General features: G+C 61.9%; 57 protein-coding genes (2 of these 57 running past the window's edge). 32 read left to right on the plus strand and 25 right to left on the minus strand.

What is annotated here, in order from left to right; genetic code table 11:
* The 5 genes in view from CV013_RS06090 to CV013_RS06110 are tightly spaced (at most 59 nt apart) and all read left to right on the plus strand, a layout consistent with a single transcriptional unit that may run on beyond the window.
* A protein-coding gene (locus CV013_RS06090; protein ID WP_102154346.1) for a LemA family protein crosses the window boundary here: on the plus strand, positions 1–455 show its 3' portion. The gene continues 223 nt to the left of window position 1, outside the view; the window shows 455 of its 678 coding nt (coding positions 224–678); the start codon falls outside the window, past its left edge; its stop codon occupies positions 453–455.
* A 7-nt stretch (positions 456–462) separates the two neighbouring features.
* Positions 463–1,263, plus strand: a complete 801-nt coding sequence (locus CV013_RS06095) for a TPM domain-containing protein (RefSeq protein ID WP_102154347.1) — start codon at positions 463–465, stop codon at positions 1,261–1,263.
* Complete coding sequence (locus CV013_RS06100; protein ID WP_102154348.1) at positions 1,263–1,937, plus strand: TPM domain-containing protein; 675 nt, start codon at positions 1,263–1,265, stop codon at positions 1,935–1,937. Before CV013_RS06095 ends, CV013_RS06100 begins: the two co-directional genes overlap by 1 nt.
* A gap of 59 nt (positions 1,938–1,996) precedes the next feature.
* Positions 1,997–2,536, plus strand: a complete 540-nt coding sequence (locus tag CV013_RS06105; RefSeq protein ID WP_102154349.1) for an NUDIX hydrolase — start codon at positions 1,997–1,999, stop codon at positions 2,534–2,536.
* Between the two features lies 1 nt (position 2,537).
* A complete protein-coding gene (locus tag CV013_RS06110) occupies positions 2,538–3,320 on the plus strand; it encodes an SDR family oxidoreductase (RefSeq protein ID WP_102154350.1) in 783 nt (260 codons plus the stop codon).
* Positions 3,321–3,349: 29 nt separating this feature from the next.
* Here CV013_RS06110 and CV013_RS06115 read toward each other — a convergent pair whose 3' ends face one another.
* Both CV013_RS06115 and CV013_RS15940 read right to left on the minus strand, forming a co-directional pair.
* The gene (locus CV013_RS06115) at positions 3,350–3,568 is read right to left on the minus strand and encodes a PspC domain-containing protein (RefSeq protein WP_102154351.1); all 219 of its coding nucleotides are present in this window, start codon (positions 3,566–3,568) and stop codon (positions 3,350–3,352) included.
* On the minus strand, positions 3,565–3,696 hold the full coding sequence (locus CV013_RS15940; RefSeq protein WP_267907921.1) for a hypothetical protein: 132 nt from the start codon (positions 3,694–3,696) through the stop codon (positions 3,565–3,567). The genes CV013_RS06115 and CV013_RS15940 overlap by 4 nt, the downstream gene beginning before the upstream one ends.
* Positions 3,697–3,924: 228 nt before the next feature.
* Here CV013_RS15940 and recF point away from each other — a divergent pair, with 228 nt between their 5' ends.
* On the plus strand, positions 3,925–5,010 hold the full coding sequence (gene recF / locus CV013_RS06120) for a DNA replication/repair protein RecF (protein ID WP_102154352.1): 1,086 nt from the start codon (positions 3,925–3,927) through the stop codon (positions 5,008–5,010).
* 586 nt (positions 5,011–5,596) lie between these two features.
* Here recF and CV013_RS06125 read toward each other — a convergent pair.
* The 3 genes from CV013_RS06125 to CV013_RS06135 all read right to left on the minus strand — a co-directional run bounded on the left by CV013_RS06125 (position 5,597) and on the right by CV013_RS06135 (position 7,254).
* Positions 5,597–5,845, minus strand: a complete 249-nt coding sequence (locus CV013_RS06125) for an accessory factor UbiK family protein (RefSeq protein WP_102154353.1) — start codon at positions 5,843–5,845, stop codon at positions 5,597–5,599.
* Positions 5,846–5,881: 36 nt separating this feature from the next.
* Complete coding sequence (locus CV013_RS06130; protein WP_102154354.1) at positions 5,882–6,439, minus strand: TspO/MBR family protein; 558 nt, start codon at positions 6,437–6,439, stop codon at positions 5,882–5,884.
* Positions 6,440–6,516: 77 nt separating this feature from the next.
* Positions 6,517–7,254: a TlyA family RNA methyltransferase gene (locus tag CV013_RS06135; RefSeq protein ID WP_102154355.1), complete on the minus strand. Its 738-nt coding sequence runs from the start codon at positions 7,252–7,254 to the stop codon at positions 6,517–6,519.
* Between the two features lie 51 nt (positions 7,255–7,305).
* Between CV013_RS06135 and CV013_RS06140 the strand changes: the two genes are divergently transcribed.
* Positions 7,306–7,860, plus strand: a complete 555-nt coding sequence (locus CV013_RS06140) for a hypothetical protein (RefSeq protein WP_102154356.1) — start codon at positions 7,306–7,308, stop codon at positions 7,858–7,860.
* A gap of 473 nt (positions 7,861–8,333) precedes the next feature.
* Positions 8,334–9,410, plus strand: coding sequence for a branched-chain amino acid aminotransferase (locus tag CV013_RS06150; protein ID WP_102154358.1), 1,077 nt, complete (start codon positions 8,334–8,336; stop codon positions 9,408–9,410).
* A 56-nt stretch (positions 9,411–9,466) separates the two neighbouring features.
* Here CV013_RS06150 and CV013_RS06155 read toward each other — a convergent pair whose 3' ends face one another.
* From CV013_RS06155 to CV013_RS06165, 3 genes are all read right to left on the minus strand, one after another.
* Positions 9,467–10,372 (minus strand): DMT family transporter, encoded by a 906-nt coding sequence (locus CV013_RS06155; protein WP_223805268.1) that lies wholly within the window; start codon positions 10,370–10,372, stop codon positions 9,467–9,469.
* Entirely contained in the window at positions 10,365–12,425 is a 2,061-nt protein-coding gene (locus CV013_RS06160; RefSeq protein WP_102154574.1) for an NAD(+) synthase, read from the minus strand. The genes CV013_RS06155 and CV013_RS06160 overlap by 8 nt, the downstream gene beginning before the upstream one ends.
* 291 nt (positions 12,426–12,716) lie before the next feature.
* Positions 12,717–13,721, minus strand: a complete 1,005-nt coding sequence (locus tag CV013_RS06165; protein WP_102154575.1) for a DNA topoisomerase IB — start codon at positions 13,719–13,721, stop codon at positions 12,717–12,719.
* Positions 13,722–13,808: 87 nt separating this feature from the next.
* Between CV013_RS06165 and yghU the strand changes: the two genes are divergently transcribed.
* Positions 13,809–14,654 (plus strand): glutathione-dependent disulfide-bond oxidoreductase, encoded by an 846-nt coding sequence (gene yghU, locus CV013_RS06170; RefSeq protein WP_102154359.1) that lies wholly within the window; start codon positions 13,809–13,811, stop codon positions 14,652–14,654.
* Between the two features lie 755 nt (positions 14,655–15,409).
* On the opposite strand, the gene CV013_RS06175 is transcribed toward yghU, so the two are convergent.
* The 3 genes from CV013_RS06175 to CV013_RS06185 form a co-directional block, all read right to left on the minus strand.
* Positions 15,410–17,053 carry an acyl-CoA dehydrogenase family protein gene (locus CV013_RS06175; protein WP_102154360.1) on the minus strand — a complete coding sequence of 548 codons (1,644 nt, stop codon included), beginning with the start codon at positions 17,051–17,053 and terminating at the stop codon, positions 15,410–15,412.
* Positions 17,054–17,058: 5 nt separating this feature from the next.
* Positions 17,059–18,264, minus strand: a complete 1,206-nt coding sequence (locus CV013_RS06180; protein ID WP_102154361.1) for a CoA transferase — start codon at positions 18,262–18,264, stop codon at positions 17,059–17,061.
* Positions 18,265–18,423: 159 nt separating this feature from the next.
* A complete protein-coding gene (locus tag CV013_RS06185) occupies positions 18,424–19,575 on the minus strand; it encodes an alpha/beta fold hydrolase (protein WP_102154362.1) in 1,152 nt (383 codons plus the stop codon).
* Positions 19,576–20,585: 1,010 nt separating this feature from the next.
* Here CV013_RS06185 and CV013_RS06190 point away from each other — a divergent pair.
* The 7 genes from CV013_RS06190 (at position 20,586) to CV013_RS06220 (ending at position 30,015) form a co-directional block, all read left to right on the plus strand.
* The gene (locus tag CV013_RS06190) at positions 20,586–21,092 is read left to right on the plus strand and encodes a GNAT family N-acetyltransferase (protein WP_102154363.1); all 507 of its coding nucleotides are present in this window, start codon (positions 20,586–20,588) and stop codon (positions 21,090–21,092) included.
* A gap of 249 nt (positions 21,093–21,341) precedes the next feature.
* The gene (locus CV013_RS06195; RefSeq protein WP_102154364.1) at positions 21,342–22,448 is read left to right on the plus strand and encodes an OmpA family protein; all 1,107 of its coding nucleotides are present in this window, start codon (positions 21,342–21,344) and stop codon (positions 22,446–22,448) included.
* Positions 22,449–22,707: 259 nt separating this feature from the next.
* On the plus strand, positions 22,708–23,259 hold the full coding sequence (locus CV013_RS06200) for an ECF-type sigma factor (RefSeq protein ID WP_102154365.1): 552 nt from the start codon (positions 22,708–22,710) through the stop codon (positions 23,257–23,259).
* Positions 23,260–23,612: 353 nt separating this feature from the next.
* Positions 23,613–24,587 (plus strand): YadA-like family protein, encoded by a 975-nt coding sequence (locus tag CV013_RS06205; protein WP_102154366.1) that lies wholly within the window; start codon positions 23,613–23,615, stop codon positions 24,585–24,587.
* Positions 24,588–24,775: 188 nt separating this feature from the next.
* Positions 24,776–27,256 carry a serine/threonine-protein kinase gene (locus tag CV013_RS06210; RefSeq protein ID WP_190276515.1) on the plus strand — a complete coding sequence of 827 codons (2,481 nt, stop codon included), beginning with the start codon at positions 24,776–24,778 and terminating at the stop codon, positions 27,254–27,256.
* A gap of 108 nt (positions 27,257–27,364) precedes the next feature.
* On the plus strand, positions 27,365–29,560 hold the full coding sequence (locus CV013_RS06215; protein WP_102154368.1) for an autotransporter domain-containing protein: 2,196 nt from the start codon (positions 27,365–27,367) through the stop codon (positions 29,558–29,560).
* Between the two features lie 68 nt (positions 29,561–29,628).
* Positions 29,629–30,015 (plus strand): hypothetical protein, encoded by a 387-nt coding sequence (locus CV013_RS06220; RefSeq protein ID WP_123639932.1) that lies wholly within the window; start codon positions 29,629–29,631, stop codon positions 30,013–30,015.
* Positions 30,016–30,037: 22 nt separating this feature from the next.
* On the opposite strand, the gene CV013_RS06225 is transcribed toward CV013_RS06220, so the two are convergent.
* Positions 30,038–30,538: a hypothetical protein gene (locus tag CV013_RS06225; protein WP_123639931.1), complete on the minus strand. Its 501-nt coding sequence runs from the start codon at positions 30,536–30,538 to the stop codon at positions 30,038–30,040.
* The gene (locus CV013_RS06230) at positions 30,535–31,110 is read right to left on the minus strand and encodes a hypothetical protein (protein ID WP_123639930.1); all 576 of its coding nucleotides are present in this window, start codon (positions 31,108–31,110) and stop codon (positions 30,535–30,537) included. Before CV013_RS06230 ends, CV013_RS06225 begins: the two co-directional genes overlap by 4 nt.
* Positions 31,111–31,229: 119 nt before the next feature.
* On the opposite strand from CV013_RS06230, the gene CV013_RS06235 reads away from it, so the two are divergent.
* The 4 genes from CV013_RS06235 to CV013_RS06250 all read left to right on the plus strand — a co-directional run bounded on the left by CV013_RS06235 (position 31,230) and on the right by CV013_RS06250 (position 34,373).
* Positions 31,230–31,778: a DUF1285 domain-containing protein gene (locus CV013_RS06235; protein WP_102154576.1), complete on the plus strand. Its 549-nt coding sequence runs from the start codon at positions 31,230–31,232 to the stop codon at positions 31,776–31,778.
* Positions 31,775–32,374 carry a CoA pyrophosphatase gene (locus CV013_RS06240; RefSeq protein ID WP_102154372.1) on the plus strand — a complete coding sequence of 200 codons (600 nt, stop codon included), beginning with the start codon at positions 31,775–31,777 and terminating at the stop codon, positions 32,372–32,374. Before CV013_RS06235 ends, CV013_RS06240 begins: the two co-directional genes overlap by 4 nt.
* Positions 32,367–33,542: a CCA tRNA nucleotidyltransferase gene (locus tag CV013_RS06245; RefSeq protein WP_102154373.1), complete on the plus strand. Its 1,176-nt coding sequence runs from the start codon at positions 32,367–32,369 to the stop codon at positions 33,540–33,542. Before CV013_RS06240 ends, CV013_RS06245 begins: the two co-directional genes overlap by 8 nt.
* A gap of 288 nt (positions 33,543–33,830) precedes the next feature.
* A complete protein-coding gene (locus CV013_RS06250) occupies positions 33,831–34,373 on the plus strand; it encodes a hypothetical protein (RefSeq protein WP_102154374.1) in 543 nt (180 codons plus the stop codon).
* A gap of 578 nt (positions 34,374–34,951) precedes the next feature.
* Here CV013_RS06250 and parC read toward each other — a convergent pair.
* Entirely contained in the window at positions 34,952–37,240 is a 2,289-nt protein-coding gene (gene parC, locus CV013_RS06255) for a DNA topoisomerase IV subunit A (protein WP_102154375.1), read from the minus strand.
* 104 nt (positions 37,241–37,344) lie between these two features.
* Between parC and CV013_RS06260 the strand changes: the two genes are divergently transcribed.
* Positions 37,345–37,890 (plus strand): type 1 glutamine amidotransferase domain-containing protein, encoded by a 546-nt coding sequence (locus CV013_RS06260; RefSeq protein WP_102154376.1) that lies wholly within the window; start codon positions 37,345–37,347, stop codon positions 37,888–37,890.
* 14 nt (positions 37,891–37,904) lie between these two features.
* Here the strand turns inward: CV013_RS06260 and CV013_RS06265 are convergent, their stop codons facing one another.
* The 3 genes from CV013_RS06265 to CV013_RS06275 form a co-directional block, all read right to left on the minus strand.
* Positions 37,905–38,237, minus strand: a complete 333-nt coding sequence (locus CV013_RS06265) for a 2Fe-2S iron-sulfur cluster-binding protein (protein WP_102154377.1) — start codon at positions 38,235–38,237, stop codon at positions 37,905–37,907.
* Positions 38,237–39,319 (minus strand): cysteine desulfurase family protein, encoded by a 1,083-nt coding sequence (locus tag CV013_RS06270; RefSeq protein WP_102154378.1) that lies wholly within the window; start codon positions 39,317–39,319, stop codon positions 38,237–38,239. Before CV013_RS06270 ends, CV013_RS06265 begins: the two co-directional genes overlap by 1 nt.
* A 184-nt stretch (positions 39,320–39,503) precedes the next feature.
* Positions 39,504–40,607, minus strand: a complete 1,104-nt coding sequence (locus CV013_RS06275) for a cysteine desulfurase family protein (RefSeq protein ID WP_102154379.1) — start codon at positions 40,605–40,607, stop codon at positions 39,504–39,506.
* Positions 40,608–40,702: 95 nt separating this feature from the next.
* On the opposite strand from CV013_RS06275, the gene CV013_RS06280 reads away from it, so the two are divergent.
* Complete coding sequence (locus CV013_RS06280; RefSeq protein ID WP_102154380.1) at positions 40,703–41,359, plus strand: alpha/beta hydrolase; 657 nt, start codon at positions 40,703–40,705, stop codon at positions 41,357–41,359.
* Positions 41,360–41,534: 175 nt separating this feature from the next.
* On the plus strand, positions 41,535–42,221 hold the full coding sequence (locus CV013_RS06285) for an energy transducer TonB (RefSeq protein WP_102154381.1): 687 nt from the start codon (positions 41,535–41,537) through the stop codon (positions 42,219–42,221).
* Between the two features lie 33 nt (positions 42,222–42,254).
* On the opposite strand, the gene CV013_RS06290 is transcribed toward CV013_RS06285, so the two are convergent.
* Positions 42,255–42,461 carry a hypothetical protein gene (locus CV013_RS06290; protein WP_318286444.1) on the minus strand — a complete coding sequence of 69 codons (207 nt, stop codon included), beginning with the start codon at positions 42,459–42,461 and terminating at the stop codon, positions 42,255–42,257.
* Positions 42,462–42,567: 106 nt separating this feature from the next.
* Between CV013_RS06290 and CV013_RS06295 the strand changes: the two genes are divergently transcribed.
* Entirely contained in the window at positions 42,568–42,990 is a 423-nt protein-coding gene (locus tag CV013_RS06295) for a DUF3597 domain-containing protein (RefSeq protein WP_102154383.1), read from the plus strand.
* A gap of 346 nt (positions 42,991–43,336) precedes the next feature.
* Here CV013_RS06295 and CV013_RS06300 read toward each other — a convergent pair whose 3' ends face one another.
* Together CV013_RS06300 and CV013_RS06305 are read right to left on the minus strand one after the other, a co-directional pair.
* On the minus strand, positions 43,337–43,657 hold the full coding sequence (locus tag CV013_RS06300) for a hypothetical protein (protein ID WP_102154384.1): 321 nt from the start codon (positions 43,655–43,657) through the stop codon (positions 43,337–43,339).
* Positions 43,658–43,794: 137 nt separating this feature from the next.
* A complete protein-coding gene (locus CV013_RS06305) occupies positions 43,795–45,414 on the minus strand; it encodes a phosphoenolpyruvate carboxykinase (protein WP_102154577.1) in 1,620 nt (539 codons plus the stop codon).
* A 226-nt stretch (positions 45,415–45,640) separates the two neighbouring features.
* On the opposite strand from CV013_RS06305, the gene CV013_RS06310 reads away from it, so the two are divergent.
* From CV013_RS06310 to CV013_RS06340, 7 genes are all read left to right on the plus strand, one after another.
* Entirely contained in the window at positions 45,641–46,402 is a 762-nt protein-coding gene (locus CV013_RS06310; protein ID WP_102154385.1) for a response regulator transcription factor, read from the plus strand.
* Between the two features lie 30 nt (positions 46,403–46,432).
* Positions 46,433–48,013, plus strand: a complete 1,581-nt coding sequence (locus CV013_RS06315; protein WP_102154386.1) for a sensor histidine kinase — start codon at positions 46,433–46,435, stop codon at positions 48,011–48,013.
* Entirely contained in the window at positions 48,010–48,447 is a 438-nt protein-coding gene (locus CV013_RS06320; RefSeq protein ID WP_102154387.1) for an HPr kinase/phosphorylase, read from the plus strand. The genes CV013_RS06315 and CV013_RS06320 overlap by 4 nt, the downstream gene beginning before the upstream one ends.
* Before the next feature lie 47 nt (positions 48,448–48,494).
* Positions 48,495–49,424, plus strand: a complete 930-nt coding sequence (gene rapZ / locus CV013_RS06325; RefSeq protein ID WP_102154388.1) for an RNase adapter RapZ — start codon at positions 48,495–48,497, stop codon at positions 49,422–49,424.
* A gap of 76 nt (positions 49,425–49,500) precedes the next feature.
* Positions 49,501–49,932, plus strand: a complete 432-nt coding sequence (locus tag CV013_RS06330) for a PTS sugar transporter subunit IIA (RefSeq protein ID WP_102154389.1) — start codon at positions 49,501–49,503, stop codon at positions 49,930–49,932.
* Positions 49,929–50,207 carry an HPr family phosphocarrier protein gene (locus CV013_RS06335; protein ID WP_102154390.1) on the plus strand — a complete coding sequence of 93 codons (279 nt, stop codon included), beginning with the start codon at positions 49,929–49,931 and terminating at the stop codon, positions 50,205–50,207. Before CV013_RS06330 ends, CV013_RS06335 begins: the two co-directional genes overlap by 4 nt.
* A complete protein-coding gene (locus tag CV013_RS06340) occupies positions 50,207–51,037 on the plus strand; it encodes a TrmH family RNA methyltransferase (RefSeq protein WP_102154391.1) in 831 nt (276 codons plus the stop codon). The genes CV013_RS06335 and CV013_RS06340 overlap by 1 nt, the downstream gene beginning before the upstream one ends.
* A gap of 15 nt (positions 51,038–51,052) precedes the next feature.
* Here CV013_RS06340 and CV013_RS06345 read toward each other — a convergent pair whose 3' ends face one another.
* The 5 genes from CV013_RS06345 to recR all read right to left on the minus strand — a co-directional run bounded on the left by CV013_RS06345 (position 51,053) and on the right by recR (position 54,891).
* The gene (locus CV013_RS06345; RefSeq protein WP_102154392.1) at positions 51,053–51,802 is read right to left on the minus strand and encodes a hypothetical protein; all 750 of its coding nucleotides are present in this window, start codon (positions 51,800–51,802) and stop codon (positions 51,053–51,055) included.
* A gap of 37 nt (positions 51,803–51,839) precedes the next feature.
* Positions 51,840–53,285, minus strand: a complete 1,446-nt coding sequence (gene rmuC / locus CV013_RS06350; protein ID WP_102154393.1) for a DNA recombination protein RmuC — start codon at positions 53,283–53,285, stop codon at positions 51,840–51,842.
* 53 nt (positions 53,286–53,338) lie between these two features.
* Entirely contained in the window at positions 53,339–53,524 is a 186-nt protein-coding gene (locus CV013_RS06355; protein ID WP_102154394.1) for a hypothetical protein, read from the minus strand.
* Between the two features lies 1 nt (position 53,525).
* The gene (def, locus tag CV013_RS06360) at positions 53,526–54,089 is read right to left on the minus strand and encodes a peptide deformylase (protein WP_102154395.1); all 564 of its coding nucleotides are present in this window, start codon (positions 54,087–54,089) and stop codon (positions 53,526–53,528) included.
* Between the two features lie 205 nt (positions 54,090–54,294).
* Complete coding sequence (recR, locus tag CV013_RS06365) at positions 54,295–54,891, minus strand: recombination mediator RecR (RefSeq protein ID WP_102154396.1); 597 nt, start codon at positions 54,889–54,891, stop codon at positions 54,295–54,297.
* A 150-nt stretch (positions 54,892–55,041) separates the two neighbouring features.
* Between recR and fmt the strand changes: the two genes are divergently transcribed.
* Positions 55,042–55,813, plus strand: partial view of a methionyl-tRNA formyltransferase gene (gene fmt / locus CV013_RS06370; RefSeq protein WP_102154397.1) — the 5' portion only. The gene runs 134 nt beyond the window's last position; 772 of the gene's 906 nt are visible here — the first part of the coding sequence; its start codon is at positions 55,042–55,044; the stop codon falls past the right edge of the window.

Consider the following 55,813-nt stretch of genomic DNA (forward strand, 5'->3'; position numbering starts at 1 on the left):
AAGCCCGCGCGAAAGCGACCAGCATTCAGCTGAGTGCAGACGATCTGAACGATCCGGCGAAGATGGCGCAATTCCAGCAGGCGCAGGAACAGCTCGGCGCCGGGTTGGGCCGCCTGCTCGCCAATTTTGAGCGCTATCCCGATCTCAAGTCGATTGCCAACTACCAGATGCTGCAAAGCCAGCTCGAAGGGCAGGAAAACCGCATTCGCATCGCTATCCGCGACTATAACGAAGCGGTGCGCGACTATAACACCACGATCCGCACCTTCCCGGATATCATCGGCGCCAAAATCATTCACGGCGCGAAACCGATGGTGCCCTATGAAGCGGTGACGCCGGGTGCCGAAGTCGCGCCGACGCTCGACATGACGCCGAACGGTTCGGCAACCGCCGCACCGACAGCAGGCGCGAACGACAACACCCCCGCCCCGGCGGCCACCGCCGCAACCAACTGATATCGCGATGCGCGCGCTTGCGCTGATACTCGCCATGCTGGCGGCGCTGTTCGCGCTGCCAGCATCGGCGCAGGAGTTTCCGGCGCTCACCGGCCGGGTGGTCGATGCGGCGAATATCCTGCCGCCGGAAGTGGAGGCACAGCTGACGCAGAAGCTGGCTGCGCTCGAAGCCCAGTCGCAGCGGCAACTGGTGGTTGCCACAGTACCCAGCCTGCAAGGCTACGAGATTTCGGATTATGGCTATCAGCTGGGGCGGCATTGGGGCCTTGGCGACAAAGAGCGCAACGATGGGGCGATCCTGCTGGTCGCGCCCAATGAACGCAAAGTGCGGATCGAAGTCGGTTATGAGCTGGAACCGGTGCTGACCGACGGGCTTTCCAGCCTGATTATCCAGAACGATATCCTCCCCCGTTTCAAGGCGGGCGATATGCCGGGCGGGATCGTCGCCGGGACCGACGCGATAATCAAACAATTGCAATTGCCGGCAGATCAGGCGCAACAGATCGCCGCAGAGGCGGACAAGCGCCAGAGCAGCGAAGGAATTCCTGCCAGCACGATCGTCTGGGTGATCTTCGTCCTGATATTTTTCGTCCTGCCGCTGTTCCGCCGTCGCGGCGGGCGGCGATACAATGGGTCGCTCACCGGCAGCACGATGGGCGACATCCTGCTGTGGGAAGCGGGCAAGGCCGCCGCGCGCGGGTTCGATAGCGATTCCGGCTGGGGCGGCGGTGGCGGCTTCGGTGGCGGAGGCGGATTTTCTGGCGGCGGCGGCAGCTTCGGCGGCGGCGGCGCATCGGGGGGCTGGTAATGGGTGCGATGACCGACAGCGAACGGGAGCTGATTACGCAGGCGGTCGCTGCGGCGGAATCGGAAACGGCGGGCGAAATCGTCACTGTGCTGGCCAACCGGTCTGACGGGTATAGCGACATTCAGCTTGGCTGGGCAATTCTGGCTGCGATCACCGCCCTGGCGGTGGTGGCAATGTTCCCCGATTTCTATCTGCCCAAGGTCGATTGGCTGCTGGGCGGGTGGAACCACGAATGGACCCCGCGTGCCTTGCTCACGCTGGCGGCAATCATCGCCATCGCCAAATTCGCGGCGGTCTGGCTGATATTACTCTGGCAACCATTGCGGATGCTGCTGGTCCCCTCCCCTGTGAAAAGCGCGCGGGTGCGCGAACGGGCGGTGGCTCTGTTCAAGGTTGGCGCGGAGCGGCGCACTCACGGGCGCACGGGCATCCTGATTTACCTGTCGATGCAGGAACATCGCGCTGAAATCGTCGCTGACGAAGCGATCGCTGCGATTGTCCCGGCAGAGGTGTGGGGCGAAGCGATGGCCGATATGCTGGCGGAAATTAAGCAGGGCCGCGTGGCCCACGGGCTGGCGGCGGGCATCCGCGATGTCGGCGTCGTGCTGGCGGAACATTTCCCGCGCGCAGACGACGATGTGAATGAATTGCCCGACCGTCTGATCGAAGTCTGATCGGCGGGCCGCGGCACGCCGCCCGCAGGTTCTGACCCACCCCAAACCTAGGACATACGATGGACGACCGTAATGCCCCCGAACAGATCGTGTGGCAGGGCAAATACATCACCGCCAAAATGCGGGGGAAATGGGAATATGTCGGGCGGCCCAACAATATCCGCGCCGCGGTAATACTGGCGGTGCAGGATGGGCATATTCTGCTGGTCGAACAGTATCGCGTGCCGCTGGGCAAACCCTGCCTCGAACTACCCGCCGGGCTAGTGGGCGATGACGAGAGCTTCGCCGGGGAAGACCCGCTGGCCGCTGCCGGTCGCGAGTTGGAGGAGGAGACCGGCTGGCGCGCCGCCACGCTGGAATCGCTGGGCGAATTCTATTCCTCCCCCGGCATGGTCAGCGAAAGCTTCACGCTGGTACGGGCAAGCGATCTGACTCAGGTCGGCCCCGGTGGCGGGACCGAGAGCGAGAACATCACTGTCCACCGTATCCCCCTTGCCGAAATACCCGGTTTCGTTGAAAAGCGCAGGAAAGCGGGCGTTGGGATCGACGTTCGAATAATGGGTCTGCTGATGGCAGGCATCCTGAAACCGGGAGAATGAAATGGCAGGACGGGTAGCGGGCAAGCTGGCGCTGGTGACAGGCGCGGCGCAAGGGCTTGGCGCAGCACACGCGCACACGCTGGCACGCGAAGGGGCGCGGGTTCTGTGCACCGATATCAACGGCTCTGGCGCCGTGGAAACGGCCGCTGCGATCGATGCCGAATATGGCGCGGGCACCGCCTATGCCATCGAACACGATGTGACCGACCCCGCCCAGTGGGACGCAGCGATAGAGGCAGCGCGCGATTTTCTGGGCGGGCTGTCGGTGCTGGTCAACAATGCCGGGGTCGGTGTGCGTGGCAATATCGAAACCTGCACGCTGGAAGAATGGCGGCGCGGCTTCGCGATCAACGTCGATTCGGTATTCCTCGGCTGTCAGAAAGCATTGCCGCTGATGAATGATCATCAGCCCGGATCGATCGTCAATATCAGCTCGATCGCCGGCCTGATCGCCAGCGACACCATGCCCGGATACAACGCCAGCAAGGCCGCGGTGTGGATGCTGTCGAAATCGGTCGCGCTCTATTGCGCCAAGATGGGGTGGAATATCCGCTGCAATTCGGTCCACCCGACATTCGTGGACACCCCCATCCTCGACGGAATATCGAAGAACGCAGGTATCGAAAAAGACGTGGTGATGGGCAAACTGGCGCGTCAGATCCCGCTCAAGCGGGTGGGTGCGCCGCAGGAAATCGCCGATGGGGTGCTGTTCCTCGCCAGTGACGAAAGCAGCTTCATGACCGCTGCCGAACTGAAACTGGACGGCGGCATCAGCGCGATGTGATGCGGCTGTGAGGGAGCCTGCGGGCTCCCTCAGTCGGCAATCAGGGCAATCCCCAGATAGACCAGCAGCAGCGATCCGAAGCCAAGGATCGTGCCTGCAACGAACACGATGCGGACGATCAGCGGATCGATCCCGAAGTAATTGGCGATCCCGCCGCAGACTCCGAAAACCTTGCTGTGCTGCCGGTCCAGCGCGAAGCCCTTGCGAGAAGGCTGGACCATCGGCTTGTCGGTATCGAAGCGGCTCATACCAGCACCGCCGAGGTCAGCACCGGGTTCACCGTCGGCACGATAGCGAATGCGAATACGGCAACGGTCAGACCGAGCGACATGATGGCGGCGGCGGCTTTGTCGCTGAGGCGGTTGAAGATTTGCATGATATTTTCCCTTTCAATGTGATGCCGGACACCGTGTCCGGCTGATGCCACAATGATTGCAGGGGCCGTGCCAGTTTTGAAAAATGGCGGAATTTCGCCGTTTTTGCTTTCGCGTTGGCTGACAGGCCGTTCATCTATCGCTCATGTTCGGGAATTTTCACCAACTGTTGGGATTGCACTTTTCCGGGTGGCCTGCCCCGCCCGCCCCGGCTATCGCTCCTCGTCCCGATGGCGCTCGACCGCATCTCCCTTTCCGGCTTCCGCAACCACCGCGCGACCACGCTCGACGGTACGGCGCGGTTCAATCTGCTGGTGGGCGAAAACGGCGCAGGGAAAACCAACGTACTGGAAGCGATATCGCTGTTCGCGCCCGGCCGCGGCCTGCGCCGCGCACCGCTGGCCGAAATGGCGGGCAGCGATGGGCCGGGCGGATTCTCCGTGGGTGCCTCGCTGATCGCACAGGGGGAAGAGCCCGTGCGTCTGGGCACCCTGGCCGAAGCGGCGCGCCCCGGCCGGCGGCTGGTGCGGGTCAACGGCGCAGAAGCGAGCGCGGTCTCGCTGGGCGAATGGCTGGCGATTTCGTGGCTGACCCCGGCGATGGACCGGCTGTTTGCCGACAGTGCCGGTGCGCGGCGACGCTATATGGACCGGCTTACGGTGGCGCTCGATGCCAGCCATGCGCGCAACGCCGCCCGCTATGAAAACGCGCTGCGCGAACGCAATCGCCTGCTTTCCGGCGACGATGCGCCCGATCCGACGTGGCTGGAAGGCGTCGAGACACAAATGGCGGAGCATGGCGCGGCGCTGGCCAGCGGGCGCGAACGACTTGTCGCAACGTTGCAGGCCGAACTGGCGCGTTTGCCCAGTGAGCCCTTCGCCCGTCCCGAACTGACATATCAACCGGGTGGACCGACCGCGCCCGATGCCTTGCGCGATGCCCTGCGCGCCGGTCGCCCGCGCGAACGCGCCGCAGGGCGCACGCTGACCGGCCCGCATCGTGACGAACTGGCCGTGCGGATGGCAGGCAAGGAACAACCCGCCGATCGCTGCTCGACCGGCGAACAGAAAGCGATGCTGATCGCCATCACGCTGGCCCACGCCGGGCTTGCGGCACAAGGGCGCGCCAGCTTACTGTTGCTGGACGAAGTGGCGGCACACCTCGACCCCGTGCGGCGCGAGGCGCTGTTTGCACGGCTGGCGGACTCCGGCGCGCAAGTGTGGTTCACCGGCACCGAGAGCGCACCGTTTGCCGCATTGGGCGCGGATGCGGCGGTGTGGCGTGTGACTGGCGGGATCGTCCAGCGCGAAGGGTGAATTGCAAGGTGAGTGTCGTTGGTGGCCGTATTGGTTCACACGAAGGCACTAAGACACGAGGTGGCTCTGGTTGGTGGGCTCGTGTGGCACCGCAAACGCTTGCTCAATACCACCGCGCTTGCGCAGAATTGTGACAAGGGCACCCTCTCCCCTCGTCATTGCGAGGAGCGTAGCGACGTGGCAATCCATGGGCGGCACTGCGCCTCCATCGCAACCGATGCGTTGGGCAGAAACGTCGCCTCATCGATTGCTAACGTGCGTTCGCAAAGATGAAGAGGTGGGTGCCCGCTGAACGTGCATTTCTGCGGTTATGTCTGGTTCACACGAAGACACGAAGGCACGAGGTTAGCCTGTCCTACACGCCGTCGCTTTGCCATTTTGCGCGGCATGGCAACCCGGATCGCCCGTGCTGACAACCGACTTGCGCCAGCCCTTTGCCGGAAGGTGACTTTTTTCGCTCAGGACAGTGTAACATGTGGTCCATGTCTCCCACCCCGGCAGGCGGAAACGGCCCGCGAATCGGCGAGACATGGACCGCATTCCGGCAATGGGAAACGCGCCGCGCCGCTGCACGGCCCGCGCCGGCTTATGCCTTCAGCTTCGCTTCCAGCGCAGCGATGCGTTCGGACAGCTTCTCGTTCTCTTCCCGTGCGCGGGAGGCCATTTCCTTGACTGTGTCGAACTCTTCCCGGCTCACGAAGTCGAGGCCGCCCAGCGCCTCCTTCATCCGGTCGCGCGCACCTTCGCGTGCCTCACGCGTCATCCCGGCGAACGTACCGGCGGCGGCATTGGCCATTTTCACGAAATCGGCGATCAGTGGGTTTTCGCTTTGCATGGATGCTATTTGCGCCCGGCAAGCGCGCTCGGCAAGTCAGATATTCATCCGCTGCACCGGCGCGGCGCCCTGCCCGGTAATCCCGCCTTCGGGGTTAAGCTGGAGAAATTGCCAGTTCAGCAACGTGGCAAAGGCAATCCACGCCAGATACGGCAGCAGGAGCAAGGCCGCGATACGGCGCACACGCCAGAACAGCACGATCGTCAGCACCACCAGCACATCGAGCACGGCGATCACCACCAGCGCGGTATCGATCCGATGAAACAGGAAGAACACCGGCGACCACGCCAGATTGACGATCAGTTGCACGACAAACACCGCAATCGCTGCGGCGCGCCAGCGGGCGCCCCACGCAGTGCAGACGACCGCCAGCGCGAGCCCCATCAGCACATAGAGCACGGTCCACACGATGCCGAACCAGATCGGATCGGGGAAAGTGGCGGGCACATCCAGCGATTGGAACCAGATACTGTCGGCACCGCTGCCCGACAATCGGCCCGAAAGGAAACCGAGCAGCATGACGAGCGGAACAGTGAACAACGCCCAGCGGATGAAGCTGGCGCGCAATTGTCCGCGCGATGCAATGCCGGTCATGTGTCCTCCCGGTTAGTGATTCGTTCACTCGATATTGGCCGCAGCCTTACTGCACCGCAACATGCAGGGCGCACATTTCATCCACGGTGTGCCGAGATGAGAAACTCCACATTGCCTTCGGGCCCGGTGATCGGGCTTTCGACAATGCCCTGCACTGCCCAGCCCAGCCCTTCGATCCATACCCGCACTTCATCGCACACCCGCTGGTGTAAGGCCGGATCGCGCACCACCCCGCCCTTACCCACTTCCTCGCGCCCCACTTCGAATTGTGGCTTGATAAGCGCCACGAGGCGGCACTGCGGAGCGGCAAGCTGGAGCGGACGCTCCAGCACTTTGGCCAAACCAATGAAGCTGGCATCGCACACGACCCAGTTGCACGGCGCGTCGATCATCTCCGGCGTAAGGATTCGCGCGCTGGTCTGCTCCAGCACTGTGACGCGCGGATCCTGCCGCAGTTTCCACGCCAGTTGGTTGGTGCCCGAATCGACCGCGAACACCCGCTCCGCCCCGTTTTGCAACAGGACATCGGTGAATCCGCCGGTTGAGCTACCGATATCCATCGCCACTGCCCCTGTCGGATCGAGCGCGAAGTGTTCGATGGCATGGGCCAGCTTGATCCCGCCGCGCGAAACCCACGGGTGGTCGCGCCCGCGCACATCGAGAGCGGTATCCTCGGCCATCTGGTGCCCCGGCTTTACCAGCTTGGTTTCCCCGGAAAATACGAGGCCGGCCATCACCAGCGCCTGTGCACGGGTGCGGCTTTCGGCCAGCCCGCGTTCCACGAGCAACTGGTCAAGGCGGCGTTTCTTCGTCATGGACCCAAAGCGCCTAGCGTGCGTTGCGCCAGAGTGGAACCAGGAGAGACGATGATTCGCCCAACCCGCCTGACATTTCGTTCTTCAATCGCCGTTGCGTGCCTGGTTGTGGCCGGTTGCAGCGCGCCCCGCATCGTGCCCACACCGGCACCGAAACCGGTGGAACAGGCACCCGCGCCGACTCCGGCGCCAGCCCCCGCACCCAAATTCGAAAACTGGATGGATGCGCCAGCCACGCCGGGGGACTGGAGCTATCGCTCGCTGTCGAATGGCGGACTCGCGCAATTCGGGGAGAAAGGTGCTGCACCTGTGATGTGGATGCAATGCGATCGCGGCGCTCGCACCGTCACCATCTATCGCGCGGGAGCCGCCGCTGGATCGTTGCCGGTTCGCATCCGTACAGAAACCGCCGATCGTGTGTTCAGCGGAAGCCCGGTTAACGCCGGTGGCCGTGGCGCAATCGCCACTGCCTTGCCCGCTGCATCGCCGTTCCTCGATGCGATTGCCATTTCAAAGGGACGCTTCGCCATCGAAACCGCAGGAATGGCCCCGCTCTATATACCGAGCTGGCCCGAAATAACGCGGGTGATCGAAGATTGCCGCTGAACGCAGCCAAGCATTTGTCGCAGAAATGAAATATCCGGCGCAATCAAATGCCGGAACAGACGATACTGACGTGGAAAAAGATTATTGCAAGACTTGTGTTGCGATCGATTTCGACTCACATTGCCAACCAGAGACTGACGGTGAACGCAGTTCTCTACCCGGCGGTGAAACGCGAAGGGTTTGGCTTTCTAGCGCGAAAGGAGGTGATCCGATGTCTCATGGTTCAGCAGGGAGGTCGGTGACGACCCGCGCGGAGCACTATCGGTAGTCTTCATTTCGCCGATAGAGGCTTCGTGAGCGGCTTCACTGGCCGCTGACCATGCGAAGGGCAGTTCCCGACGGGCGGAGCTGCCCTTCTCATTTATCGGCTTTCCTACATCCCCATTTTAGGTGCATCTGTGCCCATTCAGACTTGAAGCGGGCAAACTTCGTCTCCTCTTGCCCTGAATCGCCGGTGGCACTAGGCGCAATTTATGGAATTCACGCAGCGCCCTCATCCTTCGCCCACGCCTGCCAACCTTCGTGAACAGGCTATCGCCGATCCGGGGTTCGGCACTGTCTTCACCGATCACATGGTCTCGATCGACTATGAAGAAGGGCGCGGCTGGCACAACGCAGTGATCGGCCCGCGCGAACCCATCGCGCTCGATCCGGCGACCAGTGTGCTGCATTATGCTCAGGAAATCTTCGAAGGGCTGAAGGCGTATCAGCATCCCGATGGCAACCTCGGCCTGTTCCGGCCAGAGGCGAACGCACAACGGTTCAACGCTTCGGCGGACCGGATGGCGATGCCGCATTTGCCGGAAGATGTGTTCGTCGAGTCGGTACGCGAGCTTGTCCGCAAGGATGCCGACTGGTTTCCCACCGTTGAGGGCGGGTCGCTCTATCTGCGCCCCTTCATGTTCGCATCGGAAGCGTTTCTGGGTGTGCGTCCGGCAAAGAAATACAAGTATCTCGTGATCGCCAGCCCGGCGGGCAATTACTTTAAATCGGGCGTTCCGGCGGTCAGCATCTGGGTCAGCCGCGATTATGTCCGCGCGGCACCGGGCGGCACAGGCGCGGCCAAGACCGGAGGTAACTATGCCGCCAGTCTGGTGCCGCAGGCAGAGGCCATCGCCAAGGGCCACGATCAGGTCGTGTTCCTCGATGCGGTGGAGCGGAAATGGATCGAAGAACTGGGCGGAATGAACCTGTTCTTCGTGATGGACGATGGCACTGTCATCACCCCGCCGCTGACTGGCACGATCCTGCCCGGCATCACTCGCAACAGCCTGATTCAATTACTGAAAGAACAGGGTCTGACAATCCGCGAAGAACGCTACTCGATCGATCAGTGGCGCGCCGATGCCGAAAGCGGCAAGCTGGTGGAAACGATGGCCTGCGGCACCGCCGCCGTCGTCACTCCGGTAGGCAAAGTCGAAGGGCCAGATGGTGCCTTCACCATCGGCAGCGGTGGCCCCGGCCAGCTCACGCAGAAGCTGCGCGAAACGCTGGTAGGCATTCAGCGTGGCACAGTGCCCGATCCGCACGGCTGGGTCAGTACGATCTGAGCAAGCACTGCTGCCCCCTCCCCCCGTCGGTAACAGAGAGAGGGCGGCAGGATCCCTTACAACCGGCTCCGCACCAGATAGCGTTTGGCGAAAGTAGTGCTCGGCCGCAGCACGATCACCGACACGCCAGTAATCGCGATGCCCGCACCGATCAGCAGACGTGCACCGATGGGATCGCCCGTCAGCCATGCACCCAGCGCAATGGTGAACAGCGGCGTCAGCAGAGTCAGCGGGACGACCTCGTTCGTCTCATGCCGCTGCAACATCTGGTAGTAAGCGGTATGTGCGCCCACCGACACCAGCAACGATGCGAACAGCAGGCATCCGATAAGCTCTGCCGGATGGGCCGCGATCGGTGCCCACTGGTTGCTCTCGGTCGCCAGTGACAACGGCGCCAGCAGAACAGTGGAACCAAGCCCCGCCCATACCTGCAACCGGATTGAGCTGATCTCCAGCGGTTTAATGAACACAGCGCCCAGCGCGCCAACCACCGCCGACAGGAACACCAGCCACAGCCCGTCGGCGCTTTCCACACCGGCTGGCGATGATACTGCCACGATCACGCCCAGGAATGTCAGCGCGATACCCAGCGCGCGCTTCCACCGCACCCGCTCGCCCAGAAACAGGATCGCAAACAGCACCGTCAGCGGTGCGCCCGACAGGCTGACGATCCCCGATGCCGACGGGCTGGCATCGCGCAGCCCGACCGACAGCAAGGCAAACGAACCGCCACTGATGGCAATGCCGATGGCCAGCACTTTCCACAGTTGCCTGGGCACGGGCCGCAACAGAGGCAGCAAAAACAGCGTCACCAGCAGCGAACGCCCGAATGCATAGGCCAGCGGCGGCATACCCAGATCGCCCACCGCGATCTTGCTGACGACGACATTGAGCGCCCAGACCACGTTACACAGCACCAGTACCGCGACTGTGCCCAGACCAATCCCCTTATGTTCACTCATCGGGCACATTCCTACGTAATTCGTCGAGCCAGACATCGGCCACAGAGTCACTCGGTGCGCGCCAGTCGCCACGCGGACTGAGCGCGCCGCCCGCGCTTACTTTGGGCCCGTTGGGCAAGGCGCTGCGCTTGAACTGGCTGAAGCCGAAGAACCGGCGCAGGAAGCTCTCAAGCCAATGCCGGATCGTGGGCAGATCGTAAGAGTGTTTGGCTTCATCCGGGAATGCGAGCGGCCACTGCCCGCGCGCGGCATCGCGCCATGCGTGATAAGCAAGAAACGCCACCTTGCTCGGCTTCTGACCCCAGCGGATGACATGATGCAGGAAGAAGTCGTTCAGTTCGTATGGGCCAATGATGCTTTCAGTGCTCTGAATCGCGCCGTCCGCGCCGGGCGGCACGAGTTCGGGGCTGATCTCTGTCGAGACGATATCCTCCAGCACGGCATGGCAATCGGCATCGAACTGTTCGGTTCGCACCGTCCAGCGGATCAGATACTGGATCAAGGTCTTGGGCACACCTGCGTTGACACCGTAATGGCTCATCTGGTCGCCCACGCCATAAGTGCACCAGCCCAGCGCCAGCTCGCTCAGATCGCCGGTGCCGATTACCCAGCCCCCGTGCTGCCCCGCCAGCCGGAACAGATAGTCAGTCCGCAAACCTGCCTGCACGTTCTCGAACGTGGTATCGTACACGGGATGACCATCGGAAAACGGGTGGCCGATATCTTCCAGCATCCGCGTCGCAGCCGGGCGAATGTCGATCTCTGCCGCTGTAATTCCCATCGATTCCATCAGCCGCCAGGCGTTGGTCTTCGTCCCGTCGGAGGTGGCAAAGCCGGGCATGGTATAGCCCCGTATCGTCGTGCGCGGCAGACCCAGCCTGTCGCACGCCTTCGCCGCTACGACCAGCGCATGGGTCGAATCGAGCCCGCCGGAAATGCCGATCACCAGCGATTTGGGGCTGGTCGCTTCGATCCGTCGCATGATCCCATCGACCTGAATATTGAATGCCTCGAAACAATCGGCGTCGAGCATATCGGCCCTGTTCGGCACGAACGGGAACCGCCGCACGGGGCGGATCAGGCCAATGTCATGCTGTTGTACCGGATGGTCGAACGTGATTGTACGAAAGCGATCCTCTGGTCGCCCATGCTGCTCCGCCGCGTCGTTGAAGGTCTGCATCCGCATCCGTTCGGACAGAATGCGCGCGCAATCGACATCGGCGATACACAGTTCGGCTTCGAGGCTGAAGCGCTCGCTTTCGGCCATCAGCTCGCCCAGTTCGTAAATCATCCCCTGCCCGTCCCACGCCATATCGGTGGTGCTTTCCCCGTGGCCGGCAGCGGAATAGACATAGGCGGCCACGGCGCGGCTGGCGTGTGCGCTGCACAACATATGGCGTTCGTCGGATTTACCGATTGTGATGTTGGAGGCGGACAGGTTCGCCAGCACCGTCGCCCCGGCCAGAGCGGCATAAGTCGATGGCGGGATCGGTGCCCAGAAATCTTCGCAAATCTCCACTGCCACCCGGAAACCGGGAATATCGTTGGCAGCGAAGATCAGATCGGTCCCAAACGGCACCGTCTGGCCGTTGATCTGCGTTTCCAGCCCGACGATCGAGCGCCCGTTCGCGAACCAGCGCTTTTCATAGAATTCGCGATAGTTCGGCAGGTAACTCTTCGGCACCGCGCCCAGAATACGCCCGCGATGAATCGCCAGCGCGCAGTTATAGATACGTCCGTTGTGCCGCAGCGGCGCACCGATCAATAGCAAAGGCTGCAAGTCGGCACTGGCCTTTACAATCTCCGCCAGAGCGGCCTCGACCGCCTCGTGCAGCGCTGTCTGCAAGTGCAGATCGTCCAGCGCGTAGGACGACAGGCACATTTCGGGATAGACCACCAGATCGACATGGGCATCGTGCGCCCGCCGCGCCTCTTCCAGAATGGCGTCGCGATTGAAGGTAACGTCCGCCGTCCGCACTTTGGGCGTGGATGCGGCAATTCGCACCAACCCATGTGTGTGCAGCGCGAAAAACGGATGAGTCTGATCGGTCATGTCGGGGATATTCTCCGGCGAATGCGCGGGATGTTGAAACAATTGCAGCCAGTCTGCAGGATCGGCAATTCCCAGTTCCGCCAGCTTGCGCTGAACTGCGGCGCGGGGGATTTTTCCCTTGGTTTCCCAGCCATACACGGTGCGACTGGGCCAGGGTTGCGGGTCGCCATAGATACGCCCGAATTCCTCCGCCGTTAACGGAGGATCGTGGCATTCCCGCCATGCGCGGATTTTTCGACCTGCTTCATGCATAAACGATCAGTATCCCTTTCGGATACTGACTGCAAGCAATCACGCGGCCGACAACAGTTCAGCCGCACCTGGCCCGGTTTCGAGCAAGGAAAGCAGCGCCCGTTCTTCCCGCGAAAGCCATTTAGTCGCTCTTGGCATGTCCAGTGACCGTCGCCATTCCTCCTGTCGTTCGATCAGCGCGATAACGCCGGGATGAACATAACTGCGCCGCACCACAGCGGGGGTATTGCCAAGATGCTCGGAAACGATACCAAGCAATTCCTTCATGGTCAAAGTATCTTCTGCAGCAGCCAGTTCGGCCAATGCCATCGCACTCGCGTGCCATGTGCGGAAATTCTTGGCCGTAAAATGTTCCCCCATCGTTTCAGAGAGGTAGGCATTGACGTCGCTCGACGAAACAGCGTGATGATCCCCGTCCTCATCGAGATACTGGAACAATCGCTGGCCCGGCAGGTCTTCCATCGCCCGCACCACTTTGGCCAGGCTGGCATCCGACAGAACGACTTCGCGCTTCTTCCCTCCTTTACCTTTGTACCGCAGCTTCAGCGTCTTACCCGTCAGCTCGGCATGGCGGCGGCGCAGGGTTGTTGCGCCGAAAGACTTGTTCCGGCGAGCATAGCTGTCGTTCCCCACTCGAACCGCCCCCAGATCGAGCAACCGGACGACGCTCGCCACGGCACGTTCGCGGGTCAGGTGGCGGGACGCCAGGTCTTCCTCCACCCGCTTGCGGACAAGGGGAAGCAGATTGCCGAACGTGACACAGCCGTCGAATTTGTCGCTCTCACGCGCGGTACGAAATTCGGGGTGGTAGCGATATTGCTTGCGACCCCGCGCATCGATCCCGGTCGCCAGAATGTGCCCGTTGGGCGCGGGGCAGAACCACGCATCGCGATAGGCCGGGGGCAGCGCGACGGCATTGAGCCGACGCTTTTCCTCCTTATCGCGGATCAACCGACCTTCGGGATCGTAATATGCCCAGCCGGTGCCGCACCGTTTCCGGGATATGCCCGGCAGATCATCGTCCACATAGATCAGCTTCGTCATCGCGAAGCAGGAAACGGCGGGCATCACCTTGCGGTTCCTCACTATCGCCCCACCTCTCTGGCAGAAAACGAAAAATGGAGACCCGCGATGGCCGATCCCACTTATACCCCGCCCATAGTCTGGACCCACGATGCCGAAAACGACGGTCGCTTCGGCGGGATCAACCGCCCGACCGCAGGCGCACGGTTCGACAAGGAACTGCCTGTGGGGGAACACCCGTTCCAGCTCTACTCGCTCGGCACGCCCAATGGTCAGAAGGCGACGATCATGTTCGAAGAACTGCTCGCCGCCGGTCATTCGGATGCGGAATACGATGCGTGGATGATCGACATCATGAATCAGGATCAGTTCGGTTCCGGGTTCACCGCGCTCAACCCCAATGGCAAGATCCCCGCATTGGAAGACCGCAGCGGCCCCACCCCGTTCCGCGTGTTCGAAAGCGGAGCGATCCTGTTGCATCTGGCGGAAAAGTTCGATTTCCTGATCCCAAGCGAAAACCCGGCCCGCGCCGAAGTACTCAGCTGGCTAATGTGGCAGGTGGGAACCGCACCGTTCATCGGCGGCGGATTTGGCCATTTCTATGCCTACGCGCCGGAGAAATACGAATATCCGATCAACCGCTACGCAATGGAAACCAAGCGTATCCTGTCGGTCGCGGATCAACGGCTCGGGGAAACCCGTTATCTGGGTGGAAACGATTATTCGATTGCCGACATTGCCGCCTATCCCTGGCTGGGCGTGCTGGTGCATGGCGAGGCATACAACGATGCCGCCACATTCCTTTCGGTCGATGAATACGAGAACCTCGGCCGGTGGGTGGCGGAAGTCGATGCGCGACCGGCGGTCCGACGGGGGCGCACCGTCAACCGCGATGCCCTGCGCGAACGCCATGCGGCGAGCGATTTCGACAACGTCGATCCCGCACTGCTCTGATAACAGGGAAAATGTCCGGTGGAGCTACCCGGCGAGGCTAGGCTCAGGACTCATTACTGGCACCGTTGAGGTTTGAGGCAAAATGGCTCAGCGTAAGGAGAAAGGGCGCAGGAATATATCAATATTTCAAGACCTTTTGGCCCGGCGATGGGCCATTTTGGTCAAATCCCTGCGGGACGTTCAAATGGCTTCCACCTCAACCCAAACCGCCCTTGGAAAGGCATATAGCCTTCCCGGCGGGCAGTTTGGCCCGATATGTTCGCCATTTGGACGCCTCAACGGTGCCAGTAATGAGTCCTGAGCCTAAGGGGAAGACCGCCTCGCCGGGATGCACCATGATACGATTCGGTGTCGCGGGCGAAGGGGCAGCCGCCCGGCGACAATCGTGGTGCCGACCATGCCCCCTCCCCGATCGAACACGCTTCCCGCCAACCAGCGACGGCGGGCGTGTCCCAACGGGTAAGTCAGTGTTCTGGTTATCGCCCCCTTCCCCGCCGTCAAGAGAGGCGCCGCGGACGAGAAATTAGCCGTTTTCAAACACCTGATTGACGTAAACCGTTGAATTTCGGGGTTAGAGATTTGTCGGTCCTGCTTTGCCCATTGCATGACTTATCGCGTCAATAGAGGTGCTTAGCCAGTCAACAGCCACCCGGCGCAAGCCCATGAAAAATTGTCAGGAAATCGACGAACGACATGAAATCGCGTGCGGAATGCCCCGGGGTGCGCGCGAAGCCGCAGCTTAAACGCAAATCACTTCAGTTCTGTCGCCCGATCAAACCGCGCCCCACGACATGCGCCTGAATCTCTCCGGCCCCTTCGAAAATGTTGAGAATGCGCGCATCGCACAGCACCCGGCTGACTTCGTATTCCAGCGCATAGCCATTGCCGCCATGAATCTGCACCGCCTGATCGGCATTGCTCCACGCGACGCGGGCCGCCAGCAGCTTGGCCATTCCCGCTTCGATATCGCAGCGCTTGCCCTGATCCTTTGAACGGGCGGCGGCGTAGCTTAGTTCGCGGGCGAGCAGCAGTTCCGCCACCATCAGCGCCAGCTTGTCCGCCACGCGGGGGAAAGCGATCAGCGGCTTCGCGAACTGGCGCCGCTCCATTGCGTAGCTGAGGGCTAGGTCATAGGCATTCCACGCCACCCCGATGGCGCGAGCCGCAGTCTGGATGCGCGCCCCTTCGAATGTTCGCATCAACTGCTTGAAGCCCTGCCCCTCCTCACCGCCGAGCAGCCCCTCTTTCGCCACCGCAAAGCCATCGAAGCCGATCGCGTATTCCTTCATCCCGCGATAGCCGAGCACTTCGATTTCGGAGCCGTCGATGCCATCATCGGGGAACGGAACATCATCGGTTCCACGGGTCTTCGCGGCGAGCAACATCGACAGGCCGCCATATCCCGGCGTATCGGGATCGGTGCGGCACAGCACGGTCATCAGATCGGCGCGCGCGGCGTGAGTAATCCAGTTCTTCGCCCCGTCGATCCGCCAGCCACCGTCGGCCTGACGCGTTGCGCGGGTGCTGACGGAGGCCAGGTCGGAGCCGGTGTCCGGCTCTGTGAAAACCGCCGTGGGCAGAATTTCACCGCTCGCCAGCCTGGGCAGCCAGTGCGCCTTTTGCGCCTGCGTGCCCCCCGCGCCGATCAGTTCCCCGGCGATTTCCGACCGGGTGCCGAGAGAACCGGCACAGATCCATCCGCGCGACAGCTCTTCCGAAACGAGGCACATCGCCAGCTTGCCGAGGCCAAGGCCGCCGTATTGTTCCGCAATGCAGACCCCGAACACACCGAGGTCGGCCATTTCCTGCACCACCTCTATCGGGATCAGGGTGTCCGCCAGATGCCATTTGTGCGCGTGAGGCGCGATCCGTTCGCGCGCGAAACTGCGGAACTGAGAGCGGATCATGTCCATCGTGTCGTCACCCAGACCTTCGTCGGGAACGGCACCATCGGCCAACAGAACCGCAAGCGCCGCCCGCGTATCGGGCGTATTACCATCGGCAATAAAGCGCGCGACAGCGGGACTGGCCGCGAACCGGGCCGCATCATCGGCCACGCCCAGCGCGGCGGGGCGGGCGAATTCGCTCTGGCTCATCGGAACGCCGCCGATCAGTTGCGCGCAGTATTCCCCGAAACCGACGCGCAGCGCCAGTTCTTCCACTGCGCCAAACTGGCCCGCCTTGCCACATCGCTGCGCCCATGCGGAGACAGCCGCCAGCGCCTCCGCCGTGGTCGCGATCCACGCGAAGCCGTGGAGGATATGCTGGTGGCGGTCAGCCAGCGCCGGATCGACTTTGCCCGCCGGGGCCACCACCGCTGCGATCTTCGCCCGCACTGCGCCGACATAACTGTGTGCCGCCAGTGCCGCCGTATCGGACAGGTCAATCCACTCGTTCATCGTCGTCACCCCCCGGAACTCGCCGCAATACCCCGATCGATCAGATCGCCAATTGCTCCGCTCGACAGGCCGAGCACTTCGGCCAGCACCTGTTCGGTATGTTCGCCGTTGCGCGGGGCGGCCTGAGCGGGTTGCCGTTCTGCGTCGGGAACCGTCGCGAATGCGCCCGCTGCCGGATACGCAACGTCCGATGGATTGGCCGCAAAGGCAGAGAAGATTGGATTGTCCGCCACCAGACGCGGATCGTTCGCCGCATCCAGCATCGTGCGATAGGGGGAATGGACGATCCCGTTCGCATCGAATGCGGCCGCCAGATCGGCATGATCGCGCATCGCAATGGTCCGTTCGAACAGTGGATACAGTGCATCGCGATGGGTGAATCGCGCGCCATCGTCGGTCGCGAAAGAGGTGCCCCGCGCCTGTTCGATCCGCGCGACCTCTGTCGCAAGGTTCAGCACATCCAGCAGGTTGCGCCACTGGCGCGGGGTTACAACCACGATCATCGTCCGCACCCCGTCGGCTGTCACGAAATCGCGCCCGAACAAACCGTACACCGTATTGCCGAGCCGTTCGCGGTTGGCCCCGTTATACAGCACCTCTGCGATACCGCCGAGATTGGCCGCTGTTCCGATCGCCACATCGGACAGCGGAATACGCACTTCGCCGCCCTGCCCGGTCTGTTCGCGCCGCCGCATCGCCGCGAGCAACGCGAACGCCGCATATGCGCCGGACAGCAAATCCCACGCAGGCAGGACATGGTTGACCGGTTCCGGCCCCGGCCCCGTCATCATCGGATAGCCGACTGCGTTGTTGACTGTATAATCGAGCGCAGGCGAACCGTCGGCCCAGCCCATTACCCGCACTGTCACCAGATCGGGCCGCGCCTGCGCCAGTCGTTCGTGAGACAGGAATCCGTCAGTGGGAAAGTTCGTGATGAACTGGCCTGTCGCGCGCACCAGTTCCTGCAGGATCGCGCGACCTTCCTCGTTACCGAGATCCAAAGCAACCGACCGTTTCGCCCGGTTGAGATTTTCCCAATACAGCGAATCCCCGCCATCGGTCACCGGCCAGCGATGAAAATCCGGCCCGCCGCCAATCTGGTCCACCCGGATCACATCGGCGCCCATCTGCGCGCAATAGAGACCGGCGCTGGGCGACGCGATGAAGCTGGCGGCTTCGATCACGGTAAGGCCGCTGAGGAGCTGATACATCGCGCTATCGCCGGATCATGGCGGGCGGTGCGGGGCAAATCATCGTCAGGCTGCTCTCTCTATCGCTTTATCGTGGCCAACCGTAGCGCGATTTTCGCCAGCAGGTCCACCGGGATCGGTATAGGGATCGCAACTTGTTAGCCACTCAGGCTATGCCCGTCAGGCAAAATGCAACCGACGATATTTCCCGCGAAAATAGAGCAGGGGATCGCGCCGTGCATCGAATTGCGCCCGCTTAACTTCGCCCACCAGAATGAAGTGATCGCCGCCTTCGTGAACCGCATGGCGGCGACATTCGAACGCGCTGAGCGATCCGGCCAGTACCGGGGCACCGTTTTCGCCTTCGCTCCAGTCCGATGCAGCAAAGCGATCCTCGCCCTTACCGGCAAAGCGGTTGGACACCGGCTGCTGTCCGATTTGCAGGACATTGACCGCGAAGTGTTCTGCCTGCTGCAAGATCGGCCCGCTGCTGGCGGTGTTCGCGATACAGACGAGCAGCAGAGGCGGGTCGAGTGAGACGGAGGTGAAGCTGTTGGCGGTCAACCCGATCGGCGTGCCATCGGGCGACATCGCTGTGACAACCGTGATCCCCGTGGCGAAACACCCCAGCGCATCGCGCAAAGTCCGCGCATCCGAACCAGCGCGAAATTCCGACGGGCCGCGCGGTTGCTTTCGTTCGAGAAAATCGACCAGCAAGCCGTTGAAATCATCGGTCTGATCCGTGGCCAGCAATCGATCAACTTCGCCCACTTCCACCATTTCGCAATCGGGCAATGCCCGGACGAACTGTTCGGCATCGCCCGAGCTGTCATGGGGACTCAATGCGCCGCGCACGAACAGAGTGGGCAAGGCCAGCCGGGGCGCGACGGTCTCTATCTGCGATGCCAGATCGGCCGACACCGGGCCGCCGAACGCCTCCCCCTCAAAACGGGTGGGCATGTCCACCAGCACCAGCGCGGCGGCGAGCGAAGCGGCATCGTCCGCCAGCGCCACCATCGCGCTCCAGCCCGCCTGCATGGCCGCCACCACCACCGGCCGTGTTCCCACTTGCGCCAGAACCGCGCGCAAATCGCCAACATGGGCATCGAAATCGAAACGCCCTTCACCCGGCGTGCCGCTGCCGCCATGTCCGCGCAGATCGAGTGCGATCACCCGGCGACCGGCGCGGACCAGCGCGTCGGAAACATCGCGCCATACCACGCGACTCTGACCGATCCCGTGGATCAGCAGGATAGCCGGATCGTGACCATCGCCAACGACTTCAGCTTGCAGCGTCACGCCACCGAAGCCGTTGAAAGTCGTAATGGTCATCGTTGTTACCCGTTCGAATCCGCTGCCATGAAGGTGCGTGCAAGCCACCCCGCTGCGGCCCTATCGCACGTAAACTGCGCGGAACGCCAGACACTCCTTGCCGTGCTGTTGCTGTATCGTTCGAAGGATTGAGGCACTCACCGCATAATCTGGACAGGTCGACCAGAGACAATGCCTTACCGCACCCAACTCAGCGTATCATCAGCCGGGGGATAAAATGTATCCCACTATGGAGGTATTATGCCTCCTCCCTTCGGGCGATATTTTCGAAGCCCGACACCACAGCGCCCAAATGAAACCAACTATTAATTAGTTAAGTATAAATAAAATATCCATTTTGCTTGAAATGTTTCAATATTGCCGATAGATGAATATTGATTTTTTGATATAATATCCGCCGGATGGGTTTAGGGTTTCTCCATCCGTTATCGATGCACGCTTGTGTGGCACGAAGGGATGGTCAGTGGTTCAGTTATCGTATGGCGTAATCGCAGACGCCTCTTCGACCGCAATATCGTATATTATAATAATATATATCGTAGCAGCCCTTGCCATTCCCGTTATTGCAGTGCGCGCACTGCCCAAATCCCGCGCATCAAAGATATTCAGAAAGAATATCTGGTATGTTATATTTAGTCCATTTATTCTTTTTATAATAATTATTGTTAATTCTTTATATTATACATCAAAATCATTATTAATAATTAAAATAATATTTATTCGACTTCTTGAAGCGGCGATGGGCCGCAAAATGTATAAACGCGTACGATCGTACGAGTATTTCGGCTATTACTCCAACGACAAGTCGAGATACTCCAGCACCCCAACCCGCACCAAGCCTCATCAACCGGAAGAAGAGCTGGTGGGCGAACACCAGCGCTGAATTGCCACGGGCCTGTCGTTATACGTGGTACCCGGCTCTCCTTTCGCCCCCTCATTGCCGAACTGCGCCCTCTCCCAAGAATTTCTCCATCGACTTGGCCCATCGCTGGCCCTAACGGCACGCCGATATGGCGACTATCGTTCCCCTTGAGGCTGTCGATCCGCAGCTGATCGAAGAATTGCTCGACGAGGCATTCGGGCCGGATCGTTTTGCGCGCACCGCGTATCGCATCCGCACCGGGATGGACTGGCTGCCCGGCCTCAGCTTCGCGGCAATGGACGACGACGATTTCCTTGTCGGCACGATCCAGCTCTGGCCCGTGGCGCTGACCGATCCGCAAGGGCGCGCGCACCCAATGCTGATGGTCGGCCCGGTGGCGGTGATGCCCGGCCATCAGGGCGAGGGATACGGCAAAGCGTTAATGGCTGCTGCGCTTGGCGCAATCGATCCGCAGGCCCCGTTGCCGCAAGTGCTGATCGGTGACGCGGAATATTACGGACAATGGGACTTCTCCGCCCGGATGACTGGCGGCTGGAACTGCCCCGGTCCCTATGAGAAACACCGCCTGCTCGCCCGCGCCAGCAGCGATGCTGTTCTGCCCGAACAGGGGATGCTTGGCCCGTGGATGGGATAAATAGCTGACCGGCTGAACCCAACTGCATTGACAACCAGAGTGATGCCACCGGATCAACCTGCGGCGGCCGTACCGATACTCGCCGCCACCCGCCAACGCGCCTGCCTCAAAATATACTCTCTGGCCGCGTAACGAGCTAACCTCCCCCGATATTTTCCTCCCCACTTTCCAGATTGGCGGACTTCGCCGTCCGGCTGCGTTGATCCTGATGCACGGAGATTTTCCAGCCGACGGAGGGGATACGACAGCATGGCTATTCGAATATTCAACCAACACGCACGCATCATCGCAGCAAGCACAGCGCTGGCAATCATCGCTGTGGCACCGGGCCATGCATCGGCGCAGGGTTTGTTTGGCCAGATTACCAAGAGGGTAAAACAGGCGGTCCAGTCCGAAGTTACCAAGAAGGCTGAAAAGGAAACACGCAAGGCCACCCGGTGCGTTCTGGGGGAAGCCGACTGCGCCGCTCAGCAACGCCAGCGCAACAGCAGATCAGCGAACGGCAGCACTGCTTCGGCAGACCTCACCTCAGGGCCAAGCGCCTTGATTTCGCCCTACCCCGGCTCTGTAGAGCAAAGCCGGGAGTATCAGGACTATACCGACTATCCACGCGTCATCGGCATGGACCGGAGCCGCCATGCCGAAACGCAGGTACTCGAAGGCGCATTGACCCGCCTGCTGTATTCCAACCCCAAAGGCCGTTCGACCCTCGAATTGATCCGCAACTATCGTAATGCTCTGGAAGCGCGAGGTTTCAAGGTCGATTACGAAGTCCCCAATGCCAAAAGTTGGATTCTCAATATTCGCGAGGCCAACGGCATGATCGCCTATGGCACGGATGTGCGCTATTTTACCGGCAAGCTGCGGTATAACGATGGCACCGCATACGTTTCCATTCTGGTCTATCGCGAAGCCAGCGGGTTTGGCCGGACCAATATCCATATCCTGCAAACCAACGAGATGGATGCCGGCATGGTCGGGGTCGATCCTTCAGCAATGGCCGCCGAGCTGGAGCGTAGTGGCGAGGTCAACCTAAAAGGTGTGTTCTTCGACACCGGACGCGCCACATTACGCCCTGAATCCAGCGCGGAACTGGATACCGTGGCATCCCTTATGGCGTCACAGCCACAACTGACGATGAAAATCGTCGGTCATACCGACAGCACCGGCAGTATGGCGAACAATCAGGCGCTCTCCCTTCGACGCGCCGGAGCGGTACGGGATGCCCTGATAGCGCGCGGCGTAGATGGTCAGCGATTGCACGCGATCGGTATGGGAAGCCGCGATCCAATCGCCAGCAATGCGACCGACGAAGGCAGAGCTCAAAATCGCCGGGTCATGCTTGTGCGGCAATGACAGCAACAAGGGCTGTGGCGAGCCTGTGAAAAGAGCCTGGTGCAGAATAAACGCTTTGAACCGGCTGTCTCCGGGAATCTGCGTCACTCGCTACCGGATATAGATCATGCTGCGTCGTTCGCGGGTTTGATATAGCAACCAAAGCGGCCCCAAAACGACATCGCCCGACAGGAATACCTGATGATGGCTCTCTGACATCGGGGTGCCGCTGTCAGGTATTCCTTGAAACGGATACAAATTCCGCAATAGACATAGGGTGATGACCAGTCGTGCAAACCCGCTTCCGGCAAGGGACGGCCAACTCAGCCTGTCGGAGGAGTTGCTTGCCGAAACATATGATGCACTACGCAGGATCGCGTCGCGCCAGTTGTCGCGACAATCCGGTACGCCCTCCCTCAACACGACCCTGATCGTCCACGAGGCATGGCTGAAGCTGGCCGGAGATGAACAGCGGCGGTTTAACGACCGCAATCACTACCTCGCCACCGCTGCCAGAGCGATGCGGCAAATTCTGGTGGATCATGCCCGGCGCAAGGCGACCGACAAGCGCGGCGCTGGCGCGGTGCATATCGATATCGACGATTGCTTTGTCGCGGAAGCAACGCCGATGAATGCCGTGCTCACTGTGGATGAAGCGTTGGAGGCGTTGTCTGCCCATGCGCCTGAGCTGGAGCCGGTGGTCGAATGCCGCTTTTTTGGCGGACTGACCACTCAGGAAACCGCCGATGCGCTGGGCCGATCGGTCCGTACCGTTGAACGGCAATGGGCCCGCGCGCGCGCCTATCTGAGCGAGGAATTCCAGCCGGAATAACGGCGCACGCCGGCATACCGTCACACGCTGGAGTGGATCCCGGGACCATTCCTGCACTGCAATCGGTCGCTGCCCCTGACCGGCGATGAGCTTTCCGCGATCGCCCGCCCTCACCTCTCCATAAGTTACGATACGCACGGCATTTGCGTCCAGCGGCAGAATGTTGCCACGTGATTGACGTGACTTGTGCTGGCTCGGTCGCGCCATGTTTCGCACCCTCTGGTGGCGGGAATGGCTGCCAGGCTGCGTTGTTCCTTGCATGCCCCCTCTCCTCTCACGCGCTGAACACCGGCGCGCCACTACTTTCGGCGATCGCAATTCATCTTTCACGCAGTAACTGAAGGACTTCATTCATGGTAAAATACAAACTGTCTGTATGCTCACGGCCTACGCTTGCCATCGCGCTGATGAGCAGCATGTTATGCTTGCTTCCTGCTTCTCCGGCCCATGCCGATAGCACTGTCGAATGCAATGTCGGGGCCGGGAACAGCTCTAGCGAATGCGGTGAAAACAGTCTTGCCACCCGCCTTGCTTCAACTGCCGTCGGCGCACTTACCAGGGCAACGGGGGACAGATCAACTGCTGTCGGTGCAGGAGCTGACGCTAATGGCGATCGTTCGATTGCCGTCGGCCAGGCTGCCTTTGCTAGCGCTGACGATACCATCGCAGTTGGCAGAGCCTCCAACGCGACCTTCAGCAATGGTATTGCTTTGGGCGCCGGTTCTGCTGCTCTGGCCACCAATTCGGTGGCGATAGGATATCGTTCTCTGGCGGAGGAGAACAATACTGTCTCTATCGGCAGTGAGGGCGCCGAGCGGCGGCTCGTCAATGTTGCTGACGGCATCAACAGCACCGACAGTGCCAATATGGGCCAACTCAACAAGGAGACGGCCCAGCGCACCGCCGCAGATGCAGCGTTGCAGGGCAATATAGACACCAACACCGCCGGGATCGCTGCCAACACGACGGCCATCGCGACCAATACGGCGGATATTGCCGCCAGCATGGCCGCAGTCGCCAGCAGCATCGGCGGGATTTCAGCCAATACCGCACGGATCGACGATCTGTATGCGATCACAGACAGCAACCGGCGTCAGGCACAGCGTGGAACCGCTGTCGCCCTGGCGCTGACGGCAGCGCCGATGCCGTCCCAAGCGGGAAAAACCAGCTATACTTTCAATCTGGCGACCTATCGCGGGGCGCAGGCCGCGGGGTTATCTCTCGCTCACCGTGTGGACAGCGATAACCCGTTTGCCATAACCGTCGGCGCTTCATTTGCTGGCAAAGGGGATGTGGCGGCGCGGGTCGGTGTTGCCGGAGAGTTTTGAATCAGCGCGGCTGTGTGGCCTCGGCTCATCATCGGCCAGACCCTATGCCGCGCTTCTTTGTCCCTGCTCCGTTCACGGGGAAGGAGCAGGACACACTTGGTCGGCGTTCGAATTTGAGCCATGATTGCGTATCGGAGGGGGCGCGGACATTCGATGATGGGAGAATAGCTTAGGCAATGCCGCACAACATGGGGTCTCGACCGGGCGCGGATGCCCGGCAGCGTGTCGATAGCGCGTTCGAGGCAGTGCTTGATCTGCCCGATGGCGATCGTGCGGCATGGGTTGACCGTCATTTTGCCGATGCTCCCGAACTGGCGCACCGCACCCACCGGCTGATCTCGGCTGAACGGCGCAGTCGAAAACTGTTCGCAAACTTGCAATTCGAACGGGATTGCGTGTTGGGAACGGCCATTCCCGATATTGCCCAGGCGCCGGGCGACGACCCACGGATCGGCCGTCGCTATGGGCCGTGGCGCGTCATGCGGCATCTGGGATCGGGCGGGCTTTCCGAGGTTTATGCAGTGGTCCGCGACGATGGTCGCTATCAGCAAGATGCCGCGCTGAAGATATTGCGTAGCGGCCATTTCGGGTCCGATGCCAAGGCGTTGTTCATGCGCGAACGCCGCACGCTGGCAAGCCTCAACCATCCGGCGCTCGTGCGGATCATCGATGGTGGCGAAACCGCGACCGGATCGCCGTGGCTGGTGATGGAGCAGGTCGAAGGACAGCCGATCACCGATTATGCACGTGAACAGGCACTGCCGTTGTCGGCACGGCTCGACCTCGTCGCGCAATGCGCCGATGCGCTGCAGGCCGCGCATGAACGCGGTGTGTTGCATGGTGATATCAAACCCGATCACCTGATCCTGCAAAGCGATGGGATGGTCCGGCTGCTCGATTTCGGGATCGCGCAATTGCTGGGGGAAGACGGTGCGGCAGATGAAGTCGTCGCCCTCACCCCGGCCAGCGCTTCGCCTGAGCAATATGAAGGACAGCGACTGACGACCGCGAGCGACATCTTTCAGCTGGGCAAGATATTGGAGGAGATCACGGCGGGAGAGCGGGCTGGCCCCGAACTTGCCGCAATCATCGCGCGTGCGACCGCCCCCGATCCCAGCAGCCGCTATCGTTCGGCAGCCGCGCTGGCCACCGATTTGCGACGTTTGCTGCAGGGTCAGGCAACCGAGGCGCTGCCCGACAACACACCGCGGGCACTGAAGCGGATCATGCGGCAGAATCGATTGGCGAGCGCACTGGCGGTTCTCGTCCTTGTCGCGCTGGCCGGGTGGGGTGCCACGGCGACAGTCGGCGCCTGGCGCATAGATCGCGCGCGGCAGACTGCCGAGCTTGCCGCCGATCGCGCGGAACGCGGGCGACAGGCCTTGCTTGACCTGTTCCGCCGTGCCGATCCGCTCGAACTCGATGCAACCGGGCCGGTTTCATCGAACAGTATTACAATCATCGATGAAGCGCTGGCCGATGCCAGGAAACGGCTGGCGGACGACCCGGCCCTGTTGGGACGGCTCAGCGGATGGGCAGCACGGTTACATCAGCGCGCCGGACAGGATGGCCGGGCCGCCGCACTGGCTGCGGATGCGGAGGCGTTTGCGCGACAGGCTGATGGGACGCAAAGTAGCAAATATGCCGCTGCGCTCGCCTATCGTGCGCGGCTGGCGATTGAGCGCGGGGCAACGGTGCCAGGCAATGCAGACATGGTACGTGCGCTTGAAATCGTCGATCGCGCCGGAGCCAGCGACGAGGCTTCGCTCGACACCCTGTTACTGGCAGCCTGGTCGAAAGAGGGGGACTGGCAGGCACAACTGCCGCTGTTCCGCCGTGCCGCCGCACTGGCGGAAACACTCGATATCGATGACGCGCGGATCGAAGCGGGATCGGGCATTGGCCGCGCGCTGGATGGGTTGGGACAACTGGACGAAGCCGAGCGGCAAGTGCGGTTCGTGCTCAATCTGGCGGAAAAGCGATATGGCCCAGACCATCCGCGCCTCACTTTGCCGTTGTCCGATCTGGGGCGGATCGCGCAGCATCGCGGCCAGCCGGAAGACGCGGCCCGGTGGCACCGGCGCGCACGCGACATCGCGATTGCCGCCTATGGGTCCGATACACCGGCGGTTCTGTCCCACCGCAACAACCTCGCAATGGCATTGCAAGCGGCGGGCGATCTGGCCAGCGCAACGCGCGAACTGCGTGCGATCTACGCCTTGCGCGTTCGTAAGGACGGAGCGGATGCATTGGCCACCGGCGAAGTCGCTCAAAACCTGGCGACCGCTCTGGTTCGGGCACATAAATATAACGAAGCGGAAAAGTATCTCGCGATTGCAGAACGGGTGTTTGCCAGCAATCTGCCGGCGGGTCATCCGCGGCGTATGTTTCCCGCGCTCACGCGATCGGAAATGCGGCTGGCACAGCATCGCTGGCGTGAGGCAGAGGCCGCAGCAGCGCGGGCGCTGGGCGGTTTGCGAAACGCCCTGCCTGCCGGCCATTTTGCCATCGCCACCGCCCAATGCCGGGTTGCCACAGCACGGCTGGAACAGGGCGACAGCAAAGCCCTGCCGACATTGCGGCAGGCGGTTTCCGCGTTGGGTGTAAGCGGCGCGCCCGATATCTATCGCACCCCGTGCGAAGCCGCCCTACAGCGCTTTTCTTCCTGAAATGCGCTGAACCCGCAGATAGTGGCGGAATTTCGCCGCGCTTCTCGTGATGCAAGATGACAGGCAGAGCCGTGAGGCCCCGCCACAGCTTCATTCGAGGGGATTTACATGACAGCCAAGCAGACATTCGGGCGGAATGCGAACTTGCGCCTTATCGGTATGACGAGCCTGATGGCTTTGAGCGCAGCCCTGTTACCAACTGGCGTTCAGGCACAGGATATTCCTGAAGAGGAAATGGTCGACCTTGGCGATTTGGGTGGGGACCGCTCGATCGCGACCGAGGTCAACAGCGATGGCTCTGTTGTGTTCGGGTATGCCCAGAACGAAGCGGGCGCCGTGCGGATGGTTCTGTGGCAGAATGGAGTGGCGAAGGATATCACTTTGCCCGGTGTCGTCTATAGCGAGGCGGTGCTGGATACCAGCGGCAGCTCTCGCGGGCTGATGAGCCGTGACGGATCGACCGTTGTCATTCGCGCCACGGTGGATCTGCCAGAGGGCGGAATCTACCGCTATCGCAATGGCACCGCAACACGCATCGACCAGCCGTCTGCACCGGGAGAACTGGTCATCGAAGGGGTGACCGCGCTCGATCGCGACGGGTCCACCCTCGTGGGTTTCTCCTTCGTCGATGGGGATCAGCACGCGGTCCGCTGGACCGAGGAGGGGGCGCAGGACATCGGCGTGCTTGGCGGTACAGCCTCGTCAGCTCTCGCTGTCAGCGGCGATGGCTCGATCGTAGTGGGGATATCCGACGTCGATGGCGGAAGCCGCGAGGCCTTCCGATGGTCTGGCGGCACTATGCAGAGCCTGGGCGCATTGACCGGCCAGACGACGGGCGGCGCCAACCTGATCAGCGACGATGGCAGTGTCATCGCTGGCTATGCGCGGGTATTGACCGGATCGGGCGGCGACATTCGCCGCACATTCGTCTGGCAGGATGGCACCATGTCAGACATTGGCGATCTGGGCGGGTCCAATGTCACGGCCACGGCAATCAGCGCCGACGGGTCCACGATCATCGGTCAAAGTGACCATAACAACCCCGATGTCTATAATTCATCGCAAGCCTTTTACTGGCGCGACGGTGTGATGCGTGAAATCGGCTACCTGCCGACTGACGATCCCAACGGCGCCTACACCGTTGCCAAGGCAGTCAGCGGCGATGGCGGCGTGATTGTTGGGAGTGCGCGCGGCGAAACGAGCGGGAGCTCCGTTGCCTTTCGCTGGACCGACGATGGCGGCATCGTCGCGTTGGGCACACTGGGCGGCAAAAACTCAAGAGCCACCGATGTGAGCGAAGATGGCACCACAATCGTCGGCGTGTCCGACAATGCCGCAGGGCAGAGCCGGGCCTTCATCTGGCATTCGGTCATGCAGGATTTCACCAATCTGCTCTCTTCGTTCAACGGGCTGGCCGAAGAAGGCGAACTGGCGATCGAGGAACAGCAACAGTTCACCGAAATAGCCGCCGCACCGGGCTGCGATCCGGCCCAACGGCGTTTCTGTCTGGGGGTTGAGGGATACGGCTGGACATCGGCAGGCACCGCACCAGTCGGCCGTCGCGAAGCCATCGGAGCGCGCCTCTTCGCAGGCGTGGGCCTGACAGAGGGTCTCAGCATCGGCGGGGGGTACGCCTGGGCCGATCCGTCGATCAAGGATGACCGGACGCATGAAAGTGGCGCCCATGCATGGTCGGTGTCGCTCGATTACAAGGCGGCGAGTTCGGGGCCGTTCGCCCGTTTGTGGTATGCCCACGCGCGCGAAAGCCTGTCGCTTGTCCGTGGCGAAGGCTTTGCCGACGTACAACCGATGAACGGAACTGCGGGGCTTAGCAGCGATAGCTTTGGCCTGCGCGCAGGATATGGCTTCCGCTTGCCGGGCGGCATGGATCTGCGCCCGTGGGCGGCATTTGACCGGCGCAATAGCGAACGGGATGCATTTCTCGAAGCGGGCGGCGATTTCCCGGCACACTTCGCCGCCATCGAGGCGAAACGCACAATTGCCCATGCCGGAATCGATATGGAACTGCCTGCCGGGCAAAATCCCCTGCGCCTCGGCTTTTCGCTGGAAACCGATCTGGCAGACGATCCGATCACGATCGGCGGAACCTCCGACATTCCGGGTATGGAGGCATTCACCCTGACATCGAGCCTGCACCGCAAGGATGTGCGCGCGCGCTTTGGCGCGGGATACGACGTACCGCTGGGTCCGTTGACGATCGGGATCGGCGCAAGCGCGAAAAGCCCGGTTTATGGCAGTAGCTGGCAGATCGGCGGCGCAGTGCGCGTGTCAGCGTCCTTCTGATGCGCCGTGTCGCCACCACCGCCACGTTGCTTGCCGCAGCGTGTTCTGCGACTCCGCCCGCTTCCCCAGTGCCCGATATGACGTCGGGCACACCCTATTGTGCTGGCATGGCTGTGTGGGAATTGCCCGATTATCCGGTCCGCCTTGCCGCACCATCGGGGGCGATCGTGGCGGCCGGGGGCGCCGCAGATGGTGCAGATCGCGCAGATACCGCGAGCGCGATTGACGTGACCCTGAAGACACTCGGCACCCCGGACGAAATCGCTGCATTTTATCGATGTGCCCTGCCCTATGTCGGGCACGACAGTGTCGCCCCTTTACCCGGCGGTGTGCGCGGTTTTTCTTATAAGGGACCGGACGGCAGGCAGGGCCGCGTTGTATTGCGGGTTTACGATCTTCCCTTTCCCGACGACGGTTGGGACACATTCATCAGGATTACCGAGACGCAGCGCTAGTCTGCAGAATCAGGCCAAAGGATCAGAGAGGGCCGGCAAAAGTGATGATGATATCGCGGTATCCATCGCGAGAGATGACTTGCGTCATGGCTGGCGAATCCCCCGCTCCGGTAAAACCGACAAGCTTTGTCTTCGCCCCCGGTTTATCGTTCAGTTCGGGATTGAGGTTCCTGTTTTTCGCCCATTCGTAAAAGGCATCGGCATAAGCTTTTGCATCGACCAGAGATTTGGCTTGCACCATGAACAGGTCCGGCTCGCCGTTACGCGGGATATGCGTTGCCAGATAGATATGCGCGTCTTGCGGAAGCGGCATGTCCTGCGGCATCCAGTCGGGACTGGGCAGATTGACGCTTCCCAGCAAGCTTTCGTCGCCATCCTCAACCGGAAGAATGCCATTGGCTCGGTTACCAGTGGCCCCTTTTTCGGAAACACCGGCACCGCCTGCTCCGTCGCCGCATCCGGCCAGCGACATTGCCAGAGCGAACACCAGCGCGTTCCCTGCCAAACGGCGCACCGACATCATTGCCCCGCCTTGGTGTAAGTGAGCATGAAATCGCGATCCGCGCCGTCGTCGCGGACGCGGATATTGCCGCCTTCCACCTGTTTGCCCTCGAAATAGATTTCAAGCGGGTCGGTGGTCTTGGCACGGTCCGTCAGAACATAACCGGCATCGGACAGGCGCTTTGTGAATCCTTCAACGATCGCCTCCGCGCTTTGTCGGCTGCGACCTTCGATGAAGACATCACCCGGCACTGGCGTGCTTGCGAGAACAAGCCTGGTGTCCTCCGGCAGCACGATATCGGATGGAAAATCGGCCGGAAGCTTAACAGCCTGCCCACCAGCTTGCGTCTCCACCTGCGGTGCAGTCGCGGATTGATCCGCCGATGATCCACAACCTGACAAAATGCTGGCGCCGACAAGCCCGATGAGCGTCGCATATTTTCGCATTGGCCACCTCCTGAATAATACCGTTTCACCCTGACAAACGGGAGATGCGCGCAAAATCCGCCAGAACCGCATGTGGCTTGCCGGTTTATTCGAACCACTGGATTGCTTGCTGAATGTAGCGAGGGTCGGATGGGCCATGATTTCCAAGGCAGGTGCGATGGCTGCTTCTGCCGTCCATACGGCAGCTCGATTCAACGATAACGGCAGGTTATCACCCGCTCCCGGTTGAAGCGTTCGGCATCCTCTGGCATCGGGTGCCGGACACCATGCCTTACGAACCGCCCCCGGAAATCGCCGGACTGTCGCTGGCAGAGCTGGCCGAAGCAGTGGCCGCGCGCAAATTGCCGCCGGTCGAACAGTGGGCGCCGCAAATGACGGGCGACAGCCATATGGCCATTCGCGCCGACGGTAGCTGGACCCACGAAGGCAGCCCGATCTCCCGCCCGGCGATGGTCCGCGCCTTCGCTTCGCTGCTAATGCGTGACGAAACGGAGCAGCACTGGCTGGTCACTCCGGTGCAGAAACTGTCGATCGCAGTCGAAGATGCCGCCTTTATCGCCACCGATATGGCGGTGAAAGATGGCGCGCTCGCCTTTCGCCTGAATACCGACGAGATCGTAATCGCGGGGCCGGATCACTCGCTGATCGCGCGCGGCGATGCGGACACCCCTGCGCTCTATCTCGCGGTGCGGCGCGGGTGCGAGGCGCGGCTGAACCGTTCGACATATGCCCAGCTGGCCGAACACGCGCTGTCGCAAGGCGACGACTGGCGCGTGACGAGCGAAGGCGCGAAATTCTCGCTGGTGCCGGCATGAGCGAGCTTCTCGACCGGCTCACCCGTCTATTCGAAGCGGGCCATGCGCGCGATGTCGATCTGCTGGAAGATGCGATGGCGGCACCGGAGCAACTGCGCCCCGCGGCGGTGCTGATCGCCGTGACCGACCGGCCCGATCCGGGCGTGATCCTGACGCACCGGCCATTGACGATGCGCCAGCACGCGGGACAGGCCGCCTTCCCCGGCGGCAAGCTCGACCCCGGCGAAGATGCCGTTCAGGCCGCCTTGCGGGAGGCGCACGAGGAAATCGCGCTCGACCCGCGCAATGTTCAGGTGATCGGCACGTCCGACCCGTTTCGCACTCGCACCGGGTATGACATTACGCCGGTGCTTGCGGTCGTCCCCCCCGATTTACCGCTGACGCCCAATCCGGCGGAAGTCAGCGAATGGTTCGAGCCGCCGCTGGGCTTCGTGCTCGACCCGGCCAATCAGATAAAGCGGACCATCGAATGGGATGGCGGTCCGCGCGAATATTTCGAGATCATGTGGCACCGGCACCGCATCTGGGGTGTGACCGCAGCGATCATCGGCAACCTTTCCCGCCGGATAGAACTGACGGAGCTTTTCAATGGCTGAACTGCCAAAGGCCGAATGGACCACGCGCGCGGATCTGGCGGCGCTTGTCGCTGCACTGGGTGAAGGTACTGTACGCTGGGTCGGCGGCGCAGTGCGCGATACGCTGCTGGGCGAACCGGTGCACGATATCGACGCGGCCACCACGCTGCCCCCCGAAACCGTGATCGAACGGCTGAAGAAGGCCGATATCCGCGTGATCCCCACCGGAATCGATCATGGCACGGTAACCGCCGTGCTTGATGGCGGGCCGGTGGAAGTGACCACTTTACGCAAAGATGTCAGCACCGATGGCCGCCGCGCGACTGTCGAATTTGCCAGCGAGTGGCGCGACGATGCGGCGCGGCGCGATTTCACCATCAATGCACTCTATGCCGATCCCGAAACGCTGGAGATTCACGATTACTTCGGCGGAATGGCCGATCTGGCGATGCGCCGGGTACGCTTTATCGGCAGCGCACGCGCGCGTATTCAGGAGGACCACTTGCGTATCCTGCGCTATTATCGGTTTCAGGCGCGCTTCGGCGCGGAACTGGATGCCGAGGCGGAGGATGCCTGTGCCGAGCTGGCCGAAACCCTGATGGGGCTGAGCCGCGAACGGGTGGGTTGGGAATTGCTCAACCTTCTGGGCCTGCGCGATCCCTCCCCCACGCTGGCGCGGATGCAGGCGCGCGGGGTTCTGCCGGTCGTCCTGCCCGAAGCGGGCGCGCACGAGATCGAGCACATGGAAATCATGATCGAGACCGAACAGATGTACGGTGTCCCGCCCAATGCCGTGCGCCGCCTTGCTGCATTGTTGCCGCCGGTGCCCTCCATCGCGGAAACGGTGGCTGCGCGGCTGCGGCTGTCGCGGGCGCAACGCGAACGGCTGGTCTGCGCGGCAGAGCGCAACCCGATGGACGGACGCGACGCTCATTCGCTGGCTTACGAACTGGGCACGGACTGCGCGATCGATCGCATCGTGATGCTGGGCGGCGATCCCACAGCGGTGTCCGGCTGGGAAGTGCCCAACTTTCCGCTCAAAGGCGGCCAGATCGTCAGTCGCGGAGTTACCGCCGGACCCGAAGTCGCCCGCATCCTGCGCGAAGTGGAGCGCCGCTGGATAAGCGAAGGCTTTCCATCCGAAACACGCGTACAGCAACTGCTGGAAGAGGAACTGACCGGACGCTGATCGGCCGCTGATTCCGGGCCGGGCGTCAGCTTCAGGACGAATTCAGCTTCACTGCCTTATACGATTAGGCGGTTGCCTATTCTGTCCTGAGATGGAACTAGAGCGTTTATCTGCCGTTTTCTGGCAGAACATTGCGCGCTTGCAACCGCTTTGGCGGTTGCCGCTTCGCCTGGCGAGGCATTTGCAGGGCCGCGCGCTCTGCCCTTTGCGTGTGTTTACAGTTTTGCCGGTTGTAGCGGGGCGACCCGTGTGCCCGGCGTCGTGATTGAAGTAAAACGGAGTACCCATATGAAATTTGCCAAGCTGGCCTTTGCCGCCGCCCTTGCCACTGCCGCCCTTCCCGGTGCGGCTTACGCTCAGGATGTTGCCGCCGGGGCGACTGTCTATGGCCCGCAAGGTAACGTCGTCGGCACGGTAACAAGCGTTTCGGGCGGCGTTGTGGTGCTGGATACCGGCACGCATAAGGCTCCGCTGCCTGCCAATGCATTCGGCAAGAGCGATAAAGGCCCGACCATCACTGTGACCAAGCAGCAGCTCGATGAAATGGTCTCCGCTCAGCTTGCAGCCGCGGCACAGGCGCGCGATACCGCGCTGATCGCCGGTGCTGCTGTGAATTCCGCCGATGGCAAGCCCGCCGGTACGGTCAAGTCGGTCGAAGGCGACGATGTCGTGCTCGAAACCACCGATGGCCCGGTGGCCCTCAAGCGTAACACGTTCGCAGTCGACGCCAATGGCACGCTGATGGCGCGTTATACCGCCGAACAGCTTACCGCCGCAGCAAAGGGCGGTGCTGGCGCAGACGCCACCGCCGATACGGGCACCGCTGAATAATACCAGCGTTTAGCAACAAACAGCGGGCCGGATGCGGATGCGCGTCCGGCCCGTTTTGCATGGGAAAGCGACTCCGCGCCTCGCCATCCACAACTCCATCGTGACCCCGGCCGCCGAGCCGGAGGCGCGCTTCTGCCAACACTGCGCCGAAAGGAAAGCTGGACCCCGGATCAAGTCCGGGGCGACGGGGAGAGCGGGAGAGTGGGCGCAACCCGCCCTCGTCATTGCGAGGAGCCGCAAGGCGACGTGGCAATCCATCGACCGCCCTTTGTCTCCGCCACAACCGCCGCGATGGGAGGGGCCTTGGACGGAAACTTTTCACACGAAGGCACGAAGGCACGGAGAAGGTTTGGTTCGGGGATAAGAGCCGCACTGCCGATGGCTGGCCAATGCTACCTCGCGTATCCCCACCCTCGTCATTGCGAAGAGCTTCAGGCGACGTGGCAATTCATGGACCGAACGTCGCCACCGCCAGAACCGAGGCAACGGGCACCACCCTGACCCCACGGATTGCTTCTCCACGTTCGCAATGATGAGTGGAGAGCGGAGTGCGGGAAACCGCCTCCGCCACCCAGCAATCAGAAGCGGTTATCTTTCGGGAAACCGCGCGGCGGCATCCGGCCGGCGGCACCGCGGGCGACCTTCCACTGCCACACTTCCTCTTCGGTGCGGGTGCGGCCGGTTTCGCCGCCCATTGCCCAGCTTAACCCGTCTTCCAGCCGGAACGTGATCGCGTCGCTCAGCCCGCCATCGCGATAGCGTTGCAGCGTCACCCCCTGCCCGCGCGCCAGCACCGGCAGTTCTTCCAGATTGAACACCACCAGCTTGCGATTGTCGCCCACCACGGCAACATGATCGTGCGGCCCCTCTATCTCGCGCACGACGCGCAGCTTTATGCCGGGCTTGAGATTGACCACCTGCCGCCCCTTGCGGGTTTCCGCGAGCAGTTCGTCCATCTCGGCGGCAAAGCCCTTGCCGTTGGTCGCCGCGAGCAGCAACTGCCCCTTCGGCTTATAAATCAGCGCGGCGACGATATGCGCCTCGGGATCGATATCGACCATCCCGCGCACCGGTTCGCCAAATCCGCGCGCGCCGGGCAATTTGTCCGCCCCTAGGGTGAAAAAGCGACCATCGTCGCCTGCAATCAGCAGCTTATCCGTCGTCTGCGCGTGGAGAGCGAAGGCCGGGCCATCGCCTTCCTTGAATTTCCATTCCTGATCGAGCGGAACATGCCCCTTCGCCGCGCGGACCCAGCCGCGTTGCGACAGGATGATCGTGACCGGCTCTTTCTCGATCATCGCATCGGGGTTGAATTCCACTGTCGGCGCCGCTTCCGCAATCGTCGTGCGGCGGCGGCCCAGTGCGGTGTCTTCGGCGTATTCTTTCCTCAGTTCGGCCAGATCGCGTTTCAGCCGGGTGCGCTGGCGCGCGGGCGAACCGAGCAGCTTTTCGAGATCGGCCTGCTCTTTCAGCAAATCGTCCCGCTCTCCGCGAAGCTGCATTTCCTCCAGCTTACGCAAGCTACGCAGCCGCATGTTGAGGATCGCTTCGGCCTGCCGGTCGGTCAGGTTGAATTCGGCCATCATCACCGGTTTCGGCTCATCCTCGGTACGGATGATTTCGATCACCCGGTCGAGGTTGAGGAACGCAATGATATAGCCTTCGACCAGTTCGAGCCGCCGGGCGATCGCCTCCAGCCGGTGCTGGGCGCGGCGCTGGAGGATATCGATCTGGCTGGCGACCCAGTTGCCCAGCAATTCCTTCAGCCCCATCACCAGCGGCGTGCGGGTGGCGTCGAGCACGTTGAGGTTGAGGCCGAAACGGGTTTCCAGATCGGTCAGCTTATAGAGCGATTCCTTCAGCAATTCGGGATCGACATTGCGATTGCGCGGCACGATCACGATGCGGATATGTTCATCGCTCTCGTCGCGCACGTCTTCGAGAATCGGCAGCTTCTTGTCCGCGATCAATTGCGCGATCTGTTCGATCAGCTTGCCCTTGGGCACCTGATAGGGGATTTCGCTGATGACGAGCTGATACTGCCCGCCGCCCAGCCGCTCTATCCCGGCATCGCGATCCTCTTCCTTCTCCGCCTCCGCTGCGTGGAAGCGGCCCCGGATGCGGAAACTGCCGCGCCCGGTTTCGTAGGCTTTGGAAATGATGTCCGGGCTATCGACGATCAGGCCGCCGGTCGGCAGGTCCGGCCCGTGGAACAGTTCCATCAACCGGCTGTGTTCGACTGTGGGATTATCGATCAGTTCCAGCGTGGCATCGATGATTTCCGCGACATTGTGGCTGGGGATATTGGTCGCCATGCCCACCGCGATCCCGCTCGCCCCGTTGGCCAGCAGATTGGGGAACAGGCCCGGCATCAGTTCCGGTTCGTGTTCTTCCCCATTGTATGTCGGGATGAAATCGACCGTGCCTTCGTCCAGCCCGGCCATCAGTTGCATCGCTGTACGGGTCAGGCGCGCTTCGGTGTAACGGTAGGCGGCGGCGTTATCGCCATCGATATTGCCGAAGTTCCCCTGCCCCTCCACCAGCGGATACCGCAAGCTGAAATCCTGCGCCAGACGCACCATCGCATCGTAAGCCGCGGTGTCGCCGTGCGGGTGATATTTGCCGATCACTTCGCCCACCACGCGGGCCGATTTCTTGAACCCGTTGGTCGGATCGAGCTTCAGCTGGCGCATAGTCCACAACAGGCGGCGGTGGACCGGCTTCAGCCCGTCGCGCAGATCGGGCAGCGAACGTGCAGTAATAGTGGACAGGGCATAGACCAGATACCGTTCGCTGAGCGCGGAATCGAACGGAGCATCGACGATCGCGTCGAACGGGTCTTTATCGGTATCGAGAATATCGGCCATGACACTCGCCCTATCACCGCCACGGCGTATCGCTCAACGCGGAACACACAGCTTATCCCACGCATTGATCGGGCAATAGCGAACAAATGAAACGGAGAGCATACATGCCCCAACGCGTGATGATTATCGCCACCAACGGTTTCGAACAGTCGGAACTGGAAAAACCAAAGGCCAATCTGGAAAAGGCGGGCTTCGAAACCGTCGTCGTCAGCCCCGAAGACGGGGAGATCAAAGGCTGGGACAACAAGGACTGGGGCGCGCCGGTGAAGGTGGACCTCAACGTCAGCGAAGTGTCGGCCGCCGATTACGACGCGCTGCTGCTGCCCGGCGGCCAGATGAATCCCGACATCCTGCGAATGGACGATCGGGTGGTGCAACTGGTCAAGGATTTCGACGATGCGCGCAAACCTATCGCCGCGATCTGCCACGGCCCCTGGCTGCTTGCCGAAGCGGGCATCGTGAAAGGACGCACCGTCACCAGCTGGCCATCGATCCGCACCGATTTGCGTAATGCCGGGGCCACCGTAGTGGACACCGAAGTATCGAGCGACGGCAACCTGATCACCAGCCGCAACCCGGACGACATTCCCGCCTTCAGCCAGGCCCTGATCGCCGCGCTGAACGAAGCGAAAGTGAGCGAAGCGGCGTAGAGCCTGACAGCCCCCTACAGCCGCCGCATATCGTGGCTTTCCGCCGGGATGCGGACTTCGAGTCCGTCCATTTCGGCGGTCAGCACGATCTGGCACGACAGGCGGCTGGTGCGGGCGACTCCGGCGGCGAGGTCGAGCATGTCTTCCTCGTCCTCGCTCGCCGGGGGAAGTTTGTCGAACCAGTCGGGGCGGACGACGACGTGGCAGGTGGAGCAGGCCATCTGCCCTTCGCAGGTGCCCTCCAGCGGCATCCCGGCAGCCTGAGCCACGTGCAAAAGCTCTTCCCCCGGTTCGCCGTCTGCCGCGACTTTATCGCCCAGAGCGGTGACGAAAGTGACCTTGACCATCAGATATCCTGTGCCTTCGCCGCTGCGCCGATCAGTGCGGCGGCCTGTTCGATCTCTTCCATCGTCGTATAGCGCCCAAAGCCCAGCCGGATCGAGCTTTTTGCAGCGGCATCGCTCAAACCGATGGCTTTCAGCACGTGGCTGGGCCGTCCCGATCCGCTGGCGCAGGCCGATCCGGCGCTGAACATCACATTGCGGCAATCGCTCATCAACCGGGCGACATCCAGCCCTTCGCGGCGAAGGTTGAGATTGCCGTGCCAGCGGGCATCGGCGCTGCCGTTCAATTGCCAGTCGGCAAACAGATCGCGCGCGCGGTGCCACAGCGCGGCGATATGCGCGGCATCCTCCTCCATCCGTTCGCGCGCGAGCTGCGCTGCTGCGCCCATCCCGGCGATCAATGCCGGGCTGAGTGTGCCCGAACGCAGGCCGAATTCCTGCCCGCCGCCGGTCTGCACTTCGGCCAGATCGACTCCGTCGCGCAGCCACAGCGCGCCGACGCCTTTCGGCCCATGAAACTTGTGCGCGCTGATCGCGATCATATCGGCGGCGGCAAGCGGGATCTTGCCATAGGCCTGCACCGCATCGCACAGATAGAGCGCGCCCGCCGCCTGCGCCCGCGCGTGCCATTCGGCCGCGGGCTGGATCGTGCCGATTTCGTTGTTGACCTGCATCACCGCGATCAGCCGGGTATCTCCGGGCAAATCGCCCGCCGGATCGCACCGCCCCTCGGCATTCACGCCCAGCACGTGACAGCCGCCGACATCGCGCGCAGTATCGAGCACGGCGGCATGTTCGATGGCGGAAACCGCCACGCTGCCGCCCTGTCCGCGCCCTGTACCGCGAATGGCGAGGTTGAGCGCTTCGGTCGCGCCGCCGGTGAAGATCACCCGCCCACCCGGTGGCATCAGCGCGGCAACCTGTTCGCGCGCCAGCTCTATCGCCGCGCGCGCCATGCGGCCCATGCGGTGCGGGCTGTGCGGATTGCCGAACCCGTCGCCCCCCGGCCCGTCAAGCCAGCGCATCATCGCCTCGCGCGCCTCTGGCGCGAGCGGAGTGGTGGCCTGATAGTCGAGGTAGATCATGTGTCCGGGGCGTCCGATATTTTGGGCGTTGCGCCGGAGGAAGCTGGACCCCGGATCAAGTCCGGGGTCCAGCTATTCTTCGCACCCGGCGCTCGCGGGCCGGGGTGACGGAGCAAGCTCTGCGACGAATCGGCCCCCTCCCCGCCACCGCATTCGAACGCAGCCATTGGCAACAGCAGCACGTTCATGCCCGCTGCCCCGTCCGCGCCATGTCGAGCCACACTTCGCAGAACCGTTCGATTTCGGCGCGGGTCGTGGTCCAGCCGAAACTGACGCGGATCATCCGGTCGGCCAGATCGCCGTCCAGGCCCATCGCGGTCAGCACATGGCTGCGCTTCATCGTGCCCGACGAACAGGCACTGCCCTGACTGACCGCAATCCCGGCCATATCGAACCGCATCAATTGCGCCGAACCCGAAATGCCCGGCATCGCAACCGCGTGGATATAGGGGGTGGGATCGGCCAGCCTGTCCGACAGCCAGACCCCGCCCGCCGCGCGCACAGCCTCCGCAAAGCCATCCAGCGGGGCCAGCACGTCGGGCGCGACATAGGGTTCGTCGCACGCCTCCAGCGCGGCGACCATGCCGAGGATGCCGGGCAGGTTTTCCGTCCCCCGGCGATATCCGCGTTCCTGCCCGCCACCGGGGTGGAGCATGGCATAATCGCGCACCAGCAATGCGCCCACGCCAATCGGCCCGCCGAACTTGTGCGCGGAGATAATCGCCATATCGGCCATTTGCGGCACCGCGAACTTGCCCGCGCTCTGCGCGCAATCGACCAGCAGCAGGCCGCCGTTGTCGTGCACCAGTTCCGCCGCGAAGCCGATGTGCTGGCGGTTGCCGGTTTCGGAATTGATGTGCTGCACCGCCACCAGAGTGCGGTTTTCCGAATACCCTTCCATTTCCGCCAGCGGTTCGCTGCGGGTGGCGAGCAGTTGCATGTCGGCAGTGCCATCGGGGCGTACCGGGATTGTCCAGTCCACATCGTCACCGCGCAGAATCGCGTCATGTTCCACCGCAGTGGCGATATCGTGCACGACATTGGCATTGTCGAACGCCAGCGCGGCGGCTTCGCTGGCCCCGCCGGTGAAGATCACTTTGCCATCCCAATGCAGCGCCGCCTTCAGCCGTTCGCGCGCATCTTCCAGCAGAGCGCGCGCCTTGCGCCCTTCGCTATGCGGGCTGCTGGGATTGGCCCATTGGGCAAAGCCGTGCTCCATCGCGCGGCGCGCTTCGGGCCGCAGCGGAGTGGTGGCGGCATGGTCGAGATAGATTCGCTGTGTCGTCATCAATTGCGATTTCGTGTCAGCGCACTATATAGCCGCAACCTCGTGCTGCGCCACCCGCGCGCTGGCGTGTATCTTTATTTCGAGCAGGTCGAACCATGCCCACTGTGATTTTCCCCGGCCCCGAGGGTCGCCTCGAAGGCCGTTTCAGCCCCGGACCGCGCCCCCGCGCACCCGTCGCCATGATCCTCCACCCGCATCCGCAGGGCGGCGGCACGATGAACGACCGGATTGTTCAGCGGCTTTACAAGACCTTCGTCGATCGCGGATTCGCCACGCTGCGGTTCAATTTCCGCGGTGTCGGGCGCAGTCAGGGCAGTTTCGACAACGGTATCGGTGAACTGAGCGATGCAGCCAGCGCGCTCGACTGGGTGCAGTCGATCCACCCGGAAGCGCAGACGACGTGGGTCGCCGGGGTCAGTTTCGGTTCGCTGATCGGTATGCAGTTGCTGATGCGCCGCCCCGAAGTGCGCGGCTTCATCTCGATCTCTGCCCCGGCCAGCATGTACGATTTCTCGTTCCTTGCCCCCTGCCCGGCCAGCGGCATCTTCGTGCACGGCGCGGCGGACACCGTGGTGCAGCCCGGTGCTGTCACCAAGCTGGTGGAAAAGCTGCGGACGCAGAAGCATATCACGATCCACCACGACGAGATTCCGCGCGCCAATCACTTCTTCGAAAACGAGAATGACGAGATGATGGCGGCGGTCGATAACTATCTCGACTTCCGGCTTTCGCCCGACTGCCCGATCCGCTGATCGGATAAATCCCACGGCGCCAATCGCTTACGTTGCATCCCGCAACGCGATTGCGCTTGCCGGGATAACGTGATGATGTAACATTCCACTCGGTAGCTGTTCTCACGAGTGGCCCGGTCAGCAATGTTCGCCGGTGCCCCTCGCAAGAGGGCCGCACCCGGAGAGGAGCATTGTCATGGCTTATTCAACGCACACCACATGGAAGGATCGCCCCGGTGCAGTCGCCGGAGTGATCGCGGTTCATGCCGCGCTGGGATATGCGCTGGTTACGGGGCTGAGTTTTACCGGGATTGTCGAAAAGCTGCCTAAGCTGGTCGGGGAAACGATCGTCGATCCGGTGCCGATCCCGCCGGTCGAACCCCCGCCACAACCGAAAGTGGAACCGCAGGACACCGCGCCGCAGATCGCCCCTGCCCCGGCGCCCTTCGTTCCCAAAGCGCCCATCGAACTCGGCCCGCGCACTCCGATAGAGACAAGCGACGTGGTTCTGCCGCCGCTCGACCTGCCCAGTCTGGTTCCGGGGCCAGCACCCAGTGCATCGGCGGGCCCGAAGGTCGATCGCTTCAAACCCGTCGCTGCCACTCCGCGCAACAATGCCGGAACGTGGATCACCGAAGCGGATTACCGCTCGAACTGGATTCGGCAGGAACTGACCGGGGTGGCGCGGTTCCGGCTCGACATATCTGCCAGCGGGCAAGTGACCGGCTGCACGATCACATCGTCGAGCGGGCATAGCGAGCTGGACAACGCCACTTGCGCGCTGATTACCCGGCGGGCGAAATTCAAGCCGGCGAAAGATGGCAATGGCGATGCGGTGGCCAGCACATTCTCCAACGCCGTCGAATGGAAAATCCCCGACTGATCGCTGACCGATCCCCCGTGACAGGGCAGCAGATTATTGCCCGTTCGCAAGCTGCCCGACTGGCGAACGCCCCTCGCCATCGGGCAGCGTCCATATCGCGACATTGAACAGCGCGACCGCTGCCGCGACCAGCATCAGCACCGCCTGCCGCCGATAGCCGGGCCTGCGCCACAGATAAAACGCCCCGCCAATCAGCGCGAGCGACACCAGCATGGCGAGCGAGAGAGCAGTCGACATCATCGCCCTGCCTTAGCGCAGTCAACAGCGGAGCGGAACCTTCCCGCATATCGAACGGTTGGTTTGCAGAGGGGCACGATCAACCTGCCTCCGCCTCGGAGACTATGTGATGGGCATTTTCGGCAAAATTCGCGATGTGGTTTTCGGTCGGAAAGGCGGATCGGATGCATCTTCCCCGCCGCCGCCCACTGTCGATACGACACAGGCCCCCGGCGCAACCCCACCGGCCCCCGCCCCGCCCCCTTCCGCAACGACAGCCAGCCCGCCAGTTGATCGCAGCCGGGTGGTCGATGTCGAAAATACGCTGGATTCGATGCCAGGCGCCGATCATCTCAACTGGCGCACTTCGATTGTCGATCTGATGAAGCTGGTCGGGATCGATGCCGATTTCGAAAGCCGCAAGTTGCTGGCGCAGGAACTGGGCCGACGCGATTATTCGGGATCGGCGGAGGACAACGTGTGGCTGCATCGCAAGGTGATGCAGGGTCTGGCCAGCAATGGAGGCAAAATCCCGCCTGAATTCCTAGATTGAGGGGGTATGTGGGGCGCGATTCCACCACTATCCGTAAAGGCGGGTCGCATCAGAGAGTTTTCCGCCCTGTAAACAAGGCATTACAGCAGCGATATCGTGGTGAAGGTGTAGGTGAAGCGGTGTGCTTCCGGTCTGGTCACGGAATGATTGCAGCGGGGTGGAAAGAGGGATATTTTTCTGACTTATCAGCGTCTTAACCGCAAAACCCAACACCCAGCCGAGGTTTACGGAAGGCGTTCCGCCCTCGCCAGTCTTTGCGCGCCATTTTGGCGAGTCGGGCGCTCCCCACTCTATTATCCAATAGTGGAAAGGGAGCGCCCGTTTGTGCGGCAGAACCGCCGCGAAGTTACTTCTTGCCGAAGAACTTGCTGGCCATATCCGCGATATCGTTCAAGGGGTTACCGTCGCCATCGCGGTCGATCATGTTGGCGAATTCGGTCAGCGATCCGTCGCCGCCGATGGCATCCTTGATCTGGCTCATGATGTCGGTCGACACGCCGGTTTTGGCCGAAGCCAGCTCAACCGTATCGCCTTCCATCTGATGCGCTTCACCCAGCGCGGCAACGGCCTTCGCCGCAAGAGCGGGATCAATTCCCAGCTTTTCCGCCATGTTAGTCACGGTCGGGTGATTGGTCGCATGGCCAAGGATAGAATCGAAAAGACCCATAGGTGGTTACTCCTGAATGTAATCGCCCGGCAGGATTGCCGAACAATATTGCCCTGAAATGACAGGCCCCACTCCGGTTTCCCGGGTGGGGCCCTCCTCTCCAACTCTTGGCGCGGGGCTATCCCCGACGGCCAGTATTACGCAACAGTTTCCGCGCCCGATGGGGCCGCATCGCGCACGCCTTGATCGACATGATCGGCGAATTGTTCGAAATTGTCCACGAAAAGCTGGACCAGCTTCTGTGCAGTCCGGTCGTATTCCTCGCCATTGGCCCAGGTCGAACGCGGATCGAGGATCGCGCTGTCGAGACCCAATGCATCGAGGCTAGGCACGCTAACCGGCACTTCGAAACCGAAATTCGGATCTTTGCGGAACTCAACATCGTTCAGGCTGCCATCGAGCGCGGCATTGAGCAGTGCGCGTGTCGCCTTGATCGGCATACGGCTGCCGACGCCATATTTGCCGCCAGTCCAGCCGGTGTTGAGCAACCAGCACTGCACCCCGCCCTTGGCAATCCGCTGTTTCAGCAAGTTACCGTAAACGCTGGGATGGCGCGGCATAAACGGTGCGCCGAAACAGGTGGAAAATGTCGCTTCCGGCTCGGTCACACCGATTTCGGTGCCGGCCACCTTGGCGGTGTAGCCCGACAGGAAGTGATACATCGCCTGCTCAGGCGTAAGCCGCGCGATCGGAGGCAGCACACCAAACGCGTCGGCGGTCAGCATAATGACATTCGACGGCACCGGACCGAGGTTGTCTTCGCTCGAATTCGGGATGAATTCAATCGGATACGCCCCGCGTGAATTTTCCGCCAGCGATGCGTCGTCGAAATCGAGCTCGCCGCTTTCATCCATCACCACGTTTTCCAGCACGGTGCCGCGCATCCGGGTGGTGGCGTAGATTTCCGGCTCAGCCTCTGCCGACAGGCGGATCATCTTGGCGTAGCAGCCACCTTCGAAATTGAAGACTGCAGTGTCCGACCAGCCATGCTCGTCATCGCCAATCAGCGTGCGGCTGGCATCGGCGGAAAGGGTGGTCTTGCCAGTGCCCGACAGGCCGAAGAACACCGCCGTCTTGCCATCGGAACCGATATTGGCCGAACAGTGCATCGGCATAACGCCCTGCGGCGGCAGCAGATAGTTGAGAATGCCGAACACGCTCTTCTTCATTTCACCGGCATAGGCAGTGCCGCCGATCAGGATCAGCTTCTCCGTGAAGTTGACTGCGATCACGGTTTCGCTGCGGCAACCGTGGCGCGCAGGATCGGCACGGAAGCTGGGCAGATCGATGATCGTGTATTCGGGCGCGAAATCGGCCAGCTCCGCCTCTGTCGGGCGCACCAGCAGCGTGCGGATGAACAGGTTGTGCCACGCCAGTTCGTTGATAACACGCACGTTCACGCGATATTCCGGCTGAGAACCACCGAACAGGTCGGCGACGTACAGCGTATCCTTCTCACCCAGAGCAGCCAGAAAATCCGCCTTCAGATTGGCGAAGTGTTCGGGCGTCATGCCCACGTTCACACTGCCCCAATGGACCGTGTCTTCGGTCGTGGCATCGCGAACGATAAACTTGTCTTTCGCGCTGCGCCCGGTGTGCTTGCCGGTTTCAACTACCAGCGCCCCATGCTTGGCCAGACGGCCTTCGCCGTTGGCAATCGCTTCATCAACCAGTTGATCCGGACCGAAATTGGGTTTGATCGTGGCGTTGGTTTCGATGCCCTGTGCGGACAGGGTCTGGGCAAGCGGGGTGGTCAATTCTCTCTCCGAAAGAAACGGTTCCTGAACGCTGCGGCGGCTGCCAGTATCGGAGGCCGTGCATACGAATGCATCGAGGCATTGGCGGCGGCAATAGTCGCCGAAGCGATTCCCGTCAAACCGTTGCTGTGCGAACCTCCCCAACTGTGTTTTTCCGCCGATGGATCGCGCGCGTTGTTTCCGTGCGCGGAAGCGGCTAACCCACGTATCCAGTGGAGAATGGACAATGCACGCTGACGAACAGGTGAGTGCCGAACACGCCGCCGACGACCGGCAGACGATTGCTCTGGTCGACGACGATCGCAATATCCTGACCACCGTTTCGATCGCGTTGCAGGCAGAAGGGTTTGCCACGCGCGTCTATTCCGATGGCGAGGCCGCGCTCAAGGCATTGGTGGAAAACCCGCCCGATCTGGCTGTGTTCGACATCAAGATGCCGCGGATGGATGGGCTGGAACTGCTCCGCAAGGTCCGCATGCAGTCGGACATCCCGGTCATTTTCCTCACCAGCAAGGACGATGAACAGGACGAGGAGATCGGCCTGGGTCTTGGGGCGGACGATTACATCGCCAAACCGTTCAGCCAGCGTCTGTTGCTGGCGCGTATTCGTGCAATTCTGCGGCGTGCCGCATCGTCGGAGCCTCGCACCGACGGGATCGTCGGTGTAATGACAGGCGACAGCGGCCCGGTGGTCGAACGCGGGCGACTGACGATGGACCCTGCCCGCCATCAGGTGACGTGGGACGGGGAGCCGGTGTCACTCACAGTGACCGAATTTCTCATCCTCGAAGCGCTGGCTACGCGCCCCGGCGTTATCAAGAGCCGCAATCAGTTGATGGATGCTGCCTATCCTGACGACGTGTTCGTCGACGACCGCACAGTGGACAGTCATATCAAACGAATGCGGCGCAAGTTCCGTTCGGTGGACCCCGAATTTTCCGCCATCGATACACTGTACGGGGCCGGCTACAGCTTTGCCGACACCTGATCGCCATGCCTGTTGCCAAGCCTGAAAATCATGCCTGACGAAACGGACAGCGGCGGTGTCGTACCCGCCCTTGCGCGGTTCACGCCGGGGCGGCGGCTGTCGCTTACCCCGCGTCTGCTGATTATCAATCTGCTGCCGCTGCTGCTGCTGGGCGGCGGGGTGTTCTACCTCGATTCCTATCGCAAGCAGTTGCTGAACGAGCGGTATAAACTCGCCCGGATCGAAGCGCAGATCACGGCGGAGGCGCTGGCCGGGGCATCGCGCGAACGACAGGAAACCCTGCTGATCCAGATCGGCAAGGAACAGCATATGCGACTGCGTATGTACGATGCACAAGGGCGCCTGTGGGCCGACAGTTTCGCGCTGGATGTGCCCTCCTTCGCGTTCGACAAACCGGGGGACGAAACCTGGCAGGAAAACTTCGCCCGCTGGCTCGACCGTGCGGTGGACAAGATCGTCGGTGCTCCGCCCATCCCCGATTATGTCGAGCCCGACGAACCCAGCGCCGATGCATGGCCCGAACTCAAACATGCGCGCGAAGAAAATCTCACGCAGATCCAGTTACGCGATGCGCCCGATGGCACTCCGGTCATCAATACGGCGGCCCCGGTTGGCCTGCTCGGCGCCACTTTGCTGACCACCCGTAACGCGGTCGATATCACACAGGAAGTGCGCGAGGCACGCACCACACTGGTCACCGCAGTGGCGCTGGCGCTGTTTATATCGATCCTGTTGTCGCTCTATATGGCGCGCACGATCGTTCTGCCGCTGCGCCTGCTGGCACGTGCGACTACACGGGTGCGACAGGGGCGCGAACGCTATGTCGATGTGCCACGCATGCCCGCCCGGCGCGACGAGATCGGCCAGCTTGCCCGCGCGATTGCCGATATGACCGAAACTTTGCGTCAGCGGATCGATGCGGTCGATCACTTCGCCGCCGACGTGGCGCACGAAATCAAGAATCCGCTCGCCTCGCTTCGCAGTGCGCTGGAATCGCTGCAAACAGTGGACGATCCTGCCCTGCGCCGCCAGCTTGGCGATATCGCCGCGCACGATGTGCGGCGGATCGACCGCCTCGTGACCGAAATTTCCGAAGCCAGTCGGATCGATGCCGAATTGAGCCGTGCGACATTCGAAAGGATCGATCTGGTCGAACTGATCCGCAACATTATCGGCAGCCGCGAAGCGCGCGACGAGAATGGCGGACGCCAGTTGCTCTTATCAACCTCTATGTCCGCCGCGCCGGTGATGGGTGAACCGGTGCGCCTGGAACGCGTGATCGAAAACCTGCTCGATAACGCTGTGTCGTTTTCGCCCTCCGATGCATCCATCGAACTCGATCTGGAGCGGACCCATGACCGTTACGTGCAATTGTCGGTCAGCGATCATGGGCCGGGAATCGCGGAAGAATCGCGCGAGAAGGTATTCCGCCGGTTCCACTCGCTGCGCCCCGATGCAGAGGATTTCGGTCAGCACTCAGGCCTCGGCCTCGCGATTGCCCGCACTATTGCCGAGGCACACGATGGTGCGCTGACGGCCCATAGCCGCATCGATGGCGAACAGGGCGCACGTCTTGTGCTCGAACTGCCACTGGCACCGCGCAAGCGATGAACGCGCCGCTGCTCCATCAGGCAACTGCTGTAGCGATTGGCGGGCGAGCGGTGCTGCTGGAGGGCGCGCCGGGTGCTGGCAAGAGCAGTCTGGCTCTGGCTCTGATCGATCGTGGGGCGACCTTGGTGGGGGACGATGGCGTGGCGCTGTCCCGACAGGGCGCTATCCTGTGGGCCGCGCCGCCGCCCAATACCGCCGGGCTGCTGGAAATTCGCAATATCGGCATTGTCACACTGCCGACCGCCATCGCGCAAGTGGCACTGGTGCTGACGCTCACAACCGATGCGCCGCGCTATATCGAACAGGCCGGAGAGGCATTACGTGCCGATCTGCCGATCCCCCATCTTGCATTCGATCCGCGCGGCCCGGCCTGTGCCGTTCGCGCCGAATATGCCCTCGCCCTGCACGGATTGCCCCGAACCGAAACGACCTGACAGCAGCGGCTTCCAAAGCGCCGCGCGTTCGCGCAAGGTAATTAACGATGACGAACGAATCGAATCTCTCAGGCCCCGGATCCGGGCAGGAAGTCATGCTTGTCACCGGCCTTTCCGGCGCGGGCAAGACAACCACCTTGCGAGTTCTCGAAGATCTCGGCTGGGAAGCGATCGACAACTTCCCCATCCGGCTGCTCGAACGGCTGATCGGCAAGAGCCTGGGGGAAGAGCCGCCATCGCGCCTCGCCATCGGTTTCGATTCGCGCACACGCGGATTTAATCCCGAAGAAATCATCGATCTGGTCAAACAGTTTACGACGCGGGACAAAGTGCAGACTTCCACTCTGTTCCTCGACTGCAGCGGCGCCGAGCTGGAGCGGCGATACAACGAAACCCGCCGCCGCCACCCGATGGCAATGGGCCGCCCGGTGATCGACGCGATTCGGGCGGAACGCGAGCTGCTGGCACCGCTCCGGCGCTGGTCGGACATGGTGATCGATACCACCGCGCTGACCACTAACGATTTGCAGCAGGCGATCCGCCAGCGGTTTGCCGGCGCACCAAGCGACGAGATGAGCATAACCGTCTCCAGCTTCGGCTTTGCGCGCGGAATGCCACCGCTGTCCGATCTGGTGTTCGACATGCGCTTTCTCGATAATCCCCACTGGGTCGACGGATTACGTGAAAAGACGGGACTGGATCACGACGTCTCGGCGCACATCATGGAAGACCCCGCGTGGGATGAGGCATTCTCCCGCATTCGCGACCTGATCCTGATGCTGCTGCCGCGCTATGCCGCACAGGGGAAGGCGCACGTCAATCTCGCGTTCGGCTGCACCGGTGGGCGTCACCGTTCGGTACACACTGCAGAAGCCATCGCTCAGGCCTTGCGCGACAACGGATTTTCGCCCACTGTCATTCATCGCAACCTGGGATCGCGGGCTGCCGATCAGATTGAAGGCACGCCACAGACATGACGATCCCGCAAAGCAGGAACCCGGCATCACCCACGATGCCGCATTGGACACCACGGCAAGAATCCAGAGCTCACGCATGATCGGAATGATCCTGGTAACGCATGGCCATCTGGCCGAAGAATTCGTGAGCGCGATGGAACACGTCGTCGGCCCGCAAGAAGCTGTGGCGACGATCTGCATCGGCCCGTCAGACGATATGGAAATGCGCCGCCGCGAAATCGCCAAGGCGATCGCCGATGTCGATTCGGGCGAAGGGGCGATCATCCTCACCGATCTGTTCGGCGGCACTCCATCGAATCTGGCAATTTCATTGCTCGATGCCGGGCGGGTGGAAGTGATCGCGGGGATCAATCTGCCAATGCTGATCCGCCTTGCCGGTGCGCGCAAGGAAATGGGCGTGACCGATGCCGTTTCCGCCGCACGCGACGCGGGCAAAACATATATCACCATCGCATCCGAATTTCTGGGCAGCGGCACCGCCGGGGCAGCTGTCGGGGGTGGCCGATGAACGCGGTGCGGCGGACCTGCACCATCGTTAATCAGCGGGGCCTTCATGCCCGTGCCAGTGCCAAATTCGTCAATGCGGTCAGCGAAATATCCGCTGGCTGTTCGGTCAAAGTCGCGCGCGAAGGCAATGAAGCCGCCGGCGGTTCGATTCTCGGCCTGATGATGCTCGGCGCGGCCCGTGGCGACACAGTGGAGGTCATCGTGGAAGGTGAACAGGCCGATAGCGTCCTCGACACTCTCTGCGCCCTGATCGACAGCGGTTTCGGCGAGGACTGATGACGCCCGGCATCCGCCGCTCGATTACCGGCTTTTCCAACCCTACAGTCAAGGCGCTGCGCGCGCTGCGCGACAAGAAGCATCGCAAGCGCGAGGGGCGTTTTCTGGCAGAAGGACTGCGCCTGTTGACCGATGCCCGCGAATGCGGACGACTGCCCGAAACTCTGGTGATGGCGACCGGACGCGACCCCCACCCTTTGCTCGACGCGCTGGAGGCTGACGTACTGGCCGCGGGCGGCGAGGTGATCGAAACCGGGGCGGAGATCCTGTCCAAAATCACCGGCAAGGACAACCCGCAGGCCGTCGCCGGAGTGTTCGCGGAATTCGATACCGCGCTGGATCGGATCGACCGGACTGCCGCGCCGATCTGGCTGGTGGCGCAGGCGCTGCGCGATCCCGGCAATCTCGGCACGATGCTCCGCACAGCGGATGCTGTCGGTGCGGGCGGCCTGATCCTGATCGACGACTGCGCCGATCCATTCTCTGTCGAGGCGGTGCGCGCCAGCATGGGCGCGGTGTTCACTCAGGCCATCGCACAAGCCCGGTGGGACGATTTCATCGCCTGGCTACGCAGCGGGCCGGGTTCCGAAAAGGGCGGGCAACTGGTCGCCGCGTCGCTGCGCGATGCCGTGCCCTATCGCGGCGCAGCCTATGCCGCGCCCTGCTTCCTTTTGGTCGGCAACGAATCGCGCGGCCTGCCCGAAGAATACGAAATGGCCTGCGATCTGCGCGTGACGATGCCGATGCGCGGCCGGGCCGACAGCCTCAACGCAGCCGTCGCCGGTGCAGTGCTGGCGTACGAAGTGCTGGCCTGCCTCGATCCACGATAGGTCGGCGGCGCGAATTCAGGTCGCCGGATCGCGTTTCGCGCTGAGGCTGGTGAAGCTCCACTTCCCATCGCGGCTCGACGCCACAAGCCGGTAATCGTTGAGGCTACGCAGATAATCGGTAGCGATAAAGCCGGTGGTGCCATCGCGTGTGACGATCTTCTGGAAATCGTCTTCCGGGTGAAGATCGTCGACCAGTGTCACGACATCCCACGAGATATCTTCGAGCACTTTGCCCTTGCCTTCGCCTTTGCCCGGCTCGTCGGCATGGATTTCGACCTTTTCACCCACGACCATCACCGACTTGATCGGATCGACCGGTCCAAGATCCTGCGTCGCGAACCATGGCAGAGTAATACCGCCCTGCTTGTTCACGCCGCAGCCGAGCGCAGTGAGCTTGTCGAGTTCGTCCCACAGGCTCCAGTCGCGCTTCGACAATTCGGCGCGCAACTGGCCAGTGCCGGTGCCGCCGCCGAAATTGAGCTGCACATCGGGCGCTGCCAGCGCGACAAGCATATTGGTGTCACGTGCCTTCACCGCCGCGCGCAATTGCTTCAGAAAATCTTCCGCGCCGGGAACATCGGTGCAATCGTCCTGCGGAGCGAACGACCCTTCGGCCAATTTGGGCGCGGGCGTCGCTGCCGATCCATCGACTTTCTTGACGATGTCGGTCGCCGCTTTCTTGATCTTGTCCGAGGGCGCATTCTGCTGGCTGCACCCAGCCAGTGCCAAAGCCAGTATCGATGCAATGCCCAGAGCGTATTTCATGTTCGACCTCTAGCGGCCAATCGCTGCTCGATTCAACCTATTCTTCGCCGCCCTGTGCCGTAGCGTCACTATCGGCTGCTGTATAACGGGGTGCAGCTTCGACCAGCGGGACATCGTCAATCTCGCGCTTGCCGATCTCGATCCCCTTTTCCTGCAATCGCTTACCAGCGGACAGGACATTGCGTTCGAAGCTGCCAACGAATTTGTTGTAGTTGTTGACCGCGGTTTCCAGGCCGCCGCCGACCCGTTTTAAATGTTCAGCAGCCACCGCCAGACGGTCGTACAATTCCGCCCCGGCTTTGCCGATTTCCACGGCCTCGCGCGCAATGGTATCCTGACGCCAGACTTGGGCGACTGTCCGCGCAATCGCCACAAGATTGGTCGGTGTCGCCAACAACACCTTGTTACGGAAGGCGAAATCCCACAATTCGGGATCGTGCTCCAATGCAGCGGCGACGAAGTGTTCACCGGGCACGAACATCACCACGTAATCGGGCGCGTCGTCGAACTGGCTCTGATACCCTTTCGAACCGAGCGTCTGCACATGCCCACGCATCGACTTGGCATGAAGATCGAGCTGGCGCGCTCGCTCGTTCTCGTCATCCGCTTCGAATGCCGCCTGATAAGCGTTGAGCGACACCTTTGCATCGATCACCAGCTTCTTCTGCCCCGGCACATTGACGATGGCATCAGGCCGCAAGCGCCCGTCTTCGGTATCAATCGAGTGTTCGAGAATGAAGTCGGTATGTTCGGACAAGCCGCACTGTTCGAGCACGTTCTGCAACGCCCGCTCGCCCCACCGGCCACGCGCCTTGGGCGCATTGGTCAGCGAATTGCCCAACCGTTGCGCTTCACGCCGCACCTCTTCCTGCCCACGCTGCATTTCAGTGATCTGCTGATAGAGCCGTCCAAAGGCATCGGTGCGCTTTTCCTCCAGCGCAGCAACCTGTTTCTCGTATGCTTCCAGTCGCTTGCCAACCGGATCGAGCAACGCGCGGAGTTTTTCCTCGGATGATTTTTCCGAATGGCCGAACCGTTCATTGGCCCGTTCCAGAAATGCCTCCTGCGCCTTGGTCAGAACCGCAGAGCCGGTGTTCTGGAATTCCTTCAACATAGCATCGCGGGCCTCCACCAGCAGACGCTTCTGCTCGTCGAAATTGGCGGTCTTCTCTTTCAGTGTCGCCAGTTCGGCATTGAGCGCGCCATTGGCCCGGCGCAATTCGTCCATCGCCACTTCGTGAGCGGCGCGGGCATCGCGCAGTTCGCCAGCCAGCGCATCAGCCCGACTGGCCCGTTCGCGCGCAGCCTCCAGATCGGCAAACGTCCGCAGATGCTTCGCATCCAGTTCCCGCGCCTCCGCATCGCGCTCGGCATGGCGCGCCTTCCATTCGGCCACCGGGCGCGATCCGAAAAACCAGCCCGCCATCACACCGATGACGAGGCCGAATACCAATGCGATGAGAGCAAGCAGAGTCGGGTCCATAACCACACCTTATGCGGAACGGACCGGGAACGCCAGTGGGATAGAGGTGATTTCTACCGCTTTCGGCTCATATGAAAATTATAGAGCGGACGAAACAAAACCGTGAAGATCGCAAAATGTAGCACAAACGCGATCAGCAGCTGGAAGTCACCGAGATCACGCATAAAAGCCAGCGCGACGCTCATGATCGCGGCGAACAGCAGCCCGGCGAAGGCTGCTCTCGGCCACGACATCAGCACATTATGCCGCGCGCAGTTTCTGCAGTTTCTTGAGTGCCATACTGCGCTTCAGACGGCTGAGATGATCGATGAACAGGATGCCTTCGAGGTGATCCATTTCGTGCTGGATACAGGTGGCCATCAGCCCCTCCATATCCTCCTCATGGGTTTCGCCTTCGATATCCTGATAACGCACACGGCACGTCGTCGGGCGATCGACATCGGCATAGATATCTGGGACCGAAAGGCACCCTTCCTGATAAGTTGCCAGTTCATCCGCCGGATCGAGGATTTCGGGGTTGATGAAAACCCGCGGCTCTTTCTTCGTTGCCGGATGGGTGTGTTTGTGGCCATCATGATCGCATTCGACCGGCGGCGCATCCGGGTCTTCCGGCTGGAGATCGATCACCAGCACCCGCAGCGGCACCCCCACCTGAATTGCGGCCAGACCAATGCCAGGCGCATCGTACATCGTTTCGAACATGTCGGATACGAGTTCGCGCAGTTCGCCGTCGAACTGAGTAACCGGGGTCGATACGGTTTTGAGCCGGGGGTCCGGCACTTCGAGAATTTCGCGGATAGCCATGAGAGTCAGATAGGGGCTTGTTCGGTGGGCTGCAACTGTCGGTTGGGGGTCGTTTTTTCTCACACGAAGATACGAAGGCACTAAGAAGGAAAAATTGCCTGCGGCGGAGCCGCTTTCATTATCTCGTCGGTGGTGACGACCCACATCCGTTACATTGGCACCAGCCCTTCGTGTCTTCGTGTGAAAGTCTGAAAACCTAAACACCCTACCCCACAGGCCGCCGCGCCCGGAGTGCCTGCGCGAGAGTACCTTCGTCGAGGTAATCCAGCTCTCCCCCCACCGGCAGGCCATGCGCCAGTTGCGTGATCCGCACCGGAAACCCCTCCAGCCTTTCAGCAATGTAGTGGGCAGTGGTCTGCCCTTCCAAAGTCGCGTTCATGGCCAGCACGATCTCGTCGATCCCGCCTTCCTCCACACGCGCCAGCAATGCGGCGATGGTGAGGTCTTCGGGCCGCACTCCGTCCATCGCCGACAACCTGCCGCCAAGCACGTGATAGCGCCCGGTGAACAGCTTCGCCCGATCCAGCGCCCAGAGGTCGGCCACATCCTCCACCACGCATAGCGAGCGCTGATCGCGGCGCTGATCGGCGCAGATACCGCACGGCGCCTGTGTATCGACATTGCCGCATACCGGGCATTCGACCAGTTTATCCTGCACTTCGATCAATGCATCGACGATCTGACGCAGTGCCGTTTCCCGCCGTTTCACCAGCCACAGCACCGCCCGCCGCGCCGAACGCGGGCCAAGCCCCGGAAGACGTGCGAGGGCCGAGGCGAGGGTTTCGATCTCTTGCGATGCCATGTTGCGGGAGATAGGGCCGATTGCGAGAAATGAGAACCGAAAACCCCTCCCTCTTTGCGGGGGAGGACGGGTGGGTCTGCCGCGCTTGCCTCTCGCTCGCGGGCACCTGCCTCCAGCCCTTCCTTCACTGGTAGGGGGAGTAATATAAGAATGCGTATAGTCTTCATGGGAACGCCGGATTTCGCGGTGCCATCGCTGGTCGCACTGCACGAGGCGGGGCACACCATCGTTGCCGCTTATACCCAGCCACCCCGCCCCGCCGGGCGCGGCAAGAAACTACAACCCAGCCCGGTGCAGCGCGAGGCGGAGAACCGTCATATTCCGGTGCGCCACCCGGTATCGCTGAAAAACGCCGAAGCGCAGGCCGAGTTCGCTGCGCTGGAGGCCGATGTGGCCGTTGTCGCCGCCTATGGTCTGATCCTGCCGCAAGCGGTGTTCGACGCGCCGAAGCATGGCTGCCTCAACGTCCACGCCAGCCTGCTGCCGCACTGGCGCGGAGCGGCACCGATCCAGCGGGCGATTCTGGCAGGCGACAACGTGACCGGGGTGACGATCATGCAGATGGAGGCCGGACTCGATACCGGCCCGATGCTCGCCACCGCGCGCACTCCGATAGAAGACAAGACTGCGGGGGAACTGACCGAGGAACTGGCCGAAATCGGCGCACAACTGATGGCGGGCACATTGGAAGACCTCGCCGCACTGCATCCCGTTTCACAGGACGATGCGGACGCCAGCTATGCCCCCAAAATCGATAAGGCCGAGGCCAGGATCGACTGGTCGCACGGCGCGGAGGCGATCGAACGGCAGGTGCGCGCCTTCGCCCCCTTCCCCGGCGCCTGGTTCGAACTCGATGGAGAACGCATCAAAGTGCTGAAGGCGCAAGTAATCGCCCGCGAAGGTAAGGCAGGCACAACGCTTG

The sequence above is a fragment of the Tsuneonella flava genome (genome assembly GCF_002870965.1).
Lineage (GTDB): Bacteria > Pseudomonadota > Alphaproteobacteria > Sphingomonadales > Sphingomonadaceae > Tsuneonella > Tsuneonella flava.

Excerpts from the sequence above, each read along its gene's own strand:
- CV013_RS06095 (WP_102154347.1), top strand. The coding sequence starts at position 463 with ATGCGCGCGCTTGCGCTGATACTCGCCATGCTGGCGGCGCTGTTCGCG.
- CV013_RS06100 (WP_102154348.1), top strand. The coding sequence starts at position 1,263 with ATGGGTGCGATGACCGACAGCGAACGGGAGCTGATTACGCAGGCGGTC.
- CV013_RS06105 (WP_102154349.1), top strand. The coding sequence starts at position 1,997 with ATGGACGACCGTAATGCCCCCGAACAGATCGTGTGGCAGGGCAAATAC.
- CV013_RS06110 (WP_102154350.1), top strand. The coding sequence starts at position 2,538 with ATGGCAGGACGGGTAGCGGGCAAGCTGGCGCTGGTGACAGGCGCGGCG.
- CV013_RS06115 (WP_102154351.1), bottom strand. The coding sequence starts at position 3,568 with ATGAGCCGCTTCGATACCGACAAGCCGATGGTCCAGCCTTCTCGCAAG.
- CV013_RS15940 (WP_267907921.1), bottom strand. The coding sequence starts at position 3,696 with ATGCAAATCTTCAACCGCCTCAGCGACAAAGCCGCCGCCGCCATCATG.
- recF (WP_102154352.1), top strand. The coding sequence starts at position 3,925 with ATGGCGCTCGACCGCATCTCCCTTTCCGGCTTCCGCAACCACCGCGCG.
- CV013_RS06125 (WP_102154353.1), bottom strand. The coding sequence starts at position 5,845 with ATGCAAAGCGAAAACCCACTGATCGCCGATTTCGTGAAAATGGCCAAT.
- CV013_RS06130 (WP_102154354.1), bottom strand. The coding sequence starts at position 6,439 with ATGACCGGCATTGCATCGCGCGGACAATTGCGCGCCAGCTTCATCCGC.
- CV013_RS06135 (WP_102154355.1), bottom strand. The coding sequence starts at position 7,254 with ATGACGAAGAAACGCCGCCTTGACCAGTTGCTCGTGGAACGCGGGCTG.
- CV013_RS06140 (WP_102154356.1), top strand. The coding sequence starts at position 7,306 with ATGATTCGCCCAACCCGCCTGACATTTCGTTCTTCAATCGCCGTTGCG.
- CV013_RS06150 (WP_102154358.1), top strand. The coding sequence starts at position 8,334 with ATGGAATTCACGCAGCGCCCTCATCCTTCGCCCACGCCTGCCAACCTT.
- CV013_RS06155 (WP_223805268.1), bottom strand. The coding sequence starts at position 10,372 with ATGAGTGAACATAAGGGGATTGGTCTGGGCACAGTCGCGGTACTGGTG.
- CV013_RS06160 (WP_102154574.1), bottom strand. The coding sequence starts at position 12,425 with ATGACCGATCAGACTCATCCGTTTTTCGCGCTGCACACACATGGGTTG.
- CV013_RS06165 (WP_102154575.1), bottom strand. The coding sequence starts at position 13,721 with ATGACGAAGCTGATCTATGTGGACGATGATCTGCCGGGCATATCCCGG.
- yghU (WP_102154359.1), top strand. The coding sequence starts at position 13,809 with ATGGCCGATCCCACTTATACCCCGCCCATAGTCTGGACCCACGATGCC.
- CV013_RS06175 (WP_102154360.1), bottom strand. The coding sequence starts at position 17,053 with ATGAACGAGTGGATTGACCTGTCCGATACGGCGGCACTGGCGGCACAC.
- CV013_RS06180 (WP_102154361.1), bottom strand. The coding sequence starts at position 18,264 with ATGTATCAGCTCCTCAGCGGCCTTACCGTGATCGAAGCCGCCAGCTTC.
- CV013_RS06185 (WP_102154362.1), bottom strand. The coding sequence starts at position 19,575 with ATGACCATTACGACTTTCAACGGCTTCGGTGGCGTGACGCTGCAAGCT.
- CV013_RS06190 (WP_102154363.1), top strand. The coding sequence starts at position 20,586 with ATGGCGACTATCGTTCCCCTTGAGGCTGTCGATCCGCAGCTGATCGAA.
- CV013_RS06195 (WP_102154364.1), top strand. The coding sequence starts at position 21,342 with ATGGCTATTCGAATATTCAACCAACACGCACGCATCATCGCAGCAAGC.
- CV013_RS06200 (WP_102154365.1), top strand. The coding sequence starts at position 22,708 with ATGACCAGTCGTGCAAACCCGCTTCCGGCAAGGGACGGCCAACTCAGC.
- CV013_RS06205 (WP_102154366.1), top strand. The coding sequence starts at position 23,613 with ATGGTAAAATACAAACTGTCTGTATGCTCACGGCCTACGCTTGCCATC.
- CV013_RS06210 (WP_190276515.1), top strand. The coding sequence starts at position 24,776 with ATGGGGTCTCGACCGGGCGCGGATGCCCGGCAGCGTGTCGATAGCGCG.
- CV013_RS06215 (WP_102154368.1), top strand. The coding sequence starts at position 27,365 with ATGACAGCCAAGCAGACATTCGGGCGGAATGCGAACTTGCGCCTTATC.
- CV013_RS06225 (WP_123639931.1), bottom strand. The coding sequence starts at position 30,538 with ATGATGTCGGTGCGCCGTTTGGCAGGGAACGCGCTGGTGTTCGCTCTG.
- CV013_RS06235 (WP_102154576.1), top strand. The coding sequence starts at position 31,230 with ATGCCTTACGAACCGCCCCCGGAAATCGCCGGACTGTCGCTGGCAGAG.
- CV013_RS06240 (WP_102154372.1), top strand. The coding sequence starts at position 31,775 with ATGAGCGAGCTTCTCGACCGGCTCACCCGTCTATTCGAAGCGGGCCAT.
- CV013_RS06245 (WP_102154373.1), top strand. The coding sequence starts at position 32,367 with ATGGCTGAACTGCCAAAGGCCGAATGGACCACGCGCGCGGATCTGGCG.
- CV013_RS06250 (WP_102154374.1), top strand. The coding sequence starts at position 33,831 with ATGAAATTTGCCAAGCTGGCCTTTGCCGCCGCCCTTGCCACTGCCGCC.
- parC (WP_102154375.1), bottom strand. The coding sequence starts at position 37,240 with ATGGCCGATATTCTCGATACCGATAAAGACCCGTTCGACGCGATCGTC.
- CV013_RS06260 (WP_102154376.1), top strand. The coding sequence starts at position 37,345 with ATGCCCCAACGCGTGATGATTATCGCCACCAACGGTTTCGAACAGTCG.
- CV013_RS06265 (WP_102154377.1), bottom strand. The coding sequence starts at position 38,237 with ATGGTCAAGGTCACTTTCGTCACCGCTCTGGGCGATAAAGTCGCGGCA.
- CV013_RS06270 (WP_102154378.1), bottom strand. The coding sequence starts at position 39,319 with ATGATCTACCTCGACTATCAGGCCACCACTCCGCTCGCGCCAGAGGCG.
- CV013_RS06275 (WP_102154379.1), bottom strand. The coding sequence starts at position 40,607 with ATGACGACACAGCGAATCTATCTCGACCATGCCGCCACCACTCCGCTG.
- CV013_RS06280 (WP_102154380.1), top strand. The coding sequence starts at position 40,703 with ATGCCCACTGTGATTTTCCCCGGCCCCGAGGGTCGCCTCGAAGGCCGT.
- CV013_RS06285 (WP_102154381.1), top strand. The coding sequence starts at position 41,535 with ATGGCTTATTCAACGCACACCACATGGAAGGATCGCCCCGGTGCAGTC.
- CV013_RS06290 (WP_318286444.1), bottom strand. The coding sequence starts at position 42,461 with ATGATGTCGACTGCTCTCTCGCTCGCCATGCTGGTGTCGCTCGCGCTG.
- CV013_RS06295 (WP_102154383.1), top strand. The coding sequence starts at position 42,568 with ATGGGCATTTTCGGCAAAATTCGCGATGTGGTTTTCGGTCGGAAAGGC.
- CV013_RS06300 (WP_102154384.1), bottom strand. The coding sequence starts at position 43,657 with ATGGGTCTTTTCGATTCTATCCTTGGCCATGCGACCAATCACCCGACC.
- CV013_RS06310 (WP_102154385.1), top strand. The coding sequence starts at position 45,641 with ATGCACGCTGACGAACAGGTGAGTGCCGAACACGCCGCCGACGACCGG.
- CV013_RS06315 (WP_102154386.1), top strand. The coding sequence starts at position 46,433 with ATGCCTGACGAAACGGACAGCGGCGGTGTCGTACCCGCCCTTGCGCGG.
- CV013_RS06320 (WP_102154387.1), top strand. The coding sequence starts at position 48,010 with ATGAACGCGCCGCTGCTCCATCAGGCAACTGCTGTAGCGATTGGCGGG.
- rapZ (WP_102154388.1), top strand. The coding sequence starts at position 48,495 with ATGACGAACGAATCGAATCTCTCAGGCCCCGGATCCGGGCAGGAAGTC.
- CV013_RS06330 (WP_102154389.1), top strand. The coding sequence starts at position 49,501 with ATGATCGGAATGATCCTGGTAACGCATGGCCATCTGGCCGAAGAATTC.
- CV013_RS06335 (WP_102154390.1), top strand. The coding sequence starts at position 49,929 with ATGAACGCGGTGCGGCGGACCTGCACCATCGTTAATCAGCGGGGCCTT.
- CV013_RS06340 (WP_102154391.1), top strand. The coding sequence starts at position 50,207 with ATGACGCCCGGCATCCGCCGCTCGATTACCGGCTTTTCCAACCCTACA.
- CV013_RS06345 (WP_102154392.1), bottom strand. The coding sequence starts at position 51,802 with ATGAAATACGCTCTGGGCATTGCATCGATACTGGCTTTGGCACTGGCT.
- rmuC (WP_102154393.1), bottom strand. The coding sequence starts at position 53,285 with ATGGACCCGACTCTGCTTGCTCTCATCGCATTGGTATTCGGCCTCGTC.
- def (WP_102154395.1), bottom strand. The coding sequence starts at position 54,089 with ATGGCTATCCGCGAAATTCTCGAAGTGCCGGACCCCCGGCTCAAAACC.
- recR (WP_102154396.1), bottom strand. The coding sequence starts at position 54,891 with ATGGCATCGCAAGAGATCGAAACCCTCGCCTCGGCCCTCGCACGTCTT.